This window comes from Vibrio sp. 10N.261.51.A3 (genome assembly GCF_041471965.1).
Classification (GTDB): Bacteria; Pseudomonadota; Gammaproteobacteria; order Enterobacterales; family Vibrionaceae; genus Vibrio; species Vibrio crassostreae_C.
Genome location: NZ_JBFRPK010000033.1, coordinates 1 through 57,671, shown reverse-complemented (window position 1 = coordinate 57,671; position 57,671 = coordinate 1). Strand labels below are relative to the sequence as shown.

Here is a 57,671-nt window from a genome sequence, read left to right as displayed (position 1 = left end):
GCATAAAGTAGAATACATGGACAAAATAACCCAAAAAACTGACAAAAAACTCAGTATTGCTTATTTTGTGAAATAAAAAGGTCGCACTAGGCGACCTTTTGTCTGTTGAATGGAAGGAATCACTAATTAACCAGTGTTTCGCATGCCTGCTGCAATGCCTGCAATCGTCACCATTAGCGCTTCTTCAAGCTCTGCTGGTGGTGTTTCACACTTACGAGTACGGTAAAGCAGTTCAGCTTGAAGCATGTTTAGTGGCTCAACGTAGATGTTACGTAGGCGGATTGACTCAAGTCCCCAAGGGTCGCTCTGCATTAGGTTCTCGTTGTTCTCAACATTTAGCACGGCTTTGATGTCTTTTTGCAGCTGTTCACGCAGTAACTCACCTAATGGTAATAGCTCTTCGTCAACAAGGCGTTGGTCGTAGTACTTAGCGATTTCCATGTTGCACTTCGAGTACACCATTTCCAACATACCGAGACGGGTAGAGAAGAACGGCCACTCGCGACACATCTCTTCGAGCAGGGCTTGATGGCCTTGATCTACAGAGTACTGAATCGCTTCACCAGCGCCTAACCATGCAGGCAGTACCAAACGGTTTTGGCTCCAAGAGAAGATCCATGGAATCGCACGTAGGCTTTCTACGCCGCCGTTCGGGTTACGTTTCGCAGGGCGAGAGCCAAGAGGCAGTTTACCTAGCTCCAGTTCAGGTGTCGCTTGACGGAAGTAAGGTACGAATTTCTCTTCGCCACGAACCACGTTGCGGTAAGCCTCACAAGATACTTGAGATAGCACTTCCATTAGGTCGCGCCACTCTTGTTTTGGCTCAGGTGGCGGCAGAAGGTTCGCCTCTAGAATCGCGCTTGCGTAAAGGTTGAAGCTGTTTACAGCAACGTCTGGTAAGCCAAGTTTAAAGCGGATCATTTCGCCTTGCTCTGTTACACGTAAACCGCCTTTCAAGCTCTTAGGTGGCTGAGAAAGAAGAGCAGCGTGCGCCGGAGCACCACCACGACCAACCGTACCGCCACGACCGTGGAATAGAGTCAGTTCAATGCCTTCTTCATCACAAACCTTAACCAGTTTGTCCATTGCATCATATTGAGCCCAACCTGCAGACATTACGCCCGCATCTTTCGCTGAGTCAGAGTATCCGATCATCACCATTTGGTGGTTCTGGATAAAGCCACGGTACAAGTCGATGCTCATTAGCTGTTTCATTACTGCTTCTGAGTTGTTCAAGTCGTCTAGCGTTTCGAACAGCGGACATACGTCCATGCGGTATGGGCAGCCACATTCTTGCAGTAGTAAGTGAACAGCCAGTACATCTGATGCAGTACGAGCCATAGAAATTACGTAAGCACCGAAGGCTTCACGAGGTTGAGCAGCAATAACCTTGCAGGTGTCTAAAACCTCTTTAACCTGTTCAGATGGCTCCCAATCGCGAGGAAGAAGCGGACGCTTAGAGCTTAATTCATTGGTTAAGAAAGCAATCTTGTCTTGCTCGTTCCATTGGTCGTAGTCGCCAATGCCTAGGTAGCGAGTCAGTTCAGACAGTACATCTGAGTGACGAGTACTTTCTTGACGAACATCGAGACGAACTAGGTGTACACCGAACGCTTTTAGGCGGCGCAGAGTATCAAGCAGAGAACCGTCTGCGATTACGCCCATGCCACATTCGTGCAGCGATTGGTAACATGCGTAAAGCGGTGTCCAAAGTTGCTCGATGTTCTGTAGTGTTTCTTTCTTCGGAACCTCTGTGTCATGCAATTTTGCATCCAGCACTTCTAGCGTGTTGTCCAGTAGAGTGCGTAGGTTCTTCAGGATTGCACGGTAAGCTTCGTGTTCATCACCTGCTAGCTCACGAACGGCATCATTACACTTAGTCATCGACAGTTCGGTAATCAGCTCGTTTACGTCGCCTAAGTAAAGATCGGCAGCTTTCCAACGAGATAGGCGCAGAACTTCCTTAGTGATGGTGTGCGTTACGAATGGGTTGCCATCGCGGTCACCGCCCATCCAAGATGAGAAGTGTACTGGGCGTGCATCGATCGGCAGGCCTTCACCAAGATAACCTTTTAGTCGGCCATCCATTTCACGTAGGAAGTCAGGAACGGCTTCCCATAGAGAGTTTTCTACAACCGCAAAGCCCCACTTAGCTTCATCAAGTGGCGTTGGGCGTTGTTGACGAATCACATCTGAGTGCCAACCTTGAGCGATCAGTTGCTCTAGGCGGCGTTCGGTTTTCACGCGCTCTTTGGGTGATAGGTCGCTTAATTCTAATTTAGACAGACACTCGTTGATCTTAACTAGCTTGTTGATCATGGTGCGACGAGTGATTTCTGTTGGGTGTGCAGTCAGAACGAGTTCAATGTTCAGGTCGCGAACGGCTTGAGCCGCGTCTAGCTTGCTGATGTCATTCTGGTTTAATTTGGAAAATAGAGATTGCAGCACGTCTGGTTCACAAACATGCTCCTCACAGTGGCGAGAGATGGTGTGGTACTGCTCTGCCATGTTGGTGAGGTTGAGAAATTGGTTAAATGCACGAGCAACAGGAGTGAGTTGTTCGTTCGGCAGGTTTTTGATTTCTTCAACTAGGCTGTCACGGTCAGCTTTGTTGCCTGCGCGGGCGGATTTGGAAAGTTTACGGATAGTCTCCACTTTCTCTAAGATAACGTCACCATGTGCATCTTGGATTGTGTTACCTAGCAAGCGTCCCAGCATGCTTACGTTACTCTTGAGAGCGGCGTATTTCTCGTTCATTGTCATCCTGCCTCGTAAAAAAATTACATCCATTGTTCCTTGTTAAGTACACAATCTAGCGAAAAGTGCTGTATCTAGTCAAATAAAGCATTCTAAGTTTGCAATTATTAGTTTTCGAAATGCGGGAGAAGTAAATTTCCCAATAGTTCGGAATTAAAGTGAAATTTAATTACAAGATCAGGCTGTGTCTGGGATAACAGAATAAAAGCCACCTTTTCGGGTAGCTTTTATACGAAAATATTGGAAGAAAAGTAATAACTAGAAACAATATTTGCGGATCGACTTACTCAGAACATCAATCGTTGGATCGATAAAATCGAAGCTTAGGAACTCATCTGGTTGGTGAGCTTGGTCGATTGAGCCTGGACCCAGCACTAAGGTTGGGCAAAGTTCTTGAAGGAAAGGTGCTTCTGTACAGTAGTTCACGGTTTGTGATTCAGTTTCGCAAACTGATTCCATGCCACCGATAAATGGATGGTCATGTTGGCACTCGTAACCCGGGATAGGTTCGTGCAGTGGCGTAATCTCAATTCTGCCCGGCCATTTTGCTTCTACTTCTTTGAGTGCGCTGCGCAGCATGTTATCCAAACCATCTAAGCTGATACCCGGTAAAGGACGCACATCATAGTGCAGCTCACAGCAACCACAGATACGGTTGGCACTGTCGCCACCGTGGATATGGCCAAGGTTTAGAGTGGGGCTTGGAATTGCGAAACCCGGGTGGTGATACTCTTTGACTAGCTTGTCACGCAGTTGCATTAAAGCGAACAACACTTCATGCATGATCTCGATGGCGTTGACACCTAATGCAGGATCAGAAGAGTGACCTGATTTACCCGTAACTCGCACAGCGTTAGCAACATGGCCTTTATGGCCACGAATCGGCACAAGGCTGGTTGGCTCACCAATAATGCAGTAATCCGGTTTAAACGGTGCATTTTCAGTGAAATGACGCGCACCCAGCATGGTGGTCTCTTCGTCACAGGTTGCCAATACATATAGCGGCTTGGTCTGTTTGCTCCAATCCATCTTCTTTGCCGCTTCATAAACGAAAGCGAAAAAGCCTTTCATATCGGCTGTGCCTAATCCATAGAAGCGATTGTTGTGTTCTGTTAGTGCGTGAGGGTCGAAGTTCCAACGTCCTTCATCAAATGGCACTGTGTCGCTGTGTCCTGCGAGTAGCAAGCCACCTTCGCCCGATCCCATCTTAGCGACCATATTATGCTTGCCGGGTTCGACTTCCACGACTTCAACGCTAAAGCCTACGTCTTTAAACCATTGAGCCATTTTTTCGATCACTTTCTCGTTGCCATGATCCCAGCTTGGATCGGTCGAGCTAATAGAGTCTGTGGAAATTAGGCCTTTGTAGACCTCAAGAAAACTCGGTAATTGCATAATAACTTCACTTCTACTATTGACAGGAAAACCATAAGTCGGTAAAACACATATTAAATCATATTTAATGCATAAGAAATCAAATAAAGCTAAAAATTAAGTATGAATAGTCAAATTTGAAATGTAACTTACCTCAAAAATGGATGTGTTGAGATGTTGAAAACCACGATCATTGGCGCAAGCGGCTACACAGGAGCAGAACTGGCTCTAATGATAAACAGACACCCTGAGCTCACGCTATCAGGTTTATATGTCTCAGCCAATAGTGTAGACGCAGGTAAACCTATTGCGGCACTGCACGGTAAGTTAGCTGGTTTGATTGATATGCCAGTACAACCTTTAACAAATCCGGAAGAAGTAGCTAAACAGTCTGATGTGATTTTCTTAGCAACGGCACACGAGGTTAGTCACGACCTAGCGCCAATCTTTCTAGAGAACGATTGCCAAGTCTTCGACCTATCGGGAGCATTCAGAGTTAAAGGCGAAAACTTCTATCAAGAGTTTTACGGTTTTGAACATCAACACGAACAATGGCTAGACAAAGCGGCTTACGGTTTAGCGGAATGGAACGAACAAGAAATTAAAGAAGCTCAGCTTGTCGCTGTCGCGGGTTGTTACCCAACGGCATCACAACTGGCGATTAAACCTTTGGTTGAGGCCAAGTTACTGGATGAAAACCAATGGCCAGTGATTAACGCGACTAGCGGTGTGACTGGTGCAGGCCGCAAGGCGACGATGGTTAACAGCTTCTGCGAAGTAAGCCTGCAAGCTTATGGCGTCTTCAATCACCGTCATCAACCTGAAATGGCTGCACATTTAGGATGTGATGTGATTTTCACTCCACACCTCGGCAACTTTAAGCGCGGTATTTTAGCGACCATCACCATGAAACTGGCTGAAGGCGTGACAGAACAACAGATACAAGATGCCTTTGAACAAGCTTACCAAGGTAAACCAGCAGTGAGACTACTCGAAGAGACACTGCCAAGAATTCAAGATGTAGAACAGACACCTTTCTGCGACTTAGGTTGGAAGGTTCAAGGTCAACACATCATCGTTGTTTCAGCGATTGATAACTTATTAAAGGGTGCATCTAGCCAAGCGATGCAGTGTTTAAATTTACGTTATGGTTTTGCGCCATTAACTGCGTTAGTGTAAGGAAATCTAGATATGAGCCTTAATAATCAACCATTAATCATAAAGTTAGGTGGCGCAGCGCTATCTTGTGGTGAAACACTTAGCAAGTTATTTGGTGCTATCTCTGCTTACCAACAACAGGCACAACGACCAATCGTGATTGTTCACGGTGGCGGTTACCTTGTTGATGATTTGATGAATAAGTTGAATCTAGAAACCGTTAAGAAAGAAGGGCTACGTGTTACTCCTTATGATCAGATCCCTGTGATCGCTGGTGCACTAGCGGGCACGGCCAACAAACTACTTCAAGGTCAGGCAATTAAAGACGGTATCAATGCCGTTGGTTTAAGCCTAGCAGACGGTGGTTTATGCAAAGTGAGCGAACTGAACCCTGAACTGGGCGCGGTAGGAAAAGCGGAGCCGGGCGACTCAACCGTTCTGCAAGCGATTCTTAATGCGGGCGCACTGCCAATCATTAGCTCAATTGGTCTTACTGAGCAAGGTCAACTGATGAACGTCAATGCCGACCAAGCTGCGGTTGCCGTTGCGGGCGCACTTGATGCTGAACTGGTACTGCTTTCTGATGTAAGTGGTGTGTTGGATGGCAAAGGCCACCTCATTCCAAGTCTTAATCAACAGCAAGCCGATGACCTTATTGCCGGCAAAGTGATTACCGACGGCATGATCGTTAAGGTTCAAGCTGCACTAGAAGCCGCTAACGACCTTGGACGACCAATCGAAGTTGCCACTTGGCGATACCCAGAAAAGCTAACACAACTGTTTTCAGGTAAAAGCATAGGAACACAGTTTTTACCTCAGTAGGTCTCACAACGAGTCACTACTTAAAGAATTTAGACAAATTAAATAAACATATAATTATGAAGTCATTTCCAACGCTGACCGCCATGTGCAGTATGGAAACTAGGAGAAAGAAAATGAGCAAAGTTAACGTAAAGAAAGTTGTAGTAGCCTACTCTGGCGGTCTAGACACATCAGTAATCATTCCATGGTTGAAAGAGAACTATGACTGTGAAGTGGTTGCGTTTGTTGCGGATGTTGGTCAAGGCGACGAAGAGTTGATTGGTATCGAAGAGAAAGCAAAAGCTTCTGGTGCATCTGAGTGTTACATCGCAGACCTTAAAGAAGAGATGGTTGCTGACTACATCTACCCAACGCTGAAAACGGGCGCTTACTACGAAGGTAAATACCTACTAGGTACGTCGATGGCGCGTCCAATCATCGCGAAAGCACAGGTTGAAGTCGCACGTAAAGTAGGTGCAGACGCACTGTGTCACGGCTGTACTGGTAAAGGTAATGACCAAGTTCGTTTTGAAGGCGCATTTGCTGCACTAGCACCTGATCTACACGTAATTGCACCATGGCGTGAATGGGATCTAGTGAGTCGTGAAGAGTGTCTAGATTACCTGGCTGAGCGTAACATCCCTTGTACGGCTTCTCTTACTAAGATTTACTCGCGTGATGCAAACGCATGGCACATCTCAACAGAAGGCGGCGTTCTAGAAAACACATGGAATGCACCTAACGAAGATTGCTGGGCTTGGACTGTAGACCCTGAGCAAGCGCCAAACGAATCTGAAACAGTGACGCTTAAAGTTGAAAAAGGCGAAGTGGTTGCGGTTGATGGCGAAACAATGACGCCATACAACGCACTGGTTTACCTAAACGAGAAAGGTGCTAAGCACGGTGTTGGTCGTATCGATATCGTAGAGAACCGTCTTGTTGGCATGAAGTCTCGTGGTTGTTACGAAACTCCGGGTGGCACAATCATGATGGAAGCACTGCGTGCAGTAGAGCAACTGGTTCTTGATAAAGCGGCATTCGAATTCCGTGAAGAGCTCGGTGTTAAGGCTTCTCACCTTGTATACGATGGTCGTTGGTTCACTCCACTATGTAAGTCAATCCTTGCCGCGACAGAAGAGCTAGCACAAGACGTGAATGGTGAAGTGGTTATCAAGCTTTACAAAGGCCATGCAACGGTGACTCAGAAGCGTTCTGACAACAGCCTGTACTCAGAAGAGTTTGCAACCTTTGGTGAAGATGAAGTTTACGACCAAAGCCATGCTGAAGGCTTCATCCGTCTTTACTCGCTATCAAGCCGTATCCGTGCTTTGAATAGCCAAAAGTAATCCTAACAATGAGTTAGTGAGCTAGCCTTTGATGAAAGATTGAAGGTTAGTAAACAGACATTATTATGCAAAGCCCATTCACTATTGATTAGTGAGTGGGCTTTTTACTTTCTATTTGCCTAATAAATCAGCTTCGGTTTTTCCTATCGGATGGCATATAATTCGCGCTCCACGCTAAAAATAATCAATGGATTGAACTGTTGGTGAATAAATATGTGAAAATAATGAATTAATACTTTATTTTCATTTTGAATTGCCGTAAGTTTAAACCATCAGAAAAATACTGAATCTTAATCAGAATTATCATTTGCAAAAACAGTGAGCACTGTGCAATTAGGAGATACACAATGGCATTATGGGGCGGTAGATTTACCCAAGCAGCAGACACCCGGTTCAAAGATTTTAACGATTCTCTTCGTTTTGATTACCGATTGGCTGAGCAAGACATTGTGGGCTCAATTGCCTGGTCTAAAGCTCTACTGTCGGTCAACGTATTAACAGAAGAAGAGCAACAGAAGCTTGAGTTAGCGCTGAATGAGCTAAAACTTGAGGTGATGGAAGATCCTGAACAGATTCTACGTTCTGATGCAGAAGATATTCACAGCTGGGTTGAGCAGCAACTTATCGGCAAAGTCGGTGACTTGGGCAAAAAACTTCACACTGGCCGTTCTCGTAACGACCAAGTGGCGACAGACCTGAAACTATGGTGTCGTCAGCAAGGTAACCAACTGCTACTGGCATTGGATCGCCTACAAAGCCAAATGGTGAACGTTGCTTCTCAGCATCAAGAAACCGTGCTTCCTGGCTACACTCACTTACAACGTGCTCAGCCGGTAACTTTTGCTCACTGGTGCTTGGCTTACGTTGAAATGCTTGAGCGTGATTATTCACGTTTGAATGATGCGATTAAGCGTCTAGACACATGTCCGCTGGGTTCTGGTGCCCTTGCTGGAACAGCTTACCCGATGGACCGTGAAGAGTTAGCTCACAACTTAGGTTTCCGTCGTGCAACGCGCAACTCTCTAGATTCAGTATCTGACCGTGACCATGTGATGGAGCTGATGTCGATCGCTTCTATCTCTATGCTTCACCTTTCTCGTCTTGCAGAAGATATGATTTTCTACAATTCAGGTGAATCAAACTTCATCGAGTTAGCAGATACCGTGACGTCAGGTTCATCTCTGATGCCACAAAAGAAAAACCCGGATGCGCTAGAACTTATCCGTGGCAAAACGGGCCGTGTTTACGGTTCATTAGCTGCAATGATGATGACAGTAAAAGCTCTGCCTTTGGCGTACAACAAAGACATGCAAGAAGATAAAGAAGGTCTGTTCGACGCTTTAGATACTTGGAATGACTGTATGGAAATGGCTGCACTTTGTTTTGACGGCATTAAAGTGAACGGCGAACGTACACTTGAAGCTGCGAAGCAAGGTTATGCAAACTCTACTGAATTGGCTGATTACCTAGTAGCGAAAGGCATTCCTTTCCGTGAAGCTCACCATATTGTGGGTGTGACGGTAGTAGCGGCGATTGCTAAAGGTTGTGCACTGGAAGAATTAACCATCGCAGAGATGAAAGAGTTCTCTGAGGTGATTGAAGAGGATGTGTACGACATCCTGACCATTGAATCGTGTCTTGAAAAACGTAGCGCACTAGGTGGTGTATCACCACAACAAGTGGCTTACGCGGTTGACCAAGCTGAGAAACGTTTATCACAGCGTGACACTTCCATCGTCAAGGTTCGTCCTGCTCGTCTGACTGATATTGAAGCGCTGGAAGGCATGGTCGCTTACTGGGCGAACATGGGTGAAAACCTGCCTCGTTCTCGTAATGAACTGGTGCGTGATATTGGCTCGTTTGCGGTCGCAGAGCATCATGGTGAGGTGACAGGTTGTGCATCACTCTATGTGTATGACTCTGGCTTAGCGGAGATTCGTTCACTCGGTGTTGAGGCTGGCTGGCAAGGTCAAGGGCAGGGTACCGCGATTGTGCAGCACTTGGTTGAGAAAGCGCGACAAATGGCCATCAAGAAGGTGTTTGTGCTGACTCGTACTCCAGAGTTCTTTATGAAGCATGATTTCTTACCAACATCGAAATCTCTGCTGCCTGAGAAGGTACTGAAAGATTGTGACCAGTGTCCTCGTCAACATGCGTGTGATGAAGTGGCATTGGAAGTGAACTTGGTAGAGCAGATAATTGCTAAGGTTAATGTTGCATAAGGCATTGATTTTATAGCTCCTAAAAAAAAGATCAAAAATCTGATCTTTTTTGGGAACAAACTAAGAAAAGCCCGGTCTATTAAAGTACCACTGCTTTTTCTTAGAATTTTCTAAGAAAGCCCTAGAATCGATTGGTTCTGGGGCTTTTTTCTATCTGCTGTTCGGGAAATGACAATAGCTCGAAAATTATGATGAATTATCGGATTGTTTAGCCCTGTCTCTAATCACTACTCTTTATCCAATAAAGACTTCCAGCTAACGTTTTTTGCCCTTTAACGGTAGCACCACAAACTTCATGACCCAATGCAACGACAGCAAGCCACTGAACGCGAAAGCGGCCATCATCAACGCGATGGCATTGATGGTTTTTGGGTCTTCTCTGAAAAACAGCTACCATACTCCCCAACTCAAAATCGACAACACCATCAGCTGATTCATGCAACGCTGGCAGCGACCGAGTTTGTTACGGATTTTTTCACTTTTATTGCAATGAATGCATGTCATCTTGGGTTTGATTCGCGTTATGCTTGTTGCCCTGATAATAACACGTCACAAGATATTGGATCACGGTGACACAGAGAGAGAAAGTCGATGATTGAGCGCCAAGAAACCAAGCAACGTATGAGCCGTATTGTTAAACACAACGGTACTATCTACCTATGTGGCCAAGTTTGTGCTGATGCAACTAAAGACATCACTGAACAAACTCAAACCATGTTAGATAAAGTAGAAGCGCTACTTGAGCAAGCAGGCAGCGACAAAGAGCACATGCTGTCAGCAACGATTTACTTGAAAGACATGAAAGACTTCCAAGAAATGAATGCAGTGTGGGATGCATGGTTACCAGAAGGTCACGCTCCAGCTCGCGCATGTGTGACTGGCGACATGGCTCGCGAAGCGCTATTGGTTGAGATCTCTGTGATTGCTGCTGAGAAGTAATTGCTTAAAGCTTTTAGTGACGCAATGGCTTCAAGAGATTCCAGATACCTCGTCCCTCGGTTCTGGAATGACGAGTTTAGTTTTGGTTTAGCTGATGCGTCACTTTGATTTTCTTCAGTTTAGACGCGTTTTGAAAAGCACCGTTATTCTGGTTAGCTTCGCCTAGACGTGTATGAAAATTGCTGTCATTCCCGAGAGCGACGAAGGAGCGTAATCGGGAATCTATAGTTTACTCGTTGCCAAAAACAAAAAGGAAAGCCAATGGCTTTCCTTTTTAGTATCTAACGTTTGTTAACTGCTAATTGACTGGCGCTAGTCTGAGATTAACAGCCCGGGCCACAATCCAGACAGTGTTTCACCATCTCTGGACCTAGGTGCAGTTTCGCATTCAGGTCACGTAGCGCTGTTCGTACACCCTCTTCGATTACTGGGTGGTAGAACGGCATGTCTAGCATCTCAGAAACCGTCATCTTGTTCTGGTGTGCCCATGCTAATAAGTGAGCCAAGTGTTCTGCGTTTGGTCCCATCATCTCAGCACCAAGGAAGCGGCCTGTGCCTTGCTCGCCGTATACGTGCAGAATACCTTTGTTGCGAAGCATCACTCGTGAACGACCTTGGTTTTCGAAAGACACTTCACCCGTTGCGAAACAGCCACATGTGCCTAAGCGTGTGGTGATCTCTTTGTAGGTTTCACCAACCATCGCGATTTGCGGGTCAGAGAATACTGCCGAGATTTTAGAGCGGCGTAGGCCTGCACGAATCTCTGGGAAGCGACCTGCATTGTCACCCGCAATACGAGCTTGGTCTGCTGCTTCATGCAGTAGAGGCAGTTGGTTACTCGCATCACCAGCGATAAATATTGATGGTAGTGATGTTTGTAGCGTGTAGTGGTCTGCGATTGGCACACCACGTTCATCAAGCTCTAGAGAGGTATTCTCTAAGCCAAGCTTGTCAGTGTTAGGGCGACGACCTGTTGCTGCTAGTACGTATTCAACGACGTTAGTTTCTAATTCACCTTGTTTATTGATGAACTGGATTTCGACACGTGGCTCACCCGATTCAGTGGTAATGCGCTTCATGCTTTCGATTTTCACGTCGGCATCGAGATAGAACTCTTCATTGAAAGCTTTATCTGCATAAGCCATGATCTCTGGATCAGTTACTGGGCCAACTTGACCACCCAAACCGAACAGTTTGGTCTTCACACCTAAGCGGTGCAGTGACTGACCAAGCTCAAGACCAATAACACCAGGGCCAAATACCGCAACCGATTCTGGTAAATCATCCCAGCTGAACACGTCGTCGTTAATGATCAGGCGATCGCCAAGCTCATTCCAAACGGCAGGGTATGCAGGGCGAGAACCGGTCGCGATAACAATACGCTTAGCGGTGACAACCGTGTGGTCATCAATTTGTAGTGTGTTGTCATCTAAGAACTTTGCGTAGCCAGAGATCTTGTCTTGCTCTGGGATTTCATCAACACCTTCTAAAACAAAACCAACAAAACGGTTACGCTCAAACTTCACTCGCTCCATCACTTCACGGCCGTTAATCACGATATCACCTTGTGGGTGAACGCCAAAAGCCGGAGCTTTCTCGATTTGGTGTACGCTTTCCGCAGCTGCAATAAGCAGTTTAGATGGCATACAACCAACACGAGCACAGGTTGTACCGTAAGGGCCACCTTCAATCATCACGACACTGTCAGTGTGTGCTTTTGCAGCGCGGTAAGAACCTAAACCTGCCGTACCGCCCCCGATAACTGCTACATCTACATTGACTTGTTTCATAATAATTTTCTCGCAATGGCTAAATTTGGTTTTAACGAACCCCTCCAACTCTGATGATTTTTTGAGAGTCAGGATTGCGGGTCAGTTTTGTGATTCTGTTTTATTAGGTTTAGCTTGTGACTCTGCTTTTATTGCTAACTATAGGTTAGTAAAAGACAGGCGAGTCACCAGCTATATTCTTTTTCCCAAAACTCAGATAAGAGTGTTTGGAATAGCTAACCCACAAGAGGGTGGGTTAGCTGATACTTCTAAGCCTATATCGGCGATGAAGCGATTAGCCTAGGAAAGTTTCTAGTTCTTCACTACCACCGATGTGTTTGCCACCGATGAATACTTGAGGAACGGTAGTGCGACCAGAGATTGCACGTAGGCTTACTGTTGTTGCATCTTTACCTAGAACCACTTCTTCGTAGTTCAGACCTTTGTCGATTAGGTTCTGTTTTGCTTTCATACAGAAAGGACAGCCTGGCTTAGTGAATACTGTGATTGACTCTTGCTCTTTGTGCTCAGGAGCAAGGTAGTTCAGCATAGTGTCTGCATCAGAAACCTTGAACGGGTCGCCTGGTACGTCTTCTTCGATGAACATTTTTTCTACCACGCCGTTTTTAACCAGCATGCTGTAGCGCCATGAACGTTTGCCGAAGCCGATGTCGTTTTTCTCAACTAGCATACCCATGCCGTCTGTGAAATCACCGTTACCATCTGGGATGAATGTGATGTTTTCCGCTTCTTGGTCTGCTTTCCATGCGTTCATTACGAACGTGTCGTTTACAGAAACACAAAGGATGTCATCCACACCGTTTTCTTTGAATACAGAGTGTAGTTCGTTGTAACGAGGTAGGTGGCTTGAAGAACATGTTGGAGTAAACGCACCTGGTAGGCTGAATACGATAACTGTCTTGTCTTTGAAAAGCTCTTCTGTCGTTACGTTAACCCATGCATCGCCTTGGCGAGTTGGGAATGTTACTTGAGGGATTGATTGACCTTCTTTAGATGCAAACATATTGATTTCCTTAAATAGTATTTTTAATTTTGTTCTATTAGAGCTTAACGTTTTTCGTTGCTCTGTTTCGTTTTGTTGAGCCCATTATTAGATAAATTCTTTGATAGCTCTAATCGTTTGATGTTATGGTTTTGATAGGTAAATTCTATCAAGAGCATTTTTCTTTTAAATGTTTCTATGAAACCCCTCGTTCTTATTAAAACCTGAGGTAAGAGACTGATCATGAATATTCGTGACTTTGAATACTTGGTGGCGCTCGCAGAGCATAAACACTTCCGAAAAGCGGCAGAAGCGTGCTTTGTCAGTCAGCCGACACTAAGCGGTCAAATACGCAAACTCGAAGATGAAATTGGACTTCAGTTAACCGAGCGTAGTCCAAGGAAGGTAATATTTACAGAATCAGGGTTACAACTTGTTGAACAAGCCAAGCGTATTCTCAATGAAGTGAAAACTTTTAAAGATATGGCGAGTGGACACGGTGAAGCGATGACGGGGCCAATGCACATTGGTTTTATTCCAACCGTGGGTCCTTACATCTTGCCTAAGATTGTTCCTCATCTTAAAGAGAGCTTCCCAGATCTTGAGCTTTACCTGCATGAAGCTCAGACCCATCAGTTAGTGAGCCAACTTGAAGATGGCAAGCTTGATTGCTTAGTACTGGCTGCGGTTGATGAAACGGCGGTGTTCAAAGAGATCGATGTGTATGACGAGCCGTTAAGTGTTGCCGTTCCATGTGACCACGAGTGGGCTCAGCAAGACACTGTCGATATGCTGCAGCTAAATGGACAAACCGTACTGGCGCTAGGTGACGGTCACTGTTTGAGAGACCAAGCCTTGGGTTTCTGTTTTGCTGCTGGTGCCAAAGATGACGAGCGCTTTAAGGCAACCAGCTTAGAAACGCTCCGTAACATGGTCGCGGCGGGGGCGGGGATTACCTTGCTTCCTCAGCTATCGGTGCCGAAAGAGAAGCAGAAAGACGGTGTGTGTTACGTACCTGCTGTGAATCCAACACCTTCACGTCGCATTGTTGTTGCCTACCGTCCGGGCTCTCCATTGAAGGGACGTTTCGAGCAATTGGCTGAGACGATTCGAACTCAACTGGAGAAGACGGCTTAGCGCTTGAATTTAGAGCCTAGTCTGGTCAGATATAGATATAAAAAAAGGGTTGATATGAATGCATATCAACCCTTTTTGTTGGTTCATGTTACTAGGTTCTACAAACCTTAGTTAGAACAGTTCTTCTACTGCTTCACCTGATGAGGTTGAGTAGATGTCATCATTGAAACGTTCAGTGATGTACTCGGTTGGCTCTGTGCCTTTCTCGAAGTACTCGAACATTGATGAGCTATCGAACTTGTTGGTCAGTAAGCCAGTTTCACGGTCGATACGAACACGGACGATGTTCTCAGGAATCTCTTTACGCTCAGCAGGAACACCCGCTAACGCCGTACCCATGAAATCAACCCATGCAGGTTCTGCTGTTTTCGCGCCAGCTTCTGCACCCGTAATTTGGTTCTTACCAAGATTTGAGTTCGCTTTGGTTCTGCCTAGGTTGCGGTTGTGGTTATCAAAACCAACCCATACCGTTGCAACCATGCCAGGGCCGTAACCGCTGTACCAAGTATCTTTCGAATCGTTGGTGGTACCCGTTTTTCCGCCAATGTCACGACGCTTCAACGGCTGTGCACGCCAACCTGTACCGTTCCAACCCGTACCTGCGCTCCAATCACCGCCACCCCAGATGTTGCTGTACATCATTTCACGAACAAGGAATGCGTTCTGTTCAGAGATAACTTGAGGTGCGTATTGTACTTTGGCATCCACATCTTGCTCTGCAAACTCATCAGCCATTGGGTCTGAGGTCATTTGCTGTTGGCAATCGTCTTTACAAACCACTTTTGGTGTCGCTTCAAATTCAGTCTCACCAAATGGTGTCTCAATGCGGCTGATGTAGAAAGGTTCAACGTAGTAGCCGCCATTAGCGAATACTGAGTAACCTTGAGCTACTTTCATTGGCGTTAAGCTACCCGCACCCAGAGCAATGGTTTCAGAGCGCGGAACTTCATCAATATCAAAGCCAAATCGAGTTAGGTAGTTACGAGTATCATCTAGACCTACTTCGCGCAGTACACGTACCGCCATTACGTTTTTAGACTGAGCTAAGCCAATACGTAAACGAGTTGGACCCACGTAAGTCGGTGGCGAGTTCTTTGGTCGCCATGCGGTACCTTGGCTCTTATCCCATTGGTTAATCGGTGCATCGTTGATCAGTGAGGCTAGCGTTAAGCCTTTCTCAATCGCTGCTGAGTAGATAAAGGGTTTGATACCAGAACCCACCTGACGAATAGATTGCGTTGCACGGTTGAACTTGTTGTGGACAAAGTTAAAGCCACCGACCATCGACAATACCGCGCCGTTGTTCGGGTTCATTGCAACAAATGCTGTGTTCGCTTTCGGTACTTGGCTTAGTCGCCATACAATCGGTGTTTCTGATTCTGCAGTCGCTGACTCTTCTGTCGGCTCTTCAGAGACTTCATCGCCGGTAACGGCTTCATGGCGAACCCAGATTTGTTCACCAACCGCCAGAATTTCTTTCGCTTGAGAAGGCGCTGGTCCTTGGCGGTTATCCGTTAGGAATTTACGCGCCCAGTTCATGCCTTGCCATTCGATAGTGCCTTCACCTTGGTTCTTAACCCAAATTTGAGCACTTTTCGAATCAACCGCGGTAACAACAGCAGGGACTAGGTCACCATAGGTTGGTTGAGACTTAAGGTGTTTAACGATTTGTTCTTGATCCCACGCTGATTGCGCAGTCTGCCACAATACTTTTTCAGCACCACGGTAGCCGTGACGCTCATCGTAGCCAAGTAGGTTCTTAATTGCGGCTTGGTTCGCTGCTTTTTGCAGTTTCGAATCAACGGTCGTGTAGACCTTCATGCCTGATGTATAAGCTTCTTCACCATAGCGTTCCACCATCCAAGCACGTGCAACTTCAGCAACATATGGCGCGCTCAGTTCGATCTCTGCACCGTGGTATTTCGAGATAAGCTCTTCGCTACGAGCGTCATCGAACTCTGCTTGAGTGATGTATTTCTCGTCTAACATACGACGCAATACAACGTTACGACGGTTAGTCGCGCGCTCAACAGAGTAAATAGGGTTCATTGTCGAAGGTGCTTTTGGCATACCCGCAAGGGTCGCAATTTCACTCAGCGTGAGATCAGGAAGATCTTTACCGAAGTAAACACGTGCTGCCGCGCCAAAACCATACGAACGGTGACCAAGGAAGATCTTGTTGACGTAAAGCTCCATGATCTCTTCTTTACTAAGAAGTTGCTCAATGTGGATCGCAATGAAGATCTCTTTGATCTTACGCATGATCTTTTTCTCATTAGATAAGAAGAAGTTACGCGCGAGCTGCTGAGTAATGGTACTAGCACCTTGTTTGGCTGAACCCGACATTGCAACCACGAGTGCTGCACGTGTGATACCGATTGGGTCAATACCTGGGTGTTCATAGAAACGGCTATCTTCGGTGGCAATCAGAGCCTCAACTAAGTGGCGAGGAATCTCGTCATAAGTGACTGGATTACGACGCTTTTCACCAAATTGAGAGATCAGCTTACCGTCTTGACTGAAGACTTGCATCGGCGTTTGGAGTTCTACGTCGCGCAAAGTGGCAACATCAGGCAACTCTGGTTTTACGTAAAAATAAAACCCGAAAATTGTACTGACTCCAAGAATCATGCAAATCAATGTAAATATGAATAATCGCTTTATGAACTTCACCGGATAATCCCTGATTAGTTAAGGCTGATAAGCAGCAAACCCTTGTACTCTAGGCTAAAAACTTAGCTTTCGTTTATTAACGCTTATTTAACTAATAATCACAACCCCTAGATAATCAACGAAATGCTTGGCACTTCAGGAGCTAGGTCACATGGGTTCATCATTAATTACAGGTATAGATATAAATCATCACAGCATCAAAGCCGTGGTACTAAAACCCGTGGGGGAGTTGTATGCCCTAGTGGGATACAAAGAGCTGCCGATTTCGGACGACATTTTTACAGCTAACCATACTTTGGAGTATCAGAAAACTGTTAAGAAACTTAAAGAACTTAGGAAAGGACTGCCTTTTGGCTGTCGCAACGTCGCCATTTCGGTACCTGATAACACGGTGATCAGCAAAGTACTGCAAATAGAGAGTGAGTTAGAAGACAGAGAAAAAGAGTTTTCTATCTATCAAACCTTCGCCCATCAATCTCCCTTTCCTATCGAGGAGCTGAGTTTAGATTTTGTAAAGCTGGAAGACAAACGATTTGGTAAAGGTTCGACAAGCAGTTATCAGGTATACGCCACTCGTAAAGAAGTTGTGGATAGCCGAGCGGATGCATTAACCAAGGCTGGCTTCAAACCTGTGGTGGTGGATACACAGGCGCATGGGCTACTTAATATCTGGCAATTGGCCTCGCGCCTGTATCCCGATAAGAAAAACTGGTTGCTAGTGGATGTTGGAATCGACCAAACCTCGCTAGGGGTTATCCCGCAGAATTCGGCGCCTTTCTATAAAGACATCGCCTTTGGCACTCAAGATCTTCGCAGCTCAGATGACCCGAGTGATATCGAGAGCGTGTTCGGTACTATGGAAGAGACACATCAATTCATTGTTAACCTGATTGAGAAGCTCAAGCGTCAATTGCAGCTCTATTCATCGGGAAATGCGCAGCAACCTATCTCAGGGATTTGGTTGATGGGCGAGGGCGCCAGCATCCCTATGGTAACCGAAGAGCTAGAACGCCATTTTCAGTTGAGCTGCGAGTCATTGAATCCTTTGTCTTTATTTGAGAATAAGGTCGCCAAGAGACGCCGACTGCCGATTGACTGGCAACACTTTGGTATCGCGGCGGGTATGGCGATGAGTGGGCTCAAGTGGCAGGGAGAGAAGCATGTTGCATCAAATTAACCTGCTGCCGTGGCGTGATGAGATTCGTGCTCAGCACAAGAAGCGTTTTATCCATCTGGTCATTCTTGGCGTCATCATTGCGCTTGGTGGGCAATGGGCGGTTGGTCACTATTTTCACGACCAACAAGCCAAGCAGCAAGCGCGCCTTAATTATCTCAATCAATACATCGCTGAGCTTGATCGACAAATTCAGTCACTGAAAGTCGCAGAGCAAGAACACAAAGCCATTCTGACTCGACTTGATGTGGTTGAGTCGCTGCAGCTTGGCCGTAATAAGACCACCGACTTCATGAACTTGATGCCGGAGCTGATTCCAGAGGGGGTCTATGTCGACAAGATAAAGATGAATGGTCAGGAGATTGAAATGTCGGGCATCAGCGACAGCACTGCTCGTCTCGCCACCATGTTGGACAACCTCGAACGTTCAGATTCTTTGAAAGGGGTCGAGATGCACTCTATCGTTCATAACCGCAAGCGCTTCAATAAAGAGTTTCAGACCTTCAAGGTCTCTTTTGTGTTTAGCCCTGTGTCTTTAGAAAACACAACCGCGAGCAGAAAAGATAAGGGGGCGCATCATGGCTAACCTTCAAAATAGGATTAGTAGGCAAAACAGGATGAGCTTGCAAGATCTCGATGTTGATGAGATCACCGAATGGCCATTGCTGCCTCAGCTTCTCGTGATTCTGGTGTTGATAGTGTTAATCCAAGGTGTAGGCACTTGGCTTTATGTGTTGCCACTCGACGATGAACTGCAACAGATGAAGCAACAAGAACAAACCTTAAAGACGACCTTGCGAATAAAGGCCAACAAGGTTGCAGCCTTGCCTAAATTGCAGAGTCAGCTGGATGAACTAACCAGTCGCTACGATTATCTATTAGAGCAGCTGCCCGTTCAAAAGGAGTTAGCGAGCATGTTGGCCTCCGTGAATGAGCTCGGCTTGGATAACTCGCTGACCTTCACACGAATCGATTGGGGGCAAAAGCAGAATAAGGAGTTTCTCTATCGATTGCCTCTCAATATAGAGCTGACAGGTGACTATCACGAGATTGGTGACTTCTCTGCTGCCATCGCCAAGCTGCCGCGTATTATTAGCTTTGATGATGTGAATTGGCAGCGAGTCAGTCAAGAAAGTAGCACGCTGCACTTTAGGGTTCGAGCTTATACCTACCAGTTTAAATCGGAGGTTAATGATGAAACCCAATAGCGCGTTTTACTCAATCGTATTGATGCTTGCGTTGTCAGGCTGCAAAGCTAATCAAGACTCACTGCAAGATTTTGTGGCGCAGGTTGAAGCCAAGGCGAGAAAAGATGTCGAGCAACTTGTCCCAGCAACTGAATTCACGGCGGCGACTTATCAGCGCCGATCTTTGCGTCCTCCCTTTGAACTGCCTAAAGAAGCCATTGTGCAAAACCAACCCTTGGTTAAGAAAGACTGTTGGCAACCCAGCGCCCGTTCTCGTAATGGCAAGTTAGAGAAGTACCCGCTGAGTAAGCTTCGTTTAAGAGGCGTGATGGGCAGTGGCTCAAGCGTGTTTGGCTTAGTGCAAACACCCAAAGGCAACGTGGTAAACGTCAAGAAAGGCCAGTTTATCGGCCTAAACAATGGCCGAGTTACTAAGGTGACCAGCCAGTACGTTCAGATTAATGAAACTCTTCCAGATGGCTTAGGTTGTTGGCATAAGCGCAACGTTAGGCTGGCTCTGAAGTAAACCAATGTCACATGATGTGGATATGAGATGTAAATATGATTAAAGGAATAAGTGAGTCAATGAACAAAGGGCTGAAAGGCTTGATGGTGTCTGTGATGTTGGTTTTTAGCGTATTTAGTTACGCAGAGAGCCTACCAAATAAATTAGAGAATATTGATTTTAGGGTTAATAAGGATAAAGACGCCGTCATTATCATTGAGCTAGCGACCAGCACCGCTGTGGTGGATGTTCAACGTGCTCAGGAAGGATTAAGTATCGAGTTGATCAATACTCAGGTTGATGATGACAAGCTTTACCTACTAGATGTAAAAGACTTCGCTACCTTGGTTGAAGGTATTGAAGTCTATAAAGAGACACCAAGCACTCGGCTTCTAGCGACGATTAGCAATAACTATCAGTATGAATACAATCTAAAGGGACGTTTTATTGAGGTGGTGATCAGCAAACCAGTTATCGATCAAGTGACCCAAGAAAAAAGCGTTCTAGAGAAAGAGGGCAAGCTGATATCGATTAACTTCCAAGACATCCCAGTACGAAATGTCCTGCAGCTGATTGCTGACTATAACGATTTTAACTTAGTCGTATCTGATTCGGTCGCCGGAAACCTCACTTTACGTTTAGATGGCGTACCTTGGCAGCAAGTTCTCGACATTATCTTGCAAGTTAAAGGATTGGATAAGCGCGTGGATGGCAATGTCATCTTGGTTGCGCCGAAAGCTGAGTTGGATCTTCGAGAGCAACAAGCGTTAGAAAAATCGCGTTTAGAAGAGGAGCTTGGGGAGCTTAAGTCGGAAATCATCAAGATTAACTTTGCTAAGGCCACCGATATTGCCGACATGATTGGCGGTGAAGGTGCGGTCAGCATGTTGTCTGATCGCGGTTCGATTACCATTGATGAGCGCACTAACTCTTTATTGATTCGTGAGTTGGAGGAGAACATTGCCGTGATACGAGGCATCATTGAATCCTTAGATATTCCCGTGAAACAGGTGCAGATAGAGGCGCGTATCGTGACCGTCACTGAGGGTAATCTTGATGAGCTTGGCGTGCGCTGGGGTGTTTCCTCGACCAACGGAAGCTTCACCGTTGGTGGTTCAATAGAAGGTAATCATCCATCACAAATCACACCGTATGACGATGATGGTGGCAACAGTGCAATTGATGACTACCTCAACGTTAACTTGGGGGCGACATCGCCGAATGCATCGAGCATTGCTTTTCAGGTCGCCAAGCTTGGGTCGGATACTTTGCTCGACCTTGAACTGTCGGCACTTCAACAAGAGTCGAAAGCTGAGATTATTTCTAGCCCACGCTTAATCACCACCAATAAAAAGCCCGCTTATATTGAGCAAGGTACTGAAATCCCTTACTTAGAGTCTTCTTCAAGTGGTGCAACGTCGGTCGCATTTAAGAAAGCCGTGTTGAGTCTTAAGGTGACACCGCAGATCACACCCGACAATCGTTTGGTATTGGATTTGAGCGTGACTCAAGATAGGCCAGGGCAAGTGGTAAAAACTGGAACCGGTGAAGCGGTCGCCATTGATACGCAAAGAATAGGTACGCAAGTACTTGTTAATAATGGTGAAACTGTCGTGCTTGGCGGGATATTTCAGCACAGCGTGAGCAGTACAGTGGATAAAGTTCCTCTGTTGGGGGACCTGCCAGTTTTGGGCGCATTGTTCCGTCGCAGCTATGAAAATGTGGGTAAAAGTGAACTACTTATTTTTGTCACACCCAAAGTTGTGATTCAGTAATGAACAATTAGATTAAAAATAAAGTTGCATTAGTGGCACCTAACCTTGATAATTTCGGGTCTTATCACGAATTATCTGTGAGGAATCGGTGCCACGGGCCTTTTAATTTCAGTACTTGTACTGACCTACCTTGTGGCGATGTCATTGAATTAACGTTGTAAATTACTGCTAAAAACATGGCTGAGAAACGCAATATTTTTCTTGTTGGCCCAATGGGCGCCGGCAAAAGTACAATTGGTAGACACCTAGCTTCCCAACTTCATATGGAGTTTCTAGACTCTGACACTGTGATCGAAGAGCGCACTGGCGCAGACATCGCATGGGTTTTTGATGTTGAGGGCGAAGAAGGTTTCCGTAAGCGCGAAGAATCTGTAATCAATGATCTGACAGAAGAACAAGGTATTGTTCTTGCGACAGGTGGTGGTTCAGTGTTGAGCAAAGAAAACCGTAACCGTCTATCTGCACGAGGCATTGTTGTATACCTAGAGACAACAATTGAAAAGCAACTTGCTCGCACTAACCGCGACAAGAAACGCCCTCTACTTCAAACAGACAACCCGCGTGATGTGCTAGAAGATCTAGCTGTATCTCGCAACGCACTATACGAAGAAGTGGCGGACTACACAGTTCGTACTGACGACCAAAGTGCAAAAGTGGTAGCCAACCAGATCGTAAAAATGCTAGAAGAACGTTAAGTTCATTTTTTCGGAGAGCAAACCCATGGAACGGATTACGGTCAATCTAGCTGAGCGTAGCTACCCTATCTCTATTGGCGCCGGGTTATTTGAAGACCCGGCGTACCTTTCTTTTTTATCAGGTAAGCAGAAAGTTGTTGTTATCAGTAATGTGACAGTAGCGCCTCTTTATGCTGATAAAATTTTATCGCTATTGGATCAAGTCGGCTGTCAGACATCTCTTCTCGAGCTGCCAGACGGTGAACAGTACAAAACCCTTGAAACGTTCAATTCAGTGATGAGCTACATGCTTGAAGGAAATTACAGCCGCGATGTGGTGGTGATTGCTTTAGGAGGTGGTGTTATCGGTGACTTGGTCGGTTTTGCTGCCTCTTGTTACCAGCGCGGTATTGATTTCATTCAAATCCCGACGACCCTTCTTTCTCAAGTGGACTCTTCTGTTGGTGGTAAAACCGCAGTAAACCATCCTCTTGGTAAGAATATGATCGGCGCTTTTTACCAACCGAAATCTGTGATCATCGATACCAACTGTTTATCAACGCTTCCAGAGCGTGAGTTTGCAGCGGGCATTGCTGAGGTGATCAAATACGGCATCATTTACGATGAAGCCTTCTTTGATTGGTTGGAGCAGAATCTAGAGAAACTTTATCAACTTGATGAAGAAGCACTGATTACCGCGATTGCTCGTTGTTGTGCAATTAAGGCTGAAGTGGTGGCTCTAGATGAAAAAGAGTCAGGAATCAGAGCGTTATTGAACCTAGGTCATACATTTGGTCATGCGATTGAAGCAGAACTAGGCTATGGTAATTGGCTACATGGTGAAGCTGTGTCGTCAGGCACTGTAATGGCAGCTAAAACAGCTCAATTACAGGGACTGATCTCTCAGCAGCAACTTGAGCGAATTATTTCTATACTCAAGAATGCGAAACTACCAATCCATACGCCAGAAAGCATGTCTTTTGAAGACTTTATGAAGCACATGATGCGCGATAAAAAAGTGCTGTCTGGTCAGTTGCGTTTGGTATTACCAACAAGTATTGGTACTGCTGAAGTGGTTGCTGATGTGCCTCAAGACATCATTAAACAAGCGATCGATTTCTGCCGTACTCTTTAAATTTGGTTGTGAGGTTGCCTAGCTAAACTCTAGGCAACTGAAGCGTTTTACTGATCGATCTTATCAGTAGGGATCCCCAATGAGTTTGGCTCATGAATTAAGAGTATTAGAGTTAGAATCTCAAGTTGAGCTGCTAGAGCGCTTACAGCTTTTGACTAACTTTGGTTCAAACCTTGTGACGGTGGCGGGCAAAGCTGGCTCTGGCCGATCTTGGTTGGCTCAGCGTTATCTTGAAGCATGGTCGACAGAAAAAAATCAGTGTTTACTGCTTTGTCATCCAAGCCAAGACGATCAACAACGCCGTGCGCTCATTCTTAGCCAAATTGTTTCTGATCCCCTGTTTAATCAACATGATTCTTTATCGGATAGCCTAACAAGGTTACTGGATGGAGAACCGTGTAATGTGGTTATCGTCGTTGATGATGCCCAACGACTTTCTGAGCTATTGGTATCCGAATTATGGATGTTGGTACTGGAAGCTCAATCAAACCCTCAATGGACGATCAATATCGTTCTCTTCTCGGAAATTGGCCATCTAGACACGCTACTAACACGTCTTAGTTACGGGCAACCACACAAGCCTATAGACCTCGAGATCGATGATCTTTCTCAACCAGAAGCGGAACATTTCTTTGAATCCTTAGTGATTCGATATGTTGATGATGAGTCTGAAACTCGCGTGCGACGTGCGTTTAATAAAGCGCAACCTTTGCCTGGCGAGTTAATGGCTTTAGGAGAATTGAAAGTGGAAAAAAGGATTATTATTCGCTCAATTATTGGCTCACCCATCAATATCGCGATTGTGGTGGCCTTGTTGTTGGTTTTAATTGGTGGTGGCTATTGGTGGATGTTCAGTCAACCAACCCCTGACGATAAAGCGCAATCACTTATCGCTCCCATTGAACAAACCGCTATCCCAACGTTTGAAGTGGAAAGTGGTACCGAGCAAGCTGGAATCGACGGAATGGACGATTCTGAAGCCGAAGCTGACATGAGTTATCAAGGTGCTGATGACGACAGCTCATCTTTGCCACCGACTGTCGTTGAAGATACCGCGAGTGTTGGAGAAGTCGAACAAGATCAGCAGCGTGTCGTAATCACCTCTGATGTGGTTGATGCCTTGCTTGATGATAAACCTGAAAGTGCCGATACCAGTGCGATTGATGCTGCTGTTGAAGAAAACACAGGTGCCGCGGTGAGTTCGCAATCAGATGCAGACAAAGTGGAGTCACAGCCTTCAGCCGATGAAGCAACAGACCTAACACAGTCCACGCCACCGACTAAGAAAATTACATTCTCATTTTCTCGCGAAGAGTTACAAGCTATCTCTCCGCGAGCTTATACTTTGCAGTTGAGTGCGATGACCTCATTGGACGACGTACAGTCTTTCATTGAAGAGTATGACCTTGAGAACAAGGTTCGTATTTACCCAACACTTCGCAACGACACCAAGTGGTTTATTATCACTTATCAAGATTACCCAACGATTCAAGTGGCGAGAGACGCGGTAAGTGCGTTATCAAAACCCCTTCAACAGTTGGAACCTTGGGCAAAATCGATGAATCAAGTGCATCGAGAGATAGAACGTGCGAAATAACCCTGAGCTTAGCCTCAAAATATGTTACATTCCGCAGCCTTATTTTTGAGTTGATAGATAGAGCAGTAAATGAAAAAGCAGCGTGCCTTTCTAAAATGGGCTGGTGGTAAATATGGCCTAGTTGAAGACATCCAACGTCACCTGCCACCTGCTCGTAAATTGGTAGAACCGTTTGTCGGTGCCGGCTCAGTATTTCTGAATACTGACTTTGAACAGTACCTGCTTGCAGATATCAATCCCGATCTTATCAACCTGTACAACCTGCTTAAAACCGATCCTGAAACTTATATCACGGAAGCGAAGCGCTGGTTCTGTCCTGAGAACAACCGTAAAGAAGCCTTCTTAGATATTCGCGCTGAGTTCAATGGTACAGATAACGTCATGTATCGTTCATTGGCTTTCTTGTATATGAACCGATTTGGCTTCAATGGCCTATGTCGTTACAACAAGAAGGGCGGTTTTAACGTTCCATTTGGTTCTTATAAAAAACCTTACTTCCCAGAAGCTGAGCTGGAATTTTTTGCCGAGAAAGCGAAAAAAGCCACCTTCGTCTGTGAGGGATACCATGAAACCTTTAGCCGCGCGCGCAAAGGCTGTGTGGTTTACTGCGATCCTCCATACGCACCACTGTCGAACACGGCAAACTTTACCTCTTACGCAGGTAATGGCTTTAGCTTAGATGACCAAGCTGCACTGGCGGATGTTGCTGAAAAAGCAGCGATGGAACGAGGCATCCCTGTCTTGATCTCAAACCATGACACCACCTTAACGCGCCGTTTATACCATGGTGCAGAACTGAACGTGGTCAAGGTTAAGCGCACCATTAGCCGTAATGGCGCAGGGCGCAATAAAGTCGATGAGTTACTGGCACTTTTTCATAAAGAGAAAAACCAGCAACACGCTTCAGAAGAATTGTAGCGGCCAACATAACCCTCGAACTCATTAAATTGAGTGACCAACGGGTACTTTCATAAACTAATCTTTCGAACTGCTAGGATCTGCTTAGTTGCTTAGGTAGAATTGCACACCAAGTAGTCTTGGAATTGAGTCTTGTATTTGTATATGAGATGTCACAAGGCGGTGATATTCGCAATTTACTCACTCTTAAGAGGTTTGGTATGAAAGATTTTCTAATCGCTCCATCGATTTTGTCTGCAGATTTTGCTCGTCTTGGTGAAGACGTAGAAAAAGTACTCGCAGCTGGTGCTGATGTTGTGCACTTCGATGTGATGGACAACCACTACGTACCTAACCTGACTTTTGGCGCGCCTATCTGTAAAGCGCTGCGCGACTACGGTATTACGGCTCCTATCGATGTTCACCTTATGGTTAAGCCAGTAGACAGCATCGTGCCTGAGTTTGCTAAAGCCGGCGCATCAATGATTACCTTCCACGTTGAAGCTTCAGAGCACATCGATCGCACTCTACAGCTAATCAAAGAGCACGGCTGTAAAGCGGGTGTCGTACTTAACCCTGCAACGCCGCTTTCTTGCTTAGATTACATCCTAGACAAAGTAGACATGATTCTACTGATGTCTGTGAACCCAGGCTTCGGCGGTCAATCTTTCATTCCGCACACGCTAGATAAACTACGTGCTGTTCGTAAGCTGATTGATGAGTCAGGCCGTGACATTCGCCTTGAGATTGATGGCGGCGTGAAGGTTGATAACATCCGTGAAATCGCAGAAGCGGGCGCAGATATGTTCGTTGCGGGTTCAGCTATCTTCAATCAACCAGATTACAAAGAAGTGATTGATGAGATGCGTGCAGAGCTTGCAAAAGTAAACGCATAATCGTAAAACTACAGATAGATTGAATATTAAGGGGCTAATTTGCCCCTTTTTTACGTCTTATAGCTCAACTCATAAGACGAACATAATAAATAGGAAAGTAAGATGTCATTAAGCTCAATAAAACTGATCGCCTTTGATTTGGATGGAACCTTGTTAGACAGCGTGCCTGATTTGGCCGTTGCTGCTGACCAAGCTTGTCAGGAGTTGGGTTTCCCTTCAGTGAGCGAAGAACAAGTTCGCGACTACGTAGGTAATGGTGCTGATGTTCTTATCGGACGTTCACTCAGCCGTAACTTGACGGTTGACCCAAGCCTAGAGCCAGAGCTACTGAAAAAAGCACGCATCCTGTTTGATGATTTCTATGAGCAGGGCGGTCACAAGCTAAGTCACCTTTACCCATCGGTTAAAGAGACGCTGGCTGAGCTGGATAAAGCCGGCTTCACTATGGCGCTGGTTACCAACAAGCCATCGAAGTTTGTACCAGACGTACTGGCGCAACACGGTATTGATAAGTACTTTGTTGATGTGTTGGGTGGCGACTCTTTCCCAGAGAAAAAACCGAACCCAGTCGCTCTGAACTGGTTGCTAGAAAAGCACAATGTAAAAGCGGAAGAGATGTTGATGGTTGGCGATTCAAGCAACGACATTAAAGCGGCTAAGAATGCAGGTTGTCACTCGTTTGGTCTGACTTACGGTTATAACCACGGCGAGCCGATTTCAGCATCAAACCCTGACTATGTCGCGGATAACGTCGCGCAATTACTAGATGTCGTTCTAGTTTCAGCATAAAGCGGACAAAAGTTAGCTAACCTACTAGCAAAATACTTATCAATGAGTACACTGGATGAGCCGTACAGAAGAGCTGTGCGGCTTTTCTATATTTAAGTTAAGAAGCTAAGCGTTCAATAAACTTAGCGAATAAGCAAAGGAATTAAAACCATGAGCAAGCCCATCGTATTGAGTGGTGTTCAACCATCTGGTGAACTAAGTATCGGTAACTACTTGGGTGCTCTACGTCAATGGCAACAGATGCAAGATGATTACGATTGCCAATACTGTGTTGTAGACCTTCACGCAATTACGGTTCGCCAAGACCCGAAAGCACTGCATGAAGCGACTCTAGACGCACTAGCAATCTGTCTTGCTGTCGGTGTTGATCCAAAGAAGAGCACGCTATTTGTTCAGTCACACGTACCAGAGCATGCTCAACTTGGTTGGCTTCTTAACTGTTACACGCAAATGGGTGAACTGAGCCGTATGACTCAGTTTAAAGATAAGTCTGCACGCCACTCAAATGACGTAAACGTAGGCCTATACGACTACCCAGTGTTGATGGCTGCAGACATCCTGCTTTACGGTGCTCATCAAGTGCCTGTAGGTAGCGACCAGAAACAACACTTAGAGTTAGCGCGTGATATCGCAACTCGCTTCAACAACATCTACGGTCCTGAAACGCCAATCTTCCAAGTACCAGAACCTTACATTCCAACAGTGAATGCACGTGTAATGAGCCTGCAAGACGCGACGAAGAAGATGTCTAAGTCGGACGACAACCGTAAGAACGTGATTACTCTGCTAGAAGAGCCTAAGTCGATCATCAAGAAGATCAACAAAGCGCAAACCGATGCAGAAACACCACCACGCATTGCTCACGATTGGGAAAACAAAGCGGGTATCTCTAACCTAATGGGTCTGTACTCTGCAGCGACGGGTAAAACGTTCGAAGAGATCGAAGCGCAGTACCAAGGCGTTGAAATGTACGGTCCGTTCAAGAAAGACGTAGGCGCAGCATTGGTTGAGATGCTTGAGCCGATTCAAGCTGAATATCACCGTATCCGTGCTGACCGTGCCTACATGGACGCAGTAATGAAAGCCGGTGCTGAAAAAGCCTCTGAACGTGCTGCAGTGACACTGAAAAAAGCATACGAAGCAGTAGGTTTTGTTACTCGCCCATAGGGTGAACTAACACAACTCGCTTGAGAATTTGAGCCCAAAGTAGCTGTTGTTTACTTTGGGCTTTTTAATGCCCATTCCATTTACCTTCCTCGAAAACCCCTTGTTTGAATTGATAATTTACGCAGTATCTGACTAGCATATCTATCATGTTAATGCTGTGCAGATGATCTTATTTGGTACCCTCAAGCTTTATAAAATTACACTCGTTTCTATATATGTTGGAAATATATAACGTGCCAAACAATTGATGATTCCAAAGTGATAAGTTCCTCATTTTCTTGCCAACTGACTTATTCCTTTCATAAATAAACCTGATAGTTACCACAAAATACATGACTGCCCATAGATGGCAGTGACTATAACTCGATGAACTCAGGTGAAACGGATGGCTCTTTTACACAAACCTTCATTGCTAGCAGTGGCAATTGGTAGCTTGTTAACTACAAGCGCACACGCTGATTTGTTTATTTCACAATATGTGGAAGGCGGCAGCTATAACAAAGCGGTTGAGATTGCCAATAGTGGCGATAGCAGCATTAGTTTAGATGGTTACTCATTGGCGAAATCTGCCAATGGCAACGGATCATGGGGTGCCACTTTACCTTTAGATGGACACGTTTTAGCACCCGGTGAAGTACTCGTGGTCGCACATTCTAGTGCGAGTGATGAGATTAAAGCTCAAGCTGACATCATTAATGCCTCTATCGCCAATCATAATGGTGACGACCCGCTGGCTATCTTGAATTCAGACGGCTCGGTACATGATGTTGTTGGTTTGATGGGCGATGTGGACTGGGGCAAAGATGTTACTTTGGTTCGTGCGACACAAACACCTTCTGCGACGTTTGATGCTTCACAATGGGTATCGCTACCAAAAGACAGCATTGAAGGCCTAGGTTCACTAGACAGCGTTGAACTGCCAGAAGCGTTCACTTGTACACAAGATGGCTCTGACCCAGTATTCACCACCATTCAAGAAATCCAAGGTGAGGGCGCTACATCGCCATTCATCGATGGCTACCCGTACATCACCGACGATGAATATTTCGTAAAAGGTGTGGTAAGTGCGGTAACAACAGGCCTAACTAAAGGCTTCTACCTGCAAGCACTTGAGGATGATTTCAACTCAAGCACTTCTGAGGGTCTATTTATTCATACCAACCAGTCGAGCTCAGAGCTAGTAGCCGGTGATGTAGTGTGTGTGAAAGGCAAGGTTCAAGAATACTACAGCCACACTCAGCTGAAAGTAGAAAACAACCAATGGCTAAAACAGGGCGAGCAGCAGGCACCTGAAGCTACGGCGATTGAAGTGCTAGACAGTGACGAGAACTTCGCTGCAACGCTTGAACGCTACGAAGGCATGTTGGTGAAAACAACCGAAGCGCTTGATATGCGTGTGACGCGTACCTTTGGTTATGACTACGCAGGTCGTCGTAACAACATGGTACTGGCGCATGAGCGTATTAACATGCAGCCGAACCAGCTTTTCGCCGCGGGATCTGACGAAGCGAAGCAGCAAACTGAAGACAACGCAGACCGCCGTCTTTTCGTTGAAACCGATCAAAAAGCGGCTGATGGACAAGTCCCTTTCTACCCAGATTTTGGCCGCACTGATATCGACCAAGATGGTTCAACAGAAGATTACATCCGCATTGATGACACCATTGTTGGCCTAGAAGGCGTGCTGACTTACAGCTACGGTGAGTACCGTTTAATTGCGACTAACCAGATCTCGGCTGAAAACTATGTGCGTAACGATCCGCGTACCGACAAGCCAGACATGGATGAAGGCGACCTACGTATTGCGACCTTCAACGTATTGAACTATTTCAACTCTCCATTTGGTGGCGACGCGAATCAGCACGGCAATAACCGTGGCGCGAACACCATCACTGAGTTTGAGATGCAGCAAGAGAAGATTGTGAACGCGATTCTTCGCTTAGATGCAGACATCATTGGCTTGATGGAAATTGAGAACAATGGCTTTGGTGAAGGCTCTGCCATTCAGCAACTTGTAAACCAACTGAATGATCGCATTGAGCGTAAGAAAGACCGTTATACCTTTGTGGCTGTCGACTCGAACGAAGACGGCGTAACCGACGAGATGGACTCGATTGGTACCGATGTAATCACAACCGGTGTTATCTACCGTAAGAAGGTGGTTAAGCTTAAAGACAGCCGTGTTATCGCGATGCCAAGCCAACAAGCACCAGAGGTGTTAGACGATTCAGGCAAGGTGATTGAAGACGGTAAGAACTACCAACGTGACTCATTGGCGCCAACCTTTAAAGTTAAAGGCACCAAAGAGAAACTCACCGTAGCGATCAACCACTTTAAATCGAAAGGCTCTAAGTGTTGGGAAGATGCTGCTCCGATTGAGCAGGGCGGCCAAGGCGGCGTTGATGCCGATAAGCAAGGTTCATGTGAGAACTTCCGTGTTGCTGCGGCGGTTGCATTAGGTGAAGCGCTCGATGGCATCAAAGGTCACAAAGTGATCCTGGGTGATATGAATTCGTATGGCATGGAAGATCCAATGTTGGTGCTAACGGATTACTCTGAAGAGAAATACGGAAAGCAAATTAAAGCGGCGCGTAACACTTACATTGATGGTGTTGAACAGTTTGGTGATAGCGGTGCGGTGATTACTAAGAACTACGGTTACATTAATGCTGTAGCTCAAAAGCACCCAGACAGCTGGAGCTACTCATACAATGACGAAGTGGGCGCACTGGATCACCTGTTGATCAGCGAAAGCCTGAAAGATAGGGTTGTCGATGCTACCGATTGGCACATTAATGGTGGTGAATCGACGTTGTTTGACTACAACGAAGAGTACAAAGGCGATCTGCCTAAGTACCAAGATCACTTCCGTTCATCGGATCATGATCCTGCGGTTCTTGAGTTAAGAGTCGGCGGTTCATTCGGCTTGGGTGCATTGATGTCATTGTTTGGCCTGGCAATGTGGCGTCGTCGCAAGTAGCTAAACTGTAAGTAGATTGGCTTGCCATACAAGCAAGCCAATTCAGATAACTTAACGCTATCTGTAAACAATTAAGGTCAACCTAGGTTGGCCTTAATTATTGGCGAAATGCAGTTTCCACTTGCCTTTCGCTATGGGTATTGCACAATACCGCCCCTATATCTCCCAATCCTTTAGTATTTAGCAAACGATTTCGACTCATGTTACTTATCATCGATAACTACGACTCCTTTACTTATAACTTGTATCAGTATTTCTGTGAGTTAGGGGTAACTGTAAAAGTTGTACGCAACGATGAGATTGATATTGCGGGCATCGAAGCACTGAATCCTAGTCACCTTGTTATCTCGCCGGGTCCTTGTACACCGGATGATGCGGGAATCTCTCTGCAAGTTATAGAACACTTCGTTGGCAAGCTGCCGATCTTAGGTGTGTGTCTTGGTCATCAAGCCATTGCTCAAGTGTTTGGTGGTGAAGTGGTGAGAGCCAGACAAGTGATGCACGGTAAAACCTCGCCAATACGCCACAATGGCAAGAGTGTTTTTCAAGGTCTCAATAACCCTCTGACTGTGACACGTTACCACTCACTCGTGGTGAAAAATGGCACGCTACCAGACTGCTTTGAGCTGACGTCTTGGACGGAGTTTGAAGATGGCAGCATGGATGAGATCATGGGTTATCAACACAAAACCTTGCCGATTGATGCGGTGCAATTTCACCCTGAATCGATTAAAACAGAGCAAGGACACCAGCTTCTCGCTAACTTCCTAGCACGCTGAGTGTTTAAATTTGACTCTTTCTCCGTCTAAATAAGCCAGTTTAACGTATTCCATTACCCGTTAAGCGTTTAAATTCGGGCGCTACGCGTCTTCATCCCTCTGACGCCGATCACTTTTTATAACATTTCTCCCTCGTCAGGCTAAGTTTTTAGCCTATGCAAAATTATTCGCGTTATTTCGTCTCGAACCCAATATACCGCAATGCCAGTAAGGCTTTGCTGTTGCTGGTTATACGTTTAGGTAAAAAAAGCTTCATAAAACAGATTAATTGATGCATAAATAGTCATAGGTAGTGACGTTTAGCTGGTTGTAAGGGATGGCTAAAGAATAATCTACTATTGAAAAGGTTAATTAAATGTAAATATAATGCTGCAGCGGGATTATGGCGAGACAAAATATCTTTGTCTCACTTATGAACCATTACGCTTATTTGCGAAGCTTGCGGTATCGAGAAGGAATGTACGATGACAGTGGAAAATAAAGTAGAACGTAGTCTGTTTAATGAGGTGATGGTGCCTTGTTATAACCCAATGGAAATGATCCCAGTAAAAGGGGAAGGCGCACGCGTTTGGGACCAACAAGGCCGAGAGTATATCGACTTTGCTGGTGGTATCGCTGTGAGCTGTTTGGGTCACTGTCACCCAGCAATGGTTAATGCTGTTACCGAGCAAGCAAACAAGATTTGGCACCTAAGTAATGTAATGACTAACGAACCTGCACTGCGTCTAGCGAAGAAGCTAACTGACGTATGTTTTGCAGAAAAAGTATTCTTTGCGAACTCTGGTGCAGAAGCGAACGAAGCAGCACTTAAGCTAGCTCGTCGTTGGGCTGCGGATGTTCACGGTCCTGAGAAGTCTGAAATCATTGCATTCAAACAAGGTTTCCACGGTCGTACTTTCTTTACTGTAACCGTTGGTGGTCAAGAAGCTTACTCAGATGGCTTCGGTCCAAAACCTGGCGATGTAACTCACCTACCTTACAACGATATTGCCGCTCTAGAAGCGCATATCTCTGATCGCACTTGTGCCATCATGATGGAACCTCTGCAAGGCGAGGGCGGTATCATCTCTCCAACGGCTGAGTTCGTGAATACGGTTCGTGAACTGTGTGACAAGCACAATGCATTGTTGATTTTTGATGAAGTACAAACAGGTAATGGTCGTACTGGTAACTTCTATGCTTACCAAGGTCTGGGCGTGACGCCAGACATTCTAAGCACAGCGAAGTCTCTAGGTGGCGGTTTCCCTATCGGCGCAATGCTGACGACGTCTGAACTGGCTACACACCTTAAGGTTGGTACGCACGGTTCTACATACGGTGGTAACCCACTGGCGTGTGCGGTAGCTGAAGCAGTGGTTGACGTAGTTAGCCAACCTGAGACTCTAGAAGGCGTAAAAGAGCGTGAAGCGCTATTCCGTGATGGTCTAACTAAGATTAACGACAAATACCAAATTTTCAGTGAGATTCGTGGTAAAGGCCTATTGTTAGGTGCTGCACTGAATGACGAATGGCAAGGGCGTGCGCGTGACGTATTAGTAGCAGCAGGCGAGCAAGGCCTAATGGTACTGGTTGCGGGTGCAAACGTGGTTCGTTTTACTCCATCACTGGTTATCACTAAACAAGAAATTGAAGAAGGTTTATCAACACTAGACAAAGCAATCGCTACGCTAGTTTAGCCTGAGCGGCGTCATAGGAATGATCGCCATTAGAGCGATCTCATGACGTACTGCTAAAGGCCCAAGCTTCTGGTTTTGGGCCTATTTTGCATCTGGAGGGAATATTGATGCTAGTTGTTCGCCCAATAAAACTGTCTGATTACGATGCGCTGCACACCTGTGCAGTTGAATCAGGTCATGGATTCACATCTCTTCCGGTTAACGAAGAATTGTTAACTAACCGAATTACCCATTCTGAATACAGCTTTGCGAAAGCAGACGTGACCGAACCCGGTGATGAAGGCTATCTAATGGTGGGTTTCGACGCTGAAACTGGCGAAGTTGCTGGTACAACGGGTATCGAAGCTTCCATTGGCTGGGATGTGCCTTTTTACTCGTACCACATCAGTAAAGTGGTTCACTCTTCACAGCGCCTTAAAGTGAATAACGTGGTTAAGCTGTTGACGTTTGGTAATAACTACACAGGCTGCAGCGAAATTTGTACGCTGTTCTTACGTCCTGATTACCGCAAAGGCTTAAACGGTCGACTGATGTCTAAGTGTCGTTTCCTACTGATGGCTGAGCACCCAGAGCGTTTCTCAAAAACGATCTTTGCTGAGATGCGTGGTGTATCAGATGCGGAAGGCAATTCTCCTTTCTGGCAATGGCTGCAAGAACATTTCTTCTCGATTGACTTCACGCTTGCCGATTACCTAACCGGTATTGGTAAGAAAGGCTTCATTGCTGACCTAATGCCTAAGCTACCTATCTACGTGAACCTACTGAGCAAAGAAGCTCAAGCGGTGATCGGAGAGGTACATGACAATACGCGCCCTGCACTTAAGTTGCTGGAACGTGAAGGTTTCACCAACCGTGGTTATGTCGATATCTTTGATGCAGGCCCAACGGTTGAGTGTGATCTAAGAAACATCGAATCTGTGCGTCACTCAATTCGAGCACAGGTTCAAATTGCAGAGCACTCTAGCTCTAAAGACTTCCTAATTGGTAATACCTCGTTTGAGAACTTCCGCGCAGTAGCCGCGAAAGGTGCGTATGACCAAGCAAGCGACACAGTGATTTTATCATCTGAAGTAGCGAGCGCTCTTGAAGTAAAAGAAGGCGAATTCGTTCGCATGTTGGCTCAGTAAGAGCGGCGATTATCTGTCGAAGATTTTAAGGATAGAAGTATGACTCAGTGGATAGCAGGACAGTGGGTGGCAGGTCAAGGTGACGCCATGACATCAGTAAGCCCATACAACAATGAAGTAGTGTGGCAGGGTGATAGCGCAACACCAGCGCAGGTTGAATCTGCAGTAGCAGCAGCTCGTGAAGCCTTCTTGGTTTGGAAAAAATTGAGCTTTGCAGAGCGTGAAGCGATCGTGTTGAACTTTGCTGAGAAGGTAAAAGAGAACAGCGAAGAGATTGCACAGATTATTGCAAAAGAGACGGGTAAACCGATTTGGGAAACTCGCACTGAAGCGGGCGCGATGGCAGGCAAGATCGCCATCTCTATCCGTGCTTACCACGAGCGTACAGGTGAAGCTTCACGTGAAGCGGCTGGCAACCAAATTGTACTTCGTCACCGTCCATTGGGCGTGATGGCGGTATTTGGGCCTTACAACTTCCCTGGTCACTTACCTAACGGTCATATTGTTCCAGCTCTGCTATCGGGCAACACCGTAGTATTCAAGCCTTCAGAGCAGACACCTTGGACGGGTGAATTCGCAATGAAGCTATGGCAAGAAGCGGGTCTTCCTGCTGGCGTAATCAACCTAGTGCAAGGCGCTAAAGAGACAGGTATCGCACTGGCTGATGCTAAAGGTCTTGATGGCGTGCTATTTACGGGTAGTGCGAATACTGGTCATATCCTGCATCGTCAATTCGCGGGCCAACCGGGCAAGATGCTGGCACTAGAAATGGGCGGCAACAACCCTATGGTGATCAGCGACCAATACGGTGATGCAGACGCAACGGTATACACTATCATCCAATCGGCGTTCATCAGTGCTGGTCAGCGTTGTACATGTGCTCGTCGCTTGTATGTGCCTGTTGGCGAGAAGGGCGATCTGCTTCTAGATAAACTGGTCGCAGCTACGCAAAAGATTCGTGTTGATCAGCCATTCGCTGAACCAGCACCCTTCATGGGTCCTCAGATCTCTGAAGCTGCGGCTAAGTTCATTCTGGACGCGCAAGCGAATCTACAATCGTTAGGCGGCGTCAGCCTAGTAGAAGCAAAAGCGGGTCAAGCGGCGTTTGTTTCTCCGGGCATTATCGATGCAACCAATATTGCTGAACTGCCAGATGAAGAGTACTTCGGTCCATTGCTGCAAGTGGTTCGTTACCAATCGCTAGAGCAAGCGGTCGAGTTAGCTAACGACACACGCTTTGGTTTGTCTGCAGGCCTTGTATCAACAGACGATTCTGAATGGGAATACTTCGTTGACCATATCCGTGCGGGTATTGTTAACCGTAACCGTCAGCTAACAGGCGCAAGTGGTGATGCACCGTTTGGTGGTCCGGGTGCTTCAGGCAACCTACGTCCAAGTGCTTACTACGCAGCTGACTACTGTGCTTACCCTATGGCTTCAATGGAAGGTGGCGAAACTCAACTACCAGCATCGTTTAGCCCAGGTATTGAGCTTTAATTTAGGCTAATGAGTCTTAGGCTCATTGGTTAAGCTTGAAATAGGGAAGTGGTGTTATCGCTTCCCTTTTCCATCACGTCCGACACCTAGATTGGGCGGTAGATAATAATAGAACAAGTATGTCACAGGCTGATGGCTGCTGACTCTGTGTCTCAGCCTCTCCCTTTCTAATCCAAATTACTAGCTTGCTAGAACCTCTGACAAGGAGTCACCATGACGCCCGATCTACTCTTTAAATCACTATGGGACGATTACATTCACAGGCTGTGTCCATCGGCTGAGAAAGTGCATCACTTGCTGAAAGAAGATGAAGCGCTGATCAACGACCATATTGCACTGCGTACTTTCAATGTTGCTCCGCTAGGTATTGAAACATTGGCTAAGCCTTTCCTTGAGCTAGGTTATAAAGCGTGTGGCGATTACTTGTTTGAGAGTAAGAAGCTAGTCGCGAAGCATTACGAGCACCCAGACCCGAAGCAGCCAAAAGTGTTCATTAGTGAGTTGAAGGTCGAAGAGTGTTCAAGTGACTTACAACAGATCGTTGCTAAATTGGTTGAGCAAGTCGACGTAAGCAAGCTTCAAGGCCATGAATTCTTGTTTGGTGGTCGTCTATGGGACTTGAGCTTCGCAGATTTCCAAGTGCTTGCAAAAGAGAGTGAATACGCGTCTTGGCTCGCAGCTCATGGTTACGGTGCCAACCACTTTACAGTGAGCGTTAATCAACTCGATGCTTTTGATGAAGTGCAGGCAGTGAATGATTATTTGAGCGAATCAGGCTTCACGATCAATGCATCTGGTGGCCAGGTTAAAGGCTCTCCAGAGGTCTTATTAGAGCAATCATCAACAATGGCAGATAAAGTCCCAGTTTCATTTGTTGAGGGCAATGAGATGATTCCTGGAGGCTTCTATGAGTTCGCTAAGCGTTATGCGATGGCTAATGGTGAGCTTTATACCGGTTTTGTGGCAGCATCGGCTGACAAGATCTTCGAAAGCACTAACGGTTAAAGAAAGATACGAGTACGGACTTTACCCTAAAGATGCAGATAGGCTTCGCTTCGAGAGTGTTTGCGCTTCGAAGCTGTAGGTGTTTCATTCGTATTTTCTTTGTAGATCTTTAGAAAACAAAAAAGCCACCAAATTTGCATTTGGTGGCTTTCAAATTTTTGGCTCAGTTAATCGAGATTAACGAGTGCCGTATACCACGATAGTTTTACCGTGTGCAGAAATTAGGTTCTGCTCTTCTAGCATCTTCAAGATACGACCAACGGTCTCACGAGAACAACCAACGATCTGGCCAATCTCTTGACGAGTGATCTTGATTTGCATGCCGTCAGGGTGAGTCATTGCATCTGGCTGTTTCGCTAGGTTTAGTAGCGTTTGAGCGATACGACCTGTTACATCAAGGAACGCTAAGTCACCAACCTTTTGGCTAGTTACTTGTAGACGGTTTGCCATTTGCGCTGAAAGGCGCATTAGGATATCTGGGTTCACTTGGATAAGTTGACGGAATTTCTTGAAAGAAATTTCAGCTACTTCACAAGGAGATTTAGCACGAACCCAAGCTGTACGCTCTTGGTCTTCTTCGAACAAGCCAAGCTCACCGATGAAGTCGCCTTGGTTTAGGTAAGAAAGAATCATTTCCTTACCTTCTTCGTCTTTGATAAGAACTGCCACAGAACCTTTAACGATGTAGTACAAGGTTTCTGCCTTTTCACCAGCATGAATCAAAGTACTTTTTGAAGGGTACTTATGAATATGACAGTGTGAAAGGAACCACTCTAATGTTGGATCGGTTTGAGGTTTACCTAGAACCATAATATCTCACTTCCTCTGCAGGGTATGCTTGCCGCTTTCCGTATTTTAGCTAAGCCTGGATTGACTTGTAGGATAAGAGCACTCGTTGAGTGCTGCAAGCTATCTTGTGTTTCGTTTAAGAATAGTATCCTTTTTCAGGTACTATTTCTTGATTTTAATCGTGACCAAGCTACGATTTTTTACGCAAAATTGTGCACATGATCACGGTATGAAAAGTAATCAACCAGAATGTCGTTTTGTTAACCTATTTTTCCGGTTTCGATGAGTTGTTGCAGGATTGGCCTCACAATGAGCTCCATAGCAAAACTCATCTTGCCGCCTGGCACTACTAGCGTGTTATGACGAGACATAAACGAGCCATCAATCATAGCCAGAAGGTAGGGGAAATCGACGTTTTTGATGCCACGCAAACGTATAACTACGAAGCTTTCGTCTAAACTTGGAATCCCTTTGGCGTTGAGAGGGTTAGATGTATCTACGGTTGGAACACGCTGAAAGTTGATGTGAGTGCGCGAAAATTGCGGGGTAATGTAGTTAAGGTAATCATCCATCGAACGAACAATGGAATCCATTACGGCTTCGCGTGAGTGGCCACGATCGCGGGTGTCACGAACGAATTTTTGAATCCACTCTAGGTTTACGATGGGCACCATGCCGATCAGCAAATCGACGTGTTGAGAAACGTTAATGTCGCCATCAACCACACCGCCGTGCAAGCCTTCGTAAAACATCACATCGGAATTTTCCGGGATCTCTTGCCATGGCGTGAAGGTGCCCGGCATTTGATTGTAAGGCACGGCTTCATCAAAGGTGTGCAGGTAGCTTCTTACTTTACCTGTACCTTCGTTACCGTATTTACGGAAGAACTCTTCTAGCGCACCAAAGTCGTTGGCTTGAGGACCAAAGTAGCTGATGTGCTTACCTTGCTCGCGCGCTTTACGGATCTCGACATCCATCTCTGGGCGAGTGAAGCGATGGAAACTATCCCCTTCAACCCAAGCGGCCTTCACGTCCATCATATTGAACATTTTACGGAAGGCTTCTGAGGTGGTGGTGGTGCCGGCTCCAGATGAACCCGTCACCGCAATAATTGGATGTTTAGCGGACATGACAACCCTTGTCTTTTGAGTAACTTACTTGTTAGCAATCGTTTACCACTATAACACGGCTCCTTTATGAGCGCAGCCTAGAAGCGTTTTGTGACTTGAATATCAACGGTTTCATGCAGCTCAGAAAATACGATACTGACTTCTCCTGAGGCTAATTGATGTTTCACTTGGTCAATCTTGTTTTGCAATGAAACCTCTACATCACCGTAGTCTGTACCTTCACGCAGCACGAACTCTTTGATGAGGTTTTCCAGTGTTTCTGGTGCAATGTCTTGCCATGGGATGATCATAAATACTTCTCTCTTTTATGTTCATAAATAGGTTTATTGATGTAGAAATGCGTGTGCTTAGTATTGTTTTACTTCTATTTACTAAGGCTCGGTCATTATGCCGAATCTTGAATACTTTCATAGTAGGCAGGCAAGGCTTCTTCTAACCAAAACCTTGGTTTGAGCGTGCTACCGGTAATGAACCCCACATGGCCGCCTTTTTGAAACAGGCGATAGTCGATGTTGTCAGGCAACACGAACTTTGGAATTACGTCGTCTGTCATAAACGGATCGTCTTTGGCATGGATGATCTGAGTCGGTAGTTTAATCTTATTAAGTTTAGGAAGCGCTGAGCACTGAGCATAGTAGTCCTGAGCATTTTTGAAGCCGTGCAGAGGCGCAGTGATTCGTTCATCAAACTCATACAGTTTGGTGATGTTCTTGATGGCTTCAGCGGTGATGCCAAGTTTTTCCTGTAGCAGGTTAACCTTTTTTAGCGCATTCGATTTTAGAGAGTTGAGCAGGTACTTCTTATAGAGCTTGGAGAAACCGCGCTCAATGCGACTAGAGCAACACGCTAAGTCAAAAGGAGCAGATACGATGGTCGCCGCCGACAGCAATGGGTAGTCTGCGTACTCAGCCAAATAGTTCGCCAGCATGTTTCCACCTAAAGATATGCCAACCGCAACCTTAGGGTTATTCGGAAACTGGGCGTGCAGGTGTCTTAGAAAAAAGCGCGCATCTTCGACTTCACCTGAATGGTAAGCGCGAGCCAGGCGATTGGGTTTTCCGCTGCAGCCTCTGAAGTGCATCATCACGGACAACCAACCATCTTTAGCAAACGCATTCATTAATCCATTGGCATAAGGGCTCTCAAAGCTACCTTCTAAACCGTGGAATAGAACGAATATCGGCTTGCTACTGCGATCATTCTTATTTGAGGTGTCACCGTCTGGTGATTCGCTCCAAGCAAGATCAAGAAAGTCACCATCGGGTGTTTCTAAGGTTTGCCAGTGAGGATGAAACAGCGCCTGCTTTCGAATAAACCGTGGCACTAAGGTTTGTAAGTGCGGATTAGAGAGACCAGCAGCTGCGGTAAATATTGTCATAAAAACGATCCATGCTTCTTTTACGGGTTTTGATAACGTGTTGAGTTTGTAACGAAACGCCCACGTTTTTATTTGAGCTTGGTTGATTCTCGGCATAAGCGCAAGGCTTCACTTATACGAGATACAAAAACAGGCTATGGGTAACCGTTTGAATAATATCAAGGTTAAGCTTGGATCTTGATTGAATAAAAGGGAAAGAGAATGAGCTAGGGCTGTGGTGCTGGTTCAGAAAAAGCGTCGTAGAGGTTTTCAGCCCCTAATAAACGACAGTACTGAAAAGTGAGCGGTGATTGCTGGTTAGCGTACAGCTGTAGGGAGTTTATACAGTCGACCAGATCGGACTGTTGTTGCTTTTCAAGCTGTAACTCAAACTTTAGCGCTTCACGGTATAGAGAGTCGACAACGTGTGCTTTGAGATGTTTACGTAGCTCTCGATAGCTATGAAGCAGGGTTTCAGAGCGGCTCAAGCACTGTTGAACCTTGTGCCACTCCTCTTCAGCAAAAGACAATTGCTGCTCATCAAGCCATTTGAGAAGCAGCAGTAGATTGACGTTGCCGTGGAACTGGTTTTGCAAAGCTAGGCACGCATCCTTTACACCGCGCACACTGTAATACTGAAGGCTAAATTGCCATAGTCGTTCCAGTGTTAGTGATATTGGGGCGTGCTCTGGACTCATAAGCTATCCATATCCTGTTCCATCTGCTCAAGCTCTTCTTGAGTGGACATCCAATCCATTTCAACTTCTTCTAGCTGTGACTTACTGCTCGCTTGGAGAGCGAGTACTTTATTCAGTTTAGCCTTATTTTCAGCTTCATACAGTGAAGTGTCGGATAATTCTTGTTCGGCTTCTTCAAGAGCCTGCGTTAATTTATCCATCTGCTTTTCAAATTGAGTGAGCTTTTTACGAAGTGGTGCCGTCAGTTTACGGAACTCGGCTTCTTTTCGTTTCTGCTCTTTTTTCGCTGCTGCACTGTTGGCGCCGTCTTTTGCTGGTGCCAATGCTTGTGCTTCTTTGCGCTCAACTTTCTGCTGTTCGGTTAGCCACTTGTAGTAATCGCTTAAGTCACCATCAAACGGTGCTACTTGGCGGTCGTGTACAAGGTATAAATCATCGGTAGTCGCACGCAGTAGGTAACGGTCGTGCGATACGATAACCATTGCGCCTTCAAATGTCTGCAGGGCAAAAGTCAGCGCTTGACGCATGTCGAGATCCAAGTGGTTGGTTGGTTCATCGAGTAGCAACAGGTTTGGTTTTTGCCATACCAGTAGCGCTAATACTAAACGCGCTTTTTCACCACCTGAGAAGGGTGCTACTTTATCAAGTGCTTTTTCACCTTGGAAACCGAAGCTACCTAGGTAATCACGCAATTGTTGCTCGGTGTGTTTAGGGGCAATCTGCATCATGTGCTGCAGCGGTGTTTCTTCTGGGTGCAACGTTTCTAACTGGTGCTGTGCAAAGTAACCAATCTTAACGCCTTGCGAATAACTCAGTTCACCGCCTTGCTGTTTCAGTTCGCCAGAAAGCAGTTTAATCAGTGTTGATTTACCAGCGCCATTTCGGCCAAGCAAACCAATACGACTGCCCGGTACTAGGTTCAAGCGAATCTTTTCTAGAATCAGATTGTCATCATAGCCCGCTGATACTTCATCCATCATCATGATTGGGTTTGGTAGTGCGTCTGGTTCTCTAAATTCAAAGCTGAATGGATTATCAAACTGAGCAGGCAGCACTTGTTCCATTTTCTCTAGCGCTTTAATACGGCTTTGCGCTTGGCGAGCCTTTGAAGCTTTGTAACGGAAACGGTCAATGTAGCTCTGCATGTGAGACATCTGTTTCTGCTGCTTTTGGTACATCGCTTGTTGCAGAATCAGTTTTTGCGCTCGTTGGGTTTCGAACGATGAGTAGTTACCCGTGTACTCATTGAGCTGTTGGTTTTCAACGTGCACGATGCGGTTGACGATAGGGTCTAAGAAGTCTCTATCGTGCGAGATAAGCACTAGCGTGCCAGGGTAGCTTTGTAACCAACGCTCGAGCCACATTACTGCGTCTAAATCCAAGTGGTTGGTAGGCTCATCGAGTAGCAGTAGGTCACTGCGACACAGTAGGGCTTGCGCTAGGTTCAAACGCATACGCCAACCACCTGAGAATTGAGTCAGGTTCCATGTCATTTGTTCTTGGCTAAAGCCTAGGCCATCCAGTAACTCGGCAGCACGTGCCTTTATGCTGTAACCACCAATGGTTTCAATCTTGCCGTGGATCTCTGCTACCAATGTGCCATTGTCGGCTTGTTCAGCTTTCTCTAGTTGATCTTCAAGGCCGCGGTATTCACGGTCGCCATCAATCACGTATTCAATTGCTGTTCTTTCTAGTGCTGGCGTTTCTTGAGCAACCCAAGCCATTTCCCAATGGGCTGGTTTACTGAATGAGCCAGCATCAATAGACAGCTCGTCTTTAATTAAGGCGAACAGCGTAGATTTACCACAGCCGTTTTTACCAACCAAACCGATCTTGTCGCCAGGATGAAAAGTCGCAGATGCTTGGTCGAGGAGTGGCTTACCGCCGCGTAGCAATTGAATATCAGAGAAAGTAATCATATAGAGGTAGCATAGAAATTAGAGGTGAACAGACGCCTGCATAGTAGGCTGAATCCAGATAAAAGTCGATCACAATGCAATTTGCGTTATGATGCCAATAACATATTAATAACTTTTATTTAAATTCTAGTGGCCTTGCCACCGTTTAGCCCTTAAAGGAATGTTTCAAAGGAATGAGTATTACTCCCTCGATAGACAAACCCGTGCCAAAGGTATTAGTGATCTATGCGCACCCAGAGCCGCAAACCTCTATCGCTAACCAGATCATGGTTAAAAAGATAGAGTCGCTTGGGAATGTTAAAATCCACGATCTTTATGCCCTCTATCCTGACTTCTTTATTGATGTGCCTTATGAGCATGAACTGCTTCTGCAGTACGATGTGATTGTGTTCCAGCATCCTCTGTTTATGTATTCTTGTCCTTCGTTATTGAAGGAGTGGTTTGATCGAGTATTAGGCAAGGGCTTTGCGTTTGGTGAGCAAAGTGCACTTAAGGGTAAGCATTGGCGCAGTGTTATCACCACGGGTGGTAAAGAAGAGGCGTTTGGTGCTGCAGGCTATAATAAGTATCCCTTACAAGAGATCTTGCAACCATTCGAGCTCACCGCTGCTTTGTGTCAAATGAACTGGATATCCCCTTTGGTTTTACACTGGGCACGAAATGTCACCGATATGACGCGTTACCAACACGCCGAAGCGTATCGAAATTGGTTGCGAGACCCGCTACAAGATATAGGAGCAGATGATGGCTCTGACTAATGATTTTCTACAAAGTAGCGTTATATTTTTAGCGGCTGCTGTGGTTGCGGTTCCTATCGCACAGCGCGCCGGTTTGGGTTCAGTACTCGGTTACCTATTAGCAGGTGTGGCAATTGGCCCATGGGGGCTGGGCTTAATCAGTGATGTAGAGGCGATTCTGCACTTCTCCGAATTCGGGGTGGTACTGCTGCTCTTCCTGATTGGTTTAGAGCTTAACCCGAAAAAACTGTGGCAGATGCGAGCCCCCATTCTCGGGTTGGGCGGCGCGCAAGTGCTGATCACCACTCTAATTATTACCGCCATCGCCTGTCTATTTGGATTAACCTGGCAAACCAGTCTCGTGATAGGTATGGGTTTGGCGCTGTCTTCGACTGCGATTGCCTTGCGTGTTATTGAAGAGCGAGAGCTCGGCGGCAAAGAAGCAGGGCAGTCGGGCTTTGCAGTACTGCTTTTCCAAGATATCGCTGTTATTCCAATGCTAGCAATGTTGCCTCTACTTGCGGGTAATACCGGCGGTAGCTGGGCTGACATGCTGTGGATGCTGGGTGGCGTGATTGGCCTACTGGTCGGTGGCCACTTCTTGTTGAGACCACTTTTCCGATACGTAGTGATGAGTGGTGTGCGTGAGTTATTCACCGTCGCGGCGCTGTTACTTGTGATTGGTATTGCTGTGATCATGCAACAGATTGGCTTATCGATGGCATTAGGTACCTTCCTTGCGGGCGTGCTTCTGGCTGAAAGTGAATACCGACACGAGCTTGAAATTGCGATTGACCCATTCAAAGGGTTACTGCTCGGCCTGTTCTTTATCTCGGTTGGCATGGCGGTAAATCTAGGTTTATTGGCAGAAAGCCCATTCGCAATACTAATAGCTGTAATGGCCCTCGTGGTGTTGAAAGGTTTAGTGCTGTACGCGCTAGCTCGTATCTTTGGAACACAGGCAAAAGCGCGTAGCCGAATGGCGATGATTCTTAGCCAAGGTGGTGAGTTTGCTTTCGTTATTTTTACCGCGGCGAGTGCGCAGGGCATCTTAAGTGGCGAACAGGTGTCGTTCTTACTGGTAGTAGTGAGCCTGTCTATGGTGACCACGCCACTAATGCTTAAGCTGCAAGATAAGTTCTTTGCTCGTCAACTGAACCAAATCAGCGAAAGTGCGATGTCTTCGGATGTGGTTGATCGCAGCCCTCGAGTGATCATTGCGGGCTTTGGTCGCTTCGGTCAGATCATCGGTCGCTTGATGTACGCTAATAAGATTCGTATTACCGTTCTTGAGAGTGATGCCAGCCAAATCCATATCCTTAGAAAGTTTGGCTACAAAGTCTTTTACGGAGACTCGACTCACCTAGAGCTATTACGCGCAGCCGGTGCTGATAAAGCAGAGGCGATTGTGTTGTGTACTGACTCCCCAGATGAAATCATGAAAACCGTCGATTTATGTAAGCAGCACTTCCCACGCTTAAAGATCTTGGCGCGTGCACGAAGCCGTGTTGAAGCGTATCAACTACTTAACCACGGTGTGAGTAACTATTCGCGTGAAACCTTCCTTGGAGCATTGGATTTAGGTCGTCAAACATTGACTGAACTTGGCATGCATCCATATAAAGCGAAGCGAGCAGAAGCACACTTTAGAAAGTTGGATAATGGTATGCTGAAAGAGTTGCTGCCTCAGCATAACGAAGATGCCGAGTTAGCCCAAAGAGCGAAAGAGGCTCGTAAAGAACTTGAAGAGATCTTTGGACACGAGATGGAAAACGATCACCAATCTCGAAACTATTGGCAGTAGCTTGAAGTGATAACTCATGCTTGAGCTTAGAAATAGAGCTTGGGCATAGAAATAACAGACTATAGAACTAACCTAATAATAAACGCGGTCTCTGCTTAACTTATCAATAAAGTGAGTGGGAAGAACCGCGAATCCAGAGCAGTAAAGGATATGAACGTGAAACAGAAAAAACGCTTTATCGCAGGGGCAAGCTGCCCAAGTTGCAACACTCAAGACACACTCCGTTGGTGGATTGAAAATAATATCGAGCTGGTGGAATGTGTCGATTGTGACTTCACAGAACAGCGTAAACCGAAAACTGTAGAGAAATCTGAACACGCGAATCAAGAAATGATCGGTATTTTTAAGCCAGAATGATTGAGTTTCGTTAATTGATCCCCATAATATCCCGGTACAGAATTTTTCCTAAGCTCAACTGTTCGAGCTTAGTCCAAACCTCCTTGGAGCTCTCATGAAAATTGAAAAGAACGTAGTAGTTAGTGTTGCATATCAAGTGAAACTTGAAGATGGCGTAGTAGTTGACCAATCAACTGCAGAAGCTCCACTAGATTACCTTCACGGTCACAACAACCTAATTACAGGTCTTGAAAAAGAGCTTGAAGGCAAAGTAGCTGGCGACAAGTTCTCTGCAACTGTTACTCCAGAAGACGCATACGGCGAACACAACGACGCACTAGTTCAACGTGTTCCTGCTGACGTATTCCAAGGTGTTGAGCAAATCGAAGTTGGCATGCGTTTCCTAGCGGATACTGACCAAGGTCCAATCCCAGTTGAAGTTACTGAAGTAGATGGCGACGAAGTTGTTGTTGATGGTAACCACATGCTAGCTGGCCAAACTCTAACGTTTGACGTTGAAGTTGTAGCGGTTCGTGAAGCGACTGAAGAAGAAGTTCAACACGGTCACGTACACCAAGAAGGCGGCTGTGGCGGTCACGACCACGATCATGACCACGAAGGCGGTTGCTGTGGTGGCGAAGGCCATGACCACGGTGAAGAGAAAAAAGACGGCTGCTGCGGCGGCGGTAGCTGTGGTTCTCACTAATACCGAATTAACGGTTTAGTTTAAGAATCTTGAAAGCCTCCCTTGTGGAGGCTTTTTGCGTTTAGGAGTCTCGCTTTTTGACCTCGCTTTTCTCTACCAAACTAAGTGTCCGCAAATCTAAGCATTCGTAAAAGTTTGGTTTTCGTTATCAGACATCGAACCATGGATGTGGTATTGATAGCACAACATTATAAGACGACGTCAGTGGAGAGTTTGTATGTCACAGCCTTTTTCAATTGCCATTCATGGTGGTGCAGGAACCATCTTGCGCGAGCAAATGAGCTATGAATTAAAAGCGGGTATTACCGAGGCTTTGGAAAAATCGGTTTTGGCTGGTTATCAAATATTGCAATCGGGTGGTGATGCTCTGGATGCGGTAGTGGCATCGGTTAAGGTGATGGAAGACAGCCCGCACTTTAATGCCGGTAGGGGCTCTGTTTTAACGCATGATGAATTTGTTGAGATGGACGCTTCTGTGATGCATGGCCGCGAAATGGATGCAGGTGCTATTGCAGGCGTTCGCCATATCAAAAACCCAATTGAGCTTGCACGTGATGTGATGCGGAAAAGCGACCATGTGTTGCTGATTGGTGAAGGTGCCGAGAAGTTTGCGTTTGAGCATGACTACACCTTTACCGAGCAAGACTACTTCTTTACTGAGCGCCGCTATGACCAACTTCAGTCGATGAAAGAGAAAGGCATCTTTGCTCTGTCTGAAGCGAAATATGATCAGCAGCAAGCTGAGAAATACCCTGACGATAAAAAGTACGGCACGGTTGGTGCGGTCGCATTAGACCAAGCGGGTAACTTAGCGGCAGCAACCAGTACCGGTGGCGTGACCAATAAGAAATACGGTCGTGTGGGTGACTCTCCGATCATTGGTGCAGGAACCATCGCTGAAAATGGCAATGTTGCCGTCTCAACAACCGGGATGGGTGAGTTCTTCCTACGTAAAATGGTCGCCAGTGATGTCGCAGCACGAATGCGTTATCTGAAAGAAGATGTGCACACCGCTTGTGAAACGATCATTCAAGGTGAATTGAAAACCATGGGTGGAGAAGGTGGCTTGATCGCTATCGATGGCCAAGGCGATATACATTTTGGTATGAACAGCTCAGGAATGTATCGTGCAAGCGTTGATACTCAAGGTCGTGTTGAAGTGAAGATTTATGCCGACGACTAAGTTGGTATCGGCTTAATTGGCTTTAGCTTATTCACTGAGATGAAATAAACAAAAGGGCGACAGATAAGTATCTGTCGCCCTCTTAGTTTTCTATGTCCCGTCCTGAAATGTGTTTACACATTGAGGACGAGAAACTAACGATATGCGTCGTTAGATTTAATTGGTTATTTTGAACCGCACTTAATAGTGTGGAGGTGGCGTCTCTTCTGATGCGTCAGCTAGATTAGAGCCATCCATATTTTTTACTTTGCCAACCACGAACTTCATCTGATCTTGCATTCTCGTGATTAACATTTGTTGTTGGCTAAGCGCTTCATTGAGTTCTTCAATGGTCTGTTCTTGGAAAGCTAGCTGACACTCTAGGTCATTTACGCGGCTTTCTAGTTGTTCAACTCGCTTTTCTGTCATCGTTCTTAATCCACATTCCAAGCTTGGGCAATGCCCGCAGAGGTGCCCGATATCACACGGTTCTTATCATCAAAGGCTGCATCATACACTACCGCACGAGGAGGGCGAGCATCTTTTAATGGCTCAGCATTGTGGCGAGAAATTCGCTTGCCATCCTGAGTATTCCACACACTCACTTGGCTGGATGGTGTGCCCGTCACCAACATACTGCCGTCATCAGAAAAACGCGCACTCGAGAAAATCAACTGTCGAGACCAGCTTTGCAATTGCGCTTGAGGTTCGCCCGTTTCAAGATCCCAAATCATCGCTTGATTGCCGCCATCAGAGGTAAAAGCCAGTTCACCATCGCGTTGTAGCGCGACTCGTACTACTCTTTGTTCATGCTCAAAGGTGCGCAACACCAAGCCCGACTCGGTATCCCACAGGTAGGCTTTATAGTCGTTGCCACCTGATAATGCGTAGCGACCATTGGAAGAAAGGGAAACAGAATTAACTTTTTCTCGGTGAGCAAGGAACTCCAGACGGCGTCCGGTGACTAAGTCCACATAGATCGCTTTGCCATTAGACAGGCCAAGCAATACTTTTTCACCATTGCTAGAGATATCGACATCGCGAATTAAGCCATCGGAGATAGACCAAAGCCCTTGTGCTTGAGTCCAAGAGAGGTCCCAAACGGCGAAGTTCATCTGGCTTGCGGTAATGGCAAAGCGGCCATTGTCCGAGATACGGATACGCGATACTTGGTTTTCTAATTGATCTTGTGGGCCGAGTTGAGCTAACTCTTTGTTTTCGGCAAGGTCCCAAAGCAATAGTTGTTTTTTCTGAGAGTAGAGCAGGGCGAAGCGTCCATCTCTGCTAAGGGCAAAGCTGGTGGCACCATTGGGTTCAATTTCCCAACGTTGCTCATCATCTTGGAAGAAAAAACATCCATTTAACAAGGCGATGACAATTGTACATAGCAATGAGTGGAAAAATATTCGCATCACATCTAATAATCCGGTTTGTGTCGAAAGACATATGACTAGTATATTGTTATAACTAACGTATTCACACCAATCTAATCATTAGATTTGTGCACAATAACCAATGGCTTGGCCATTAATTGGAGAATTCAATGAAATCAGTTTTAAAAGTATCACTGCTTGCCGCAACGGTTATGCTAGCAGTTGGTTGTCAGAAAGAAGAACCAAAGGCAGAAGCTCCACAGGTTGAAGAAGTTAAAGTTGAAGCAGTAAACTTTAAAACAGAAGACGACAAAGCGGCATACGCAATCGGCGTATCTTTCGCTAACTACCTAAGCACAAGCATTGATAAGCCAAGCGAGCTAGGTATTAACCTAGACAAAGATATGGTTCTTCAAGGTATCGAAGACGTATTCGCAGAGAAAACTGCACTGAACGAAGAAGAAACTCGCGCAGCTCTTGAAGCTCTAGACAAGCGTGTTGCTGAAACTATGCAAGCACAAGCGGCAGAGAAATCAGCTGAAACTAAGAAAGCAGGTGATGACTTCCGCGCTGAGTTCGCAAAGACTGAAGGCGTAGAGCAAACTGAATCTGGCCTACTTTACCAAGTAATGACAGCTGGCGAAGGCGCTTCTCCAAAAGACACTGATACTGTTCAAGTTCACTACAAAGGTACGCTAACAGACGGTACTCAGTTCGACAGCTCTTACGATCGTGGTGAACCAGCAACATTCCCACTTAACCGCGTAATCCCAGGCTGGACTGAAGGCGTACAACTGATGCAAGTTGGTTCTAAGTACAAGTTCGTTATCCCGCCAGAGCTAGCATACGGTGAGCAAGACACACCGACTATCCCTGCTAACTCAACGCTAGTATTCGAAGTAGAACTACTAAACATCGATAACGCTGAAGCAGCTCCTGCACAGTAATATCGGTTAAAAGCCTCGTACTAAAATACGTTGATTGAATAAAAAGCCTAACTTTGAGTTAGGCTTTTTTTATGATTTGAAGATGAGTATTTGATTTTTAAACTTGTTCTAAATCACTAGTTGCAATGTTAGCTAGGTGTGCAATTAAAATTTTCTGATAAACTTACATAAATTTGTTGATTTTTCACACGAAGGTAAGGAATAAGTGACTACTACAGAAACAGTCAATGCAGATGTGTTACTTGAAATGGAATCAGTCCACGTTATGCCATTCAGTGAACACGATAAAATCATTCTAAGATCTTATGAGGCCGTTGTTGACGGTATTGCGAGCCTTATTGGTCCGTTTTGTGAAATCGTTTTGCACTCTTTAGAAGACCTCAATACTTCTGCGATTAAAATTGCCAACGGCGAAAATACAGGTCGTCAGGTTGGCTCGCCGATTACCGATCTTGCATTGAAGATGCTAAAAGATATTGAAGGTTCTAAGCGTAACTTCTCACGTTCATACTTCACTCGCGCTAAAGGCGGAGTGTTGATGAAGTCGATCACGGTTGCTATCCGCAACGGTGAAGACCGAGTGATTGGCCTACTGTGTATTAACGTGAATCTAGACGCGCCATTCTCACAAGTGCTGCAATCGTTCATGCCTACACAAGACGCAGACGAAACCGCATCATCGGTTAACTTCGCTAGTGACGTTGAAGAACTTGTCGACCAAACGGTTGAACGCACCATTGAAGAAATTAACGCTGACAAATCGGTATCGAACAATACTAAGAACCGTCAGATCGTGATGGAGCTGTACGACAAAGGTATTTTCGATATTAAAGACGCGATCAACCGCGTTGCTGAGCGACTGAACATCTCTAAGCACACCGTGTACCTATACATCCGCCAACGTAAAACAGAGGATGAAGAGGGTTGCTAAGCTATACACTCCTAGTGAATGGGCCAGTCTATGGCTCACAGTCAGCAAGAAGTGCCTACCAGTTTGCCGTGGCTCTGATTAAACAGGGCCACAAACTTCACAGTGTGTTCTTCTATCAAGATGGCGTCAGTAACGGCTCAGACCTTACCGTACCGGCTAACGATGAATTTGATTTAGCTTCTGCTTGGCAAAAGCTGGCTGATGAACACGATGTTAGCCTTGAAACCTGTGTGGCAGCTGCGCTAAGACGCGGAGTGATTAGCTCTGAAGAAGCAGAGCAACATCAACTAAGTGCCTCTAACCTAGCCACTGGATTTACTCAAGCCGGATTAGGAAGCTTATCGGAAGCGCTACTAACGCAAGATAGGGTTGTGCAGTTTTGAGAAAGTTAGCCTTTATATTTAACAGTTTCCCTCATACGACCGCTGCGGGTAGAGAAGGGTTAGACGCCCTGCTTGCTGCGTCCGCATATAGTGAAGACATTGCCGTGTTCTTTGTTGGTGATGGCGTGACACAGCTTCTCAAAGCGCAGCAGCCCGACGAAATACTATCGCGTGACTACATCTCCGCATTCAAACTTATGGACCTGTACGACATCGAACAGGTGTATGTGTGTCAGCGTAGTCTGAGTCAGTTTGGTCTTTCAGCAGACAACCTGCTAATCGATGTGACCACCGTTGAAGCCGACGAGTTAACGCAGAAGTTAGCTCAGTGCCAACAGATCCTGACTTTCTAGGGGACGCTATGCTTCATATCGTAAAATCAGTCGACAAGCTTAAACTTGCATTGACCTATTCTCAGCCACAGGACCAGTTCCTTTTGGTGGAAGATGCAGTGTATGTTTGCCTTCCTAATCATGAGTTATTCACTCAAATCTGCGCAGTAGAGCAGGTGTCGGTGTTAAAACCAGATCTCGATAGCCGAGGTTTACAACTACTTGTCTCAAGTACCATTGATCAAGTTGACTTCGATGGCTTCGTTAAACTGACGGTTTTGAAAGACAAATCAGTGACTTGGTAAGCGTGTTTTATCAGTTTGGTTAAAATTAGACCATCCTGAGCTCTAGACGGCTAAAAAAGATCTGTATATTTCTTGACACACCTCCCACTGCTGAATAGAATTTTGCGTCCCTAATTACGACTTGTGATTAGGGATAGATTTTTCACAAAGCTTACTTTCAAGTAAATTTCAGGAGCTAGTTAATGGCAACTATTAACCAGTTGGTTCGCAAACCTCGTGTAAAGCAAGTTGTTAAAAGCAACGTGCCTGCACTAGAAGCGTGCCCACAAAAACGTGGTGTATGTACTCGTGTTTACACTACTACACCTAAAAAACCTAACTCGGCACTACGTAAAGTATGTCGTGTACGTCTAACTAACGGTTTCGAAGTAACTTCGTACATCGGCGGTGAAGGCCACAACCTACAAGAGCACAGTGTTGTACTAATCCGTGGCGGTCGTGTAAAAGACCTTCCGGGTGTTCGTTACCACACTGTTCGCGGCGCACTTGACTGTGCTGGCGTTAACGACCGTAAACAAGGTCGTTCTAAGTACGGTGTGAAACGTCCTAAGTCTTAATTGATTCTCTTTTTTAAAAAGAAATCGTTAAGTAAGGCCAAACACTATTTTATTTATTATTCTGAAAAGTTTTGGAAAAAACCTGAAGAAGACAACGGAGAATATCCATGCCACGTCGTCGCGTAATAGGTCAGCGTAAGATCCTTCCAGATCCTAAGTTCAAATCTGAATTGCTGGCAAAATTCGTTAACATCCTTATGGTTGACGGAAAGAAATCTACTGCAGAAAAAATCGTTTACACTGCACTAGATTCAATGGCTGAGAAGTCTGGTAAAGACCACTTAGCTGTATTTGAAGAAGCTCTTGAAAATGTTCGCCCAGCGGTAGAAGTTAAATCTCGCCGTGTAGGTGGTTCAACTTACCAAGTACCTGTAGAAGTTCGTCCGGTTCGCCGTAACGCTCTTGCTATGCGTTGGGTAGTTGAAGCTGCGCGTAAGCGTGGTGAAAAATCTATGGCTCAACGCCTAGCTGCTGAAATGCTAGACGCGTCTGAGAACAAAGGTACTGCGGTTAAGAAACGTGAAGACGTTCACCGCATGGCTGACGCAAACAAAGCGTTCGCACATTACCGTTGGTAATACCTTTTTAGTGCTGCAAGGTTCCTTGCAGCACTTCTTTAGTTCCTATGCTTATGCTAGGAACTATTGCTATTTCTAGGGCAAGCAATTTTTAGCGAAGCATCGCTTTTAACGCCTAATCTAGACATAGCAATAGTCCCTAAGTCTCTAATAAGAGGATTCAACCGTGGCTCGTAAAACTCCTATAGAGCAATACCGTAATATCGGTATCGTTGCTCACGTAGATGCAGGTAAAACAACCACAAGTGAACGTATTCTGTTCTATACCGGTCTTTCTCACAAAATCGGCGAAGTTCACGATGGTGCAGCAACCATGGACTGGATGGAGCAAGAGCAAGAGCGCGGTATTACGATCACTTCAGCAGCAACCACTACGTTTTGGCGTGGTATGGAAGCTCAGTTCTCGGACCACCGTATTAACATCATCGACACTCCTGGACACGTTGACTTCACAATCGAAGTAGAACGTTCTCTGCGTGTGCTTGATGGTGCAGTTGTTGTGTTCTGTGGCTCATCTGGTGTTGAACCTCAGTCAGAGACAGTATGGCGTCAAGCTGATAAGTACCAAGTTCCACGTATGGTTTTCGTTAATAAAATGGACCGTACCGGCGCTGACTTCTTGCGCGTAGTTGAACAGATCAAGGACCGCTTAGGCGCAACTCCTGTTCCAATTCAACTGAACATTGGTGCTGAAGAAAACTTCCAAGGCGTTGTCGATCTTATCAAGATGAAGGCAATTAACTGGAATGAAGCTGACCAAGGCATGACTTTCACATACGAAGATATTCCTGCAGACATGCAAGAAATGGCTGAAGAATATCGTACAGAACTTGTTGAAGCTGCTGCAGAAGCAAATGAAGAGCTGATGGATAAGTACCTTGAAGAAGGTGAACTAACAGAAGCTGAAATCAAACAAGGTCTTCGTACTCGTACCCTTAATAATGAAATCGTACTTGCTACTTGTGGTAGTGCATTCAAAAACAAAGGTGTACAAGCTGTTCTAGATGCAGTTGTTGATTTCCTTCCTTCTCCAGTCGATGTACCTGCAATTAAAGGTATCGATGAAGATGAGAACGAAGCAGAGCGTCACGCAGACGACAAAGAACCGTTCTCAGCGCTAGCATTTAAGATTGCAACAGACCCATTCGTTGGTACTTTAACTTTCATCCGTGTTTACTCTGGTGTTGTTGAAAGCGGTAAAACAGCTTATAACTCTGTGAAGAAACAACGTGAACGCTTAGGTCGCATTGTTCAAATGCACTCAAACAAGCGAGAAGAAGTAAAAGAAGTACGAGCAGGTGACATCGCAGCCATCATTGGCCTGAAAGATGTGACTACTGGTGAAACCCTTTGTGACCAGAACCATAAGATTGTTCTTGAGCGCATGGAGTTCCCAGACCCAGTTATTCAGATCGTTGTAGAGCCAAGCTCTCAAGCTGATCAAGACAAAATGACTATCGCTCTAGGTAAACTAGCAGCGGAAGACCCATCGTTCCGCGTTGATATGGATGCGGAAACTGGCCAGACTCTGATTTCTGGTATGGGTGAACTACACTTAGATATCATCGTTGACCGTATGAAGCGCGAATTTAGCGTGAACTGCAACGTTGGTAACCCGCAAGTGGCTTACCGTGAGACTATTCGTGGTACAGCGAAAGCGGAAGGTAAATTTATCCGTGAACATGGTGGTAAAGGTCAGTACGGTCACGTATGGCTGAAACTAGAACCATCAGAAGCTGGCGAAGGCTTTGTCTTTGTGGATGAAATTGCCAATGGTATCGTACCGAAAGAGTTTATCGCTTCAGTTGCTAAAGGCGTTGAAGAGCAGATGAACAATGGTGTGCTTGCTGGCTATCCAGTTTTGGATATCAAAGCTACACTATATGATGGTTCTTACCATGAAACAGATTCAAGTGAGATGGCGTTTACAATCGCTGCCTCTATGGCTTTCAGAACGGGTGCACTTGAAGCGCAACCGGTTCTGCTTGAGCCTATGATGAAAGTTGAAGTAACTACTCCAGAAGACTGGATGGGTGACGTTGTTGGCGATATTAACCGTCGTCGCGGCATCATCGAAGGTATGGACGAGGGGACAGCTGGCCTGAAGATAATTCGTGCACAAGTTCCGTTGTCTGTCATGTTCGGTTACGCAACTGATTTACGTTCTGCGACACAAGGTCGTGCTTCTTACTCTATGGAGTTTAGTGAGTACGCTGAAGTGCCTAACAATGTTGCAAAAGCAATCATTGCAGAGCGTGGTTAAACAAAAGGAAGGCATTTTTTTTCATTTTTTGAAAGAACAATGCGTCCAAATATTGCGCTAACGAGAGTTGGCGCATAAAATAGCAATTTCTGGCGCGTCTCGCTCAATAATGAACGTGGCGAATCATAACTAGGAAGGAACACGATTGTGTCTAAAGAAAAATTTGAACGTACGAAACCGCACGTAAACGTTGGTACTATCGGCCACGTTGACCACGGTAAAACAACTCTAACTGCTGCTATCTGTACTACTCTTGCAAAAGTATACGGTGGTGTTGCTAAAGATTTCGCATCTATCGATAACGCTCCAGAAGAGCGTGAGCGCGGTATCACAATCGCAACTTCTCACGTTGAGTACGACACTCCAGCACGTCACTACGCACACGTAGACTGTCCAGGACACGCGGATTATGTTAAAAACATGATCACTGGTGCTGCACAAATGGACGGCGGTATCCTAGTTGTTGCTGCGACTGACGGCCCTATGCCTCAAACTCGTGAGCACATCCTACTTGGTCGTCAAGTTGGTATCCCTTACATCATCGTATTCATGAACAAATGTGACATGGTAGATGACGAAGAGCTACTTGAGCTAGTTGAGATGGAAGTTCGTGAACTTCTTTCTGAATACGACTTCCCAGGTGATGACCTACCAGTTATCCAAGGTTCTGCACTTGGCGCACTAAACGGCGAGAAGCAGTGGGAAGACAAGATCGTTGAGCTTGCAGAAGCACTAGATTCTTACATTCCTGAGCCAGAGCGTGCAGTTGACCAACCGTTCCTACTACCAATTGAAGATGTATTCTCAATTCAAGGTCGTGGTACTGTTGTAACTGGTCGTATCGAGCGCGGTATCCTACGTGTAGGTGACGAAGTAGAAATCGTTGGTATCAAAGAGACTACTCTTACTACTTGTACTGGTGTTGAAATGTTCCGTAAACTGCTTGACGAAGGTCGTGCAGGTGAGAACGTTGGTGCACTTCTACGTGGTACTAAGCGTGATGACGTTGAACGTGGTCAAGTACTTTCTGCGAAAGGTTCTATCAACCCACACACTAAGTTTGAGTCTGAAGTATACGTACTTTCTAAAGACGAAGGCGGCCGTCACACTCCTTTCTTCAAAGGTTACCGTCCACAGTTCTACTTCCGTACAACTGACGTAACAGGCGACATCACTCTACCAGAAGGCGTAGAAATGGTAATGCCAGGTGACAACGTTCAAATGACTGTTGAGCTAATCGCTCCAATCGCAATGGACGAAGGTCTACGTTTCGCAATCCGCGAAGGTGGCCGTACAGTTGGTGCTGGTGTTGTAGCTAAAATCTT

Annotated in this window: 52 protein-coding genes and 1 pseudogene; 38 read left to right on the top strand and 15 right to left on the bottom strand. The window is 45.8% G+C overall.

The window, feature by feature from the left end:
- Positions 1–126 precede the first annotated feature (126 nt).
- Together ppc and argE are read right to left on the bottom strand one after the other, a co-directional pair.
- Entirely contained in the window at positions 127–2,763 is a 2,637-nt protein-coding gene (gene ppc / locus AB4371_RS09800) for a phosphoenolpyruvate carboxylase (RefSeq protein ID WP_372149549.1), read from the bottom strand.
- Between the two features lie 252 nt (positions 2,764–3,015).
- Positions 3,016–4,152 (bottom strand): acetylornithine deacetylase, encoded by a 1,137-nt coding sequence (argE, locus tag AB4371_RS09795; protein ID WP_009848891.1) that lies wholly within the window; start codon positions 4,150–4,152, stop codon positions 3,016–3,018.
- A 153-nt stretch (positions 4,153–4,305) separates the two neighbouring features.
- Between argE and argC the strand changes: the two genes are divergently transcribed.
- The 4 genes from argC (at position 4,306) to argH (ending at position 9,658) form a co-directional block, all read left to right on the top strand.
- Entirely contained in the window at positions 4,306–5,310 is a 1,005-nt protein-coding gene (gene argC / locus AB4371_RS09790; RefSeq protein WP_017063685.1) for an N-acetyl-gamma-glutamyl-phosphate reductase, read from the top strand.
- 12 nt (positions 5,311–5,322) lie between these two features.
- Positions 5,323–6,111 (top strand): acetylglutamate kinase, encoded by a 789-nt coding sequence (argB, locus tag AB4371_RS09785; RefSeq protein ID WP_017063686.1) that lies wholly within the window; start codon positions 5,323–5,325, stop codon positions 6,109–6,111.
- Between the two features lie 113 nt (positions 6,112–6,224).
- Entirely contained in the window at positions 6,225–7,436 is a 1,212-nt protein-coding gene (locus AB4371_RS09780) for an argininosuccinate synthase (protein ID WP_017061137.1), read from the top strand.
- A 347-nt stretch (positions 7,437–7,783) separates the two neighbouring features.
- A complete protein-coding gene (argH, locus tag AB4371_RS09775) occupies positions 7,784–9,658 on the top strand; it encodes an argininosuccinate lyase (RefSeq protein WP_017061136.1) in 1,875 nt (624 codons plus the stop codon).
- A 255-nt stretch (positions 9,659–9,913) separates the two neighbouring features.
- Here the strand turns inward: argH and AB4371_RS09770 are convergent.
- A pseudogene (locus tag AB4371_RS09770) lies at positions 9,914–10,162 on the bottom strand (DUF3624 domain-containing protein).
- Between the two features lie 87 nt (positions 10,163–10,249).
- Here AB4371_RS09770 and AB4371_RS09765 point away from each other — a divergent pair.
- The gene (locus AB4371_RS09765; protein WP_372149547.1) at positions 10,250–10,597 is read left to right on the top strand and encodes a RidA family protein; all 348 of its coding nucleotides are present in this window, start codon (positions 10,250–10,252) and stop codon (positions 10,595–10,597) included.
- A gap of 323 nt (positions 10,598–10,920) precedes the next feature.
- On the opposite strand, the gene AB4371_RS09760 is transcribed toward AB4371_RS09765, so the two are convergent.
- The 3 genes from AB4371_RS09760 to AB4371_RS09750 all read right to left on the bottom strand — a co-directional run bounded on the left by AB4371_RS09760 (position 10,921) and on the right by AB4371_RS09750 (position 13,614).
- On the bottom strand, positions 10,921–12,387 hold the full coding sequence (locus AB4371_RS09760) for a dihydrolipoyl dehydrogenase (protein WP_372149546.1): 1,467 nt from the start codon (positions 12,385–12,387) through the stop codon (positions 10,921–10,923).
- Between the two features lie 274 nt (positions 12,388–12,661).
- Entirely contained in the window at positions 12,662–13,390 is a 729-nt protein-coding gene (locus tag AB4371_RS09755) for a glutathione peroxidase (RefSeq protein WP_017061133.1), read from the bottom strand.
- A 44-nt stretch (positions 13,391–13,434) separates the two neighbouring features.
- On the bottom strand, positions 13,435–13,614 hold the full coding sequence (locus tag AB4371_RS09750; RefSeq protein WP_017068839.1) for a hypothetical protein: 180 nt from the start codon (positions 13,612–13,614) through the stop codon (positions 13,435–13,437).
- Between AB4371_RS09750 and oxyR the strand changes: the two genes are divergently transcribed.
- Positions 13,613–14,506 (top strand): DNA-binding transcriptional regulator OxyR, encoded by an 894-nt coding sequence (gene oxyR / locus AB4371_RS09745; RefSeq protein ID WP_017061132.1) that lies wholly within the window; start codon positions 13,613–13,615, stop codon positions 14,504–14,506. The genes AB4371_RS09750 and oxyR overlap by 2 nt on opposite strands.
- Before the next feature lie 111 nt (positions 14,507–14,617).
- Here the strand turns inward: oxyR and AB4371_RS09740 are convergent, their stop codons facing one another.
- Entirely contained in the window at positions 14,618–17,179 is a 2,562-nt protein-coding gene (locus tag AB4371_RS09740) for a penicillin-binding protein 1A (RefSeq protein ID WP_372149544.1), read from the bottom strand.
- 151 nt (positions 17,180–17,330) lie between these two features.
- Here AB4371_RS09740 and pilM point away from each other — a divergent pair, with 151 nt between their 5' ends.
- From pilM to AB4371_RS09650, 18 genes are all read left to right on the top strand, one after another.
- Positions 17,331–18,356, top strand: coding sequence for a type IV pilus assembly protein PilM (gene pilM / locus AB4371_RS09735; RefSeq protein ID WP_017061130.1), 1,026 nt, complete (start codon positions 17,331–17,333; stop codon positions 18,354–18,356).
- Entirely contained in the window at positions 18,340–18,939 is a 600-nt protein-coding gene (locus tag AB4371_RS09730) for a PilN domain-containing protein (protein ID WP_372149542.1), read from the top strand. The genes pilM and AB4371_RS09730 overlap by 17 nt, the downstream gene beginning before the upstream one ends.
- On the top strand, positions 18,932–19,561 hold the full coding sequence (locus AB4371_RS09725; protein WP_017068838.1) for a type 4a pilus biogenesis protein PilO: 630 nt from the start codon (positions 18,932–18,934) through the stop codon (positions 19,559–19,561). The genes AB4371_RS09730 and AB4371_RS09725 overlap by 8 nt, the downstream gene beginning before the upstream one ends.
- Positions 19,548–20,066 carry a pilus assembly protein PilP gene (locus AB4371_RS09720; protein ID WP_017063694.1) on the top strand — a complete coding sequence of 173 codons (519 nt, stop codon included), beginning with the start codon at positions 19,548–19,550 and terminating at the stop codon, positions 20,064–20,066. Before AB4371_RS09725 ends, AB4371_RS09720 begins: the two co-directional genes overlap by 14 nt.
- Before the next feature lie 59 nt (positions 20,067–20,125).
- Positions 20,126–21,820 (top strand): type IV pilus secretin PilQ, encoded by a 1,695-nt coding sequence (locus AB4371_RS09715; RefSeq protein WP_372149559.1) that lies wholly within the window; start codon positions 20,126–20,128, stop codon positions 21,818–21,820.
- A gap of 176 nt (positions 21,821–21,996) precedes the next feature.
- Positions 21,997–22,515: a shikimate kinase AroK gene (gene aroK / locus AB4371_RS09710; RefSeq protein ID WP_017061125.1), complete on the top strand. Its 519-nt coding sequence runs from the start codon at positions 21,997–21,999 to the stop codon at positions 22,513–22,515.
- A 25-nt stretch (positions 22,516–22,540) separates the two neighbouring features.
- Entirely contained in the window at positions 22,541–23,629 is a 1,089-nt protein-coding gene (gene aroB / locus AB4371_RS09705) for a 3-dehydroquinate synthase (RefSeq protein WP_017061124.1), read from the top strand.
- A gap of 79 nt (positions 23,630–23,708) precedes the next feature.
- Positions 23,709–25,226 (top strand): AAA family ATPase, encoded by a 1,518-nt coding sequence (locus AB4371_RS09700; RefSeq protein WP_372149541.1) that lies wholly within the window; start codon positions 23,709–23,711, stop codon positions 25,224–25,226.
- Positions 25,227–25,295: 69 nt separating this feature from the next.
- Entirely contained in the window at positions 25,296–26,144 is an 849-nt protein-coding gene (locus AB4371_RS09695) for a Dam family site-specific DNA-(adenine-N6)-methyltransferase (protein ID WP_017061122.1), read from the top strand.
- Between the two features lie 200 nt (positions 26,145–26,344).
- Complete coding sequence (gene rpe / locus AB4371_RS09690) at positions 26,345–27,019, top strand: ribulose-phosphate 3-epimerase (RefSeq protein WP_010435263.1); 675 nt, start codon at positions 26,345–26,347, stop codon at positions 27,017–27,019.
- Between the two features lie 102 nt (positions 27,020–27,121).
- Positions 27,122–27,808 carry a phosphoglycolate phosphatase gene (locus AB4371_RS09685; RefSeq protein WP_017061120.1) on the top strand — a complete coding sequence of 229 codons (687 nt, stop codon included), beginning with the start codon at positions 27,122–27,124 and terminating at the stop codon, positions 27,806–27,808.
- Between the two features lie 150 nt (positions 27,809–27,958).
- Positions 27,959–28,975 carry a tryptophan--tRNA ligase gene (trpS, locus tag AB4371_RS09680; protein WP_016796005.1) on the top strand — a complete coding sequence of 339 codons (1,017 nt, stop codon included), beginning with the start codon at positions 27,959–27,961 and terminating at the stop codon, positions 28,973–28,975.
- A gap of 385 nt (positions 28,976–29,360) precedes the next feature.
- Positions 29,361–31,955 (top strand): ExeM/NucH family extracellular endonuclease, encoded by a 2,595-nt coding sequence (locus AB4371_RS09675; protein WP_372127630.1) that lies wholly within the window; start codon positions 29,361–29,363, stop codon positions 31,953–31,955.
- 200 nt (positions 31,956–32,155) lie between these two features.
- Entirely contained in the window at positions 32,156–32,734 is a 579-nt protein-coding gene (locus AB4371_RS09670; RefSeq protein WP_009848915.1) for an aminodeoxychorismate/anthranilate synthase component II, read from the top strand.
- A gap of 464 nt (positions 32,735–33,198) precedes the next feature.
- A complete protein-coding gene (locus AB4371_RS09665) occupies positions 33,199–34,410 on the top strand; it encodes an aspartate aminotransferase family protein (protein WP_102393035.1) in 1,212 nt (403 codons plus the stop codon).
- A gap of 107 nt (positions 34,411–34,517) precedes the next feature.
- Positions 34,518–35,537: an arginine N-succinyltransferase gene (gene astA / locus AB4371_RS09660; protein WP_017061116.1), complete on the top strand. Its 1,020-nt coding sequence runs from the start codon at positions 34,518–34,520 to the stop codon at positions 35,535–35,537.
- Between the two features lie 39 nt (positions 35,538–35,576).
- Entirely contained in the window at positions 35,577–37,034 is a 1,458-nt protein-coding gene (gene astD, locus AB4371_RS09655; protein ID WP_061019169.1) for a succinylglutamate-semialdehyde dehydrogenase, read from the top strand.
- 213 nt (positions 37,035–37,247) lie between these two features.
- Positions 37,248–38,039, top strand: coding sequence for a DUF1338 domain-containing protein (locus tag AB4371_RS09650; protein ID WP_102393034.1), 792 nt, complete (start codon positions 37,248–37,250; stop codon positions 38,037–38,039).
- 177 nt (positions 38,040–38,216) lie between these two features.
- Here AB4371_RS09650 and crp read toward each other — a convergent pair whose 3' ends face one another.
- The 6 genes from crp to AB4371_RS09620 all read right to left on the bottom strand — a co-directional run bounded on the left by crp (position 38,217) and on the right by AB4371_RS09620 (position 43,932).
- A complete protein-coding gene (gene crp, locus AB4371_RS09645; protein WP_004729651.1) occupies positions 38,217–38,849 on the bottom strand; it encodes a cAMP-activated global transcriptional regulator CRP in 633 nt (210 codons plus the stop codon).
- 239 nt (positions 38,850–39,088) lie between these two features.
- On the bottom strand, positions 39,089–39,958 hold the full coding sequence (locus AB4371_RS09640; RefSeq protein ID WP_010435210.1) for a phosphoribulokinase: 870 nt from the start codon (positions 39,956–39,958) through the stop codon (positions 39,089–39,091).
- A 77-nt stretch (positions 39,959–40,035) separates the two neighbouring features.
- Positions 40,036–40,248, bottom strand: coding sequence for a YheU family protein (locus AB4371_RS09635; RefSeq protein ID WP_010435208.1), 213 nt, complete (start codon positions 40,246–40,248; stop codon positions 40,036–40,038).
- Positions 40,249–40,343: 95 nt separating this feature from the next.
- Positions 40,344–41,336, bottom strand: a complete 993-nt coding sequence (locus tag AB4371_RS09630; RefSeq protein WP_102393048.1) for a hydrolase — start codon at positions 41,334–41,336, stop codon at positions 40,344–40,346.
- 206 nt (positions 41,337–41,542) lie between these two features.
- The gene (locus AB4371_RS09625; protein ID WP_017061113.1) at positions 41,543–42,013 is read right to left on the bottom strand and encodes a TIGR02444 family protein; all 471 of its coding nucleotides are present in this window, start codon (positions 42,011–42,013) and stop codon (positions 41,543–41,545) included.
- Positions 42,010–43,932: an ABC transporter ATP-binding protein gene (locus AB4371_RS09620; RefSeq protein WP_017061112.1), complete on the bottom strand. Its 1,923-nt coding sequence runs from the start codon at positions 43,930–43,932 to the stop codon at positions 42,010–42,012. Before AB4371_RS09620 ends, AB4371_RS09625 begins: the two co-directional genes overlap by 4 nt.
- 173 nt (positions 43,933–44,105) lie before the next feature.
- On the opposite strand from AB4371_RS09620, the gene kefG reads away from it, so the two are divergent.
- The 5 genes from kefG (at position 44,106) to AB4371_RS09595 (ending at position 48,698) form a co-directional block, all read left to right on the top strand.
- A complete protein-coding gene (kefG, locus tag AB4371_RS09615) occupies positions 44,106–44,690 on the top strand; it encodes a glutathione-regulated potassium-efflux system ancillary protein KefG (protein WP_372054985.1) in 585 nt (194 codons plus the stop codon).
- Positions 44,677–46,473, top strand: a complete 1,797-nt coding sequence (gene kefB, locus AB4371_RS09610) for a glutathione-regulated potassium-efflux system protein KefB (protein ID WP_171732721.1) — start codon at positions 44,677–44,679, stop codon at positions 46,471–46,473. The genes kefG and kefB overlap by 14 nt, the downstream gene beginning before the upstream one ends.
- Before the next feature lie 156 nt (positions 46,474–46,629).
- A complete protein-coding gene (locus AB4371_RS09605; RefSeq protein WP_029235422.1) occupies positions 46,630–46,830 on the top strand; it encodes a YheV family putative zinc ribbon protein in 201 nt (66 codons plus the stop codon).
- A 94-nt stretch (positions 46,831–46,924) separates the two neighbouring features.
- Complete coding sequence (gene slyD / locus AB4371_RS09600; protein WP_017061108.1) at positions 46,925–47,515, top strand: peptidylprolyl isomerase; 591 nt, start codon at positions 46,925–46,927, stop codon at positions 47,513–47,515.
- Between the two features lie 217 nt (positions 47,516–47,732).
- Positions 47,733–48,698: an isoaspartyl peptidase/L-asparaginase family protein gene (locus AB4371_RS09595; RefSeq protein ID WP_017066209.1), complete on the top strand. Its 966-nt coding sequence runs from the start codon at positions 47,733–47,735 to the stop codon at positions 48,696–48,698.
- A gap of 180 nt (positions 48,699–48,878) precedes the next feature.
- On the opposite strand, the gene AB4371_RS09590 is transcribed toward AB4371_RS09595, so the two are convergent.
- Together AB4371_RS09590 and AB4371_RS09585 are read right to left on the bottom strand one after the other, a co-directional pair.
- Positions 48,879–49,106 (bottom strand): SlyX family protein, encoded by a 228-nt coding sequence (locus AB4371_RS09590; RefSeq protein WP_009848930.1) that lies wholly within the window; start codon positions 49,104–49,106, stop codon positions 48,879–48,881.
- Positions 49,107–49,111: 5 nt separating this feature from the next.
- Positions 49,112–50,089 (bottom strand): WD40 repeat domain-containing protein, encoded by a 978-nt coding sequence (locus AB4371_RS09585; RefSeq protein ID WP_372149558.1) that lies wholly within the window; start codon positions 50,087–50,089, stop codon positions 49,112–49,114.
- A 131-nt stretch (positions 50,090–50,220) separates the two neighbouring features.
- On the opposite strand from AB4371_RS09585, the gene fkpA reads away from it, so the two are divergent.
- The 9 genes from fkpA to tuf all read left to right on the top strand — a co-directional run.
- On the top strand, positions 50,221–50,997 hold the full coding sequence (fkpA, locus tag AB4371_RS09580; RefSeq protein ID WP_017068826.1) for an FKBP-type peptidyl-prolyl cis-trans isomerase: 777 nt from the start codon (positions 50,221–50,223) through the stop codon (positions 50,995–50,997).
- Between the two features lie 205 nt (positions 50,998–51,202).
- Positions 51,203–51,928, top strand: coding sequence for a transcriptional regulator (locus AB4371_RS09575; protein ID WP_372149539.1), 726 nt, complete (start codon positions 51,203–51,205; stop codon positions 51,926–51,928).
- The gene (tusD, locus tag AB4371_RS09570) at positions 51,922–52,311 is read left to right on the top strand and encodes a sulfurtransferase complex subunit TusD (protein ID WP_017063709.1); all 390 of its coding nucleotides are present in this window, start codon (positions 51,922–51,924) and stop codon (positions 52,309–52,311) included. Before AB4371_RS09575 ends, tusD begins: the two co-directional genes overlap by 7 nt.
- Complete coding sequence (gene tusC / locus AB4371_RS09565; protein ID WP_372104552.1) at positions 52,308–52,664, top strand: sulfurtransferase complex subunit TusC; 357 nt, start codon at positions 52,308–52,310, stop codon at positions 52,662–52,664. Before tusD ends, tusC begins: the two co-directional genes overlap by 4 nt.
- 8 nt (positions 52,665–52,672) lie before the next feature.
- Positions 52,673–52,948 carry a sulfurtransferase complex subunit TusB gene (gene tusB / locus AB4371_RS09560; RefSeq protein ID WP_048659145.1) on the top strand — a complete coding sequence of 92 codons (276 nt, stop codon included), beginning with the start codon at positions 52,673–52,675 and terminating at the stop codon, positions 52,946–52,948.
- A gap of 182 nt (positions 52,949–53,130) precedes the next feature.
- Complete coding sequence (gene rpsL / locus AB4371_RS09555; RefSeq protein WP_004737194.1) at positions 53,131–53,505, top strand: 30S ribosomal protein S12; 375 nt, start codon at positions 53,131–53,133, stop codon at positions 53,503–53,505.
- Between the two features lie 107 nt (positions 53,506–53,612).
- Positions 53,613–54,083 (top strand): 30S ribosomal protein S7, encoded by a 471-nt coding sequence (rpsG, locus tag AB4371_RS09550; protein WP_010435163.1) that lies wholly within the window; start codon positions 53,613–53,615, stop codon positions 54,081–54,083.
- A gap of 166 nt (positions 54,084–54,249) precedes the next feature.
- Complete coding sequence (gene fusA / locus AB4371_RS09545) at positions 54,250–56,346, top strand: elongation factor G (RefSeq protein ID WP_017061101.1); 2,097 nt, start codon at positions 54,250–54,252, stop codon at positions 56,344–56,346.
- A 147-nt stretch (positions 56,347–56,493) separates the two neighbouring features.
- Positions 56,494–57,671 (top strand): elongation factor Tu (tuf, locus tag AB4371_RS09540; RefSeq protein ID WP_017067764.1); only part of this gene is annotated, 1,178 nt, incomplete at its 3' end.

Excerpts from the sequence above, each read along its gene's own strand:
- ppc (WP_372149549.1), bottom strand. The coding sequence starts at position 2,763 with ATGACAATGAACGAGAAATACGCCGCTCTCAAGAGTAACGTAAGCATG.
- argE (WP_009848891.1), bottom strand. The coding sequence starts at position 4,152 with ATGCAATTACCGAGTTTTCTTGAGGTCTACAAAGGCCTAATTTCCACA.
- argC (WP_017063685.1), top strand. The coding sequence starts at position 4,306 with ATGTTGAAAACCACGATCATTGGCGCAAGCGGCTACACAGGAGCAGAA.
- argB (WP_017063686.1), top strand. The coding sequence starts at position 5,323 with ATGAGCCTTAATAATCAACCATTAATCATAAAGTTAGGTGGCGCAGCG.
- AB4371_RS09780 (WP_017061137.1), top strand. The coding sequence starts at position 6,225 with ATGAGCAAAGTTAACGTAAAGAAAGTTGTAGTAGCCTACTCTGGCGGT.
- argH (WP_017061136.1), top strand. The coding sequence starts at position 7,784 with ATGGCATTATGGGGCGGTAGATTTACCCAAGCAGCAGACACCCGGTTC.
- AB4371_RS09765 (WP_372149547.1), top strand. The coding sequence starts at position 10,250 with ATGATTGAGCGCCAAGAAACCAAGCAACGTATGAGCCGTATTGTTAAA.
- AB4371_RS09760 (WP_372149546.1), bottom strand. The coding sequence starts at position 12,387 with ATGAAACAAGTCAATGTAGATGTAGCAGTTATCGGGGGCGGTACGGCA.
- AB4371_RS09755 (WP_017061133.1), bottom strand. The coding sequence starts at position 13,390 with ATGTTTGCATCTAAAGAAGGTCAATCAATCCCTCAAGTAACATTCCCA.
- oxyR (WP_017061132.1), top strand. The coding sequence starts at position 13,613 with ATGAATATTCGTGACTTTGAATACTTGGTGGCGCTCGCAGAGCATAAA.
- AB4371_RS09750 (WP_017068839.1), bottom strand. The coding sequence starts at position 13,614 with ATGATCAGTCTCTTACCTCAGGTTTTAATAAGAACGAGGGGTTTCATA.
- pilM (WP_017061130.1), top strand. The coding sequence starts at position 17,331 with ATGGGTTCATCATTAATTACAGGTATAGATATAAATCATCACAGCATC.
- AB4371_RS09730 (WP_372149542.1), top strand. The coding sequence starts at position 18,340 with ATGTTGCATCAAATTAACCTGCTGCCGTGGCGTGATGAGATTCGTGCT.
- AB4371_RS09725 (WP_017068838.1), top strand. The coding sequence starts at position 18,932 with ATGGCTAACCTTCAAAATAGGATTAGTAGGCAAAACAGGATGAGCTTG.
- AB4371_RS09720 (WP_017063694.1), top strand. The coding sequence starts at position 19,548 with ATGAAACCCAATAGCGCGTTTTACTCAATCGTATTGATGCTTGCGTTG.
- AB4371_RS09715 (WP_372149559.1), top strand. The coding sequence starts at position 20,126 with ATGAACAAAGGGCTGAAAGGCTTGATGGTGTCTGTGATGTTGGTTTTT.
- aroK (WP_017061125.1), top strand. The coding sequence starts at position 21,997 with ATGGCTGAGAAACGCAATATTTTTCTTGTTGGCCCAATGGGCGCCGGC.
- aroB (WP_017061124.1), top strand. The coding sequence starts at position 22,541 with ATGGAACGGATTACGGTCAATCTAGCTGAGCGTAGCTACCCTATCTCT.
- AB4371_RS09700 (WP_372149541.1), top strand. The coding sequence starts at position 23,709 with ATGAGTTTGGCTCATGAATTAAGAGTATTAGAGTTAGAATCTCAAGTT.
- AB4371_RS09695 (WP_017061122.1), top strand. The coding sequence starts at position 25,296 with ATGAAAAAGCAGCGTGCCTTTCTAAAATGGGCTGGTGGTAAATATGGC.
- rpe (WP_010435263.1), top strand. The coding sequence starts at position 26,345 with ATGAAAGATTTTCTAATCGCTCCATCGATTTTGTCTGCAGATTTTGCT.
- AB4371_RS09685 (WP_017061120.1), top strand. The coding sequence starts at position 27,122 with ATGTCATTAAGCTCAATAAAACTGATCGCCTTTGATTTGGATGGAACC.
- trpS (WP_016796005.1), top strand. The coding sequence starts at position 27,959 with ATGAGCAAGCCCATCGTATTGAGTGGTGTTCAACCATCTGGTGAACTA.
- AB4371_RS09675 (WP_372127630.1), top strand. The coding sequence starts at position 29,361 with ATGGCTCTTTTACACAAACCTTCATTGCTAGCAGTGGCAATTGGTAGC.
- AB4371_RS09670 (WP_009848915.1), top strand. The coding sequence starts at position 32,156 with ATGTTACTTATCATCGATAACTACGACTCCTTTACTTATAACTTGTAT.
- AB4371_RS09665 (WP_102393035.1), top strand. The coding sequence starts at position 33,199 with ATGACAGTGGAAAATAAAGTAGAACGTAGTCTGTTTAATGAGGTGATG.
- astA (WP_017061116.1), top strand. The coding sequence starts at position 34,518 with ATGCTAGTTGTTCGCCCAATAAAACTGTCTGATTACGATGCGCTGCAC.
- astD (WP_061019169.1), top strand. The coding sequence starts at position 35,577 with ATGACTCAGTGGATAGCAGGACAGTGGGTGGCAGGTCAAGGTGACGCC.
- AB4371_RS09650 (WP_102393034.1), top strand. The coding sequence starts at position 37,248 with ATGACGCCCGATCTACTCTTTAAATCACTATGGGACGATTACATTCAC.
- crp (WP_004729651.1), bottom strand. The coding sequence starts at position 38,849 with ATGGTTCTAGGTAAACCTCAAACCGATCCAACATTAGAGTGGTTCCTT.
- AB4371_RS09640 (WP_010435210.1), bottom strand. The coding sequence starts at position 39,958 with ATGTCCGCTAAACATCCAATTATTGCGGTGACGGGTTCATCTGGAGCC.
- AB4371_RS09635 (WP_010435208.1), bottom strand. The coding sequence starts at position 40,248 with ATGATCATCCCATGGCAAGACATTGCACCAGAAACACTGGAAAACCTC.
- AB4371_RS09630 (WP_102393048.1), bottom strand. The coding sequence starts at position 41,336 with ATGACAATATTTACCGCAGCTGCTGGTCTCTCTAATCCGCACTTACAA.
- AB4371_RS09625 (WP_017061113.1), bottom strand. The coding sequence starts at position 42,013 with ATGAGTCCAGAGCACGCCCCAATATCACTAACACTGGAACGACTATGG.
- AB4371_RS09620 (WP_017061112.1), bottom strand. The coding sequence starts at position 43,932 with ATGATTACTTTCTCTGATATTCAATTGCTACGCGGCGGTAAGCCACTC.
- kefG (WP_372054985.1), top strand. The coding sequence starts at position 44,106 with ATGAGTATTACTCCCTCGATAGACAAACCCGTGCCAAAGGTATTAGTG.
- kefB (WP_171732721.1), top strand. The coding sequence starts at position 44,677 with ATGGCTCTGACTAATGATTTTCTACAAAGTAGCGTTATATTTTTAGCG.
- slyD (WP_017061108.1), top strand. The coding sequence starts at position 46,925 with ATGAAAATTGAAAAGAACGTAGTAGTTAGTGTTGCATATCAAGTGAAA.
- AB4371_RS09595 (WP_017066209.1), top strand. The coding sequence starts at position 47,733 with ATGTCACAGCCTTTTTCAATTGCCATTCATGGTGGTGCAGGAACCATC.
- AB4371_RS09590 (WP_009848930.1), bottom strand. The coding sequence starts at position 49,106 with ATGACAGAAAAGCGAGTTGAACAACTAGAAAGCCGCGTAAATGACCTA.
- AB4371_RS09585 (WP_372149558.1), bottom strand. The coding sequence starts at position 50,089 with ATGCGAATATTTTTCCACTCATTGCTATGTACAATTGTCATCGCCTTG.
- fkpA (WP_017068826.1), top strand. The coding sequence starts at position 50,221 with ATGAAATCAGTTTTAAAAGTATCACTGCTTGCCGCAACGGTTATGCTA.
- tusB (WP_048659145.1), top strand. The coding sequence starts at position 52,673 with ATGCTTCATATCGTAAAATCAGTCGACAAGCTTAAACTTGCATTGACC.
- rpsL (WP_004737194.1), top strand. The coding sequence starts at position 53,131 with ATGGCAACTATTAACCAGTTGGTTCGCAAACCTCGTGTAAAGCAAGTT.
- rpsG (WP_010435163.1), top strand. The coding sequence starts at position 53,613 with ATGCCACGTCGTCGCGTAATAGGTCAGCGTAAGATCCTTCCAGATCCT.